Annotated in this window: 57 protein-coding genes and 2 other annotated features (2 of these 59 running past the window's edge); of the genes, 11 read left to right on the top strand and 46 right to left on the bottom strand. The window is 37.6% G+C overall.

The window, feature by feature from the left end; translation table 11 throughout:
- From BMZ31_RS11695 to trpE, 9 genes are all read right to left on the bottom strand, one after another.
- On the bottom strand, positions 1 to 2259 hold the 5' portion of the coding sequence (locus tag BMZ31_RS11695; RefSeq protein WP_090831914.1) for a 2-oxoglutarate dehydrogenase E1 component. It extends 573 nt beyond the left edge of the window; 2259 of the gene's 2832 nt are visible here — the first part of the coding sequence; it begins with the start codon at positions 2257 to 2259; its stop codon lies beyond the left edge, outside the window.
- Between the two features lie 272 nt (positions 2260 to 2531).
- Positions 2532 to 3596 (bottom strand): tRNA 2-selenouridine(34) synthase MnmH, encoded by a 1065-nt coding sequence (mnmH, locus tag BMZ31_RS11700; protein WP_090831915.1) that lies wholly within the window; start codon positions 3594 to 3596, stop codon positions 2532 to 2534.
- A gap of 109 nt (positions 3597 to 3705) precedes the next feature.
- Positions 3706 to 4488, bottom strand: a complete 783-nt coding sequence (gene trpA, locus BMZ31_RS11705) for a tryptophan synthase subunit alpha (RefSeq protein ID WP_090831916.1) — start codon at positions 4486 to 4488, stop codon at positions 3706 to 3708.
- A complete protein-coding gene (gene trpB, locus BMZ31_RS11710; RefSeq protein ID WP_090831917.1) occupies positions 4485 to 5687 on the bottom strand; it encodes a tryptophan synthase subunit beta in 1203 nt (400 codons plus the stop codon). Before trpB ends, trpA begins: the two co-directional genes overlap by 4 nt.
- A gap of 2 nt (positions 5688 to 5689) precedes the next feature.
- Positions 5690 to 6298: a phosphoribosylanthranilate isomerase gene (locus BMZ31_RS11715; protein WP_090831918.1), complete on the bottom strand. Its 609-nt coding sequence runs from the start codon at positions 6296 to 6298 to the stop codon at positions 5690 to 5692.
- Positions 6295 to 7083: an indole-3-glycerol phosphate synthase TrpC gene (gene trpC / locus BMZ31_RS11720; RefSeq protein ID WP_090831919.1), complete on the bottom strand. Its 789-nt coding sequence runs from the start codon at positions 7081 to 7083 to the stop codon at positions 6295 to 6297. Before trpC ends, BMZ31_RS11715 begins: the two co-directional genes overlap by 4 nt.
- The gene (gene trpD / locus BMZ31_RS11725) at positions 7083 to 8108 is read right to left on the bottom strand and encodes an anthranilate phosphoribosyltransferase (RefSeq protein ID WP_090831920.1); all 1026 of its coding nucleotides are present in this window, start codon (positions 8106 to 8108) and stop codon (positions 7083 to 7085) included. The genes trpC and trpD overlap by 1 nt, the downstream gene beginning before the upstream one ends.
- Positions 8080 to 8691, bottom strand: a complete 612-nt coding sequence (locus tag BMZ31_RS11730) for an anthranilate synthase component II (RefSeq protein ID WP_090831921.1) — start codon at positions 8689 to 8691, stop codon at positions 8080 to 8082. The genes trpD and BMZ31_RS11730 overlap by 29 nt, the downstream gene beginning before the upstream one ends.
- The gene (gene trpE / locus BMZ31_RS11735; protein ID WP_090832022.1) at positions 8685 to 10082 is read right to left on the bottom strand and encodes an anthranilate synthase component I; all 1398 of its coding nucleotides are present in this window, start codon (positions 10080 to 10082) and stop codon (positions 8685 to 8687) included. Before trpE ends, BMZ31_RS11730 begins: the two co-directional genes overlap by 7 nt.
- 60 nt (positions 10083 to 10142) lie before the next feature.
- Positions 10143 to 10387, bottom strand: a binding site (T-box leader).
- A 225-nt stretch (positions 10388 to 10612) separates the two neighbouring features.
- Positions 10613 to 10899: a binding site (T-box leader), on the bottom strand.
- A 186-nt stretch (positions 10900 to 11085) separates the two neighbouring features.
- Between trpE and BMZ31_RS11740 the strand changes: the two genes are divergently transcribed.
- The gene (locus BMZ31_RS11740) at positions 11086 to 12327 is read left to right on the top strand and encodes a bacillibactin exporter BcbE (protein ID WP_090832023.1); all 1242 of its coding nucleotides are present in this window, start codon (positions 11086 to 11088) and stop codon (positions 12325 to 12327) included.
- A gap of 27 nt (positions 12328 to 12354) precedes the next feature.
- Here BMZ31_RS11740 and BMZ31_RS11745 read toward each other — a convergent pair whose 3' ends face one another.
- The 3 genes from BMZ31_RS11745 to BMZ31_RS11755 are packed head-to-tail and all read right to left on the bottom strand — an operon-like array spanning position 12355 to position 15893.
- The gene (locus BMZ31_RS11745) at positions 12355 to 14217 is read right to left on the bottom strand and encodes a PTS fructose transporter subunit IIABC (RefSeq protein WP_090831922.1); all 1863 of its coding nucleotides are present in this window, start codon (positions 14215 to 14217) and stop codon (positions 12355 to 12357) included.
- Between the two features lie 15 nt (positions 14218 to 14232).
- Entirely contained in the window at positions 14233 to 15144 is a 912-nt protein-coding gene (gene pfkB, locus BMZ31_RS11750; protein WP_090831923.1) for a 1-phosphofructokinase, read from the bottom strand.
- Positions 15141 to 15893, bottom strand: coding sequence for a DeoR/GlpR family DNA-binding transcription regulator (locus BMZ31_RS11755; protein WP_090831924.1), 753 nt, complete (start codon positions 15891 to 15893; stop codon positions 15141 to 15143). The genes pfkB and BMZ31_RS11755 overlap by 4 nt, the downstream gene beginning before the upstream one ends.
- A 257-nt stretch (positions 15894 to 16150) precedes the next feature.
- Between BMZ31_RS11755 and BMZ31_RS11760 the strand changes: the two genes are divergently transcribed.
- Positions 16151 to 16438 carry a DUF6509 family protein gene (locus BMZ31_RS11760; protein ID WP_090831925.1) on the top strand — a complete coding sequence of 96 codons (288 nt, stop codon included), beginning with the start codon at positions 16151 to 16153 and terminating at the stop codon, positions 16436 to 16438.
- A gap of 56 nt (positions 16439 to 16494) precedes the next feature.
- On the opposite strand, the gene BMZ31_RS11765 is transcribed toward BMZ31_RS11760, so the two are convergent.
- The 7 genes from BMZ31_RS11765 to BMZ31_RS11795 form a co-directional block, all read right to left on the bottom strand.
- Positions 16495 to 16701, bottom strand: a complete 207-nt coding sequence (locus BMZ31_RS11765; protein WP_090831926.1) for a cold-shock protein — start codon at positions 16699 to 16701, stop codon at positions 16495 to 16497.
- Positions 16702 to 16940: 239 nt separating this feature from the next.
- Positions 16941 to 17840, bottom strand: a complete 900-nt coding sequence (locus BMZ31_RS11770; RefSeq protein ID WP_090831927.1) for an NAD-dependent epimerase/dehydratase family protein — start codon at positions 17838 to 17840, stop codon at positions 16941 to 16943.
- Between the two features lie 101 nt (positions 17841 to 17941).
- A complete protein-coding gene (locus BMZ31_RS11775; RefSeq protein ID WP_090831928.1) occupies positions 17942 to 18895 on the bottom strand; it encodes a nucleoside hydrolase in 954 nt (317 codons plus the stop codon).
- A gap of 331 nt (positions 18896 to 19226) precedes the next feature.
- Positions 19227 to 20882, bottom strand: coding sequence for a glycerol-3-phosphate dehydrogenase/oxidase (locus BMZ31_RS11780; protein ID WP_090831929.1), 1656 nt, complete (start codon positions 20880 to 20882; stop codon positions 19227 to 19229).
- A gap of 301 nt (positions 20883 to 21183) precedes the next feature.
- Positions 21184 to 22674 carry a glycerol kinase GlpK gene (gene glpK, locus BMZ31_RS11785; RefSeq protein WP_090831930.1) on the bottom strand — a complete coding sequence of 497 codons (1491 nt, stop codon included), beginning with the start codon at positions 22672 to 22674 and terminating at the stop codon, positions 21184 to 21186.
- Between the two features lie 87 nt (positions 22675 to 22761).
- Complete coding sequence (locus tag BMZ31_RS11790) at positions 22762 to 23424, bottom strand: phosphatase PAP2 family protein (RefSeq protein ID WP_254778768.1); 663 nt, start codon at positions 23422 to 23424, stop codon at positions 22762 to 22764.
- A gap of 84 nt (positions 23425 to 23508) precedes the next feature.
- Positions 23509 to 24363 (bottom strand): non-homologous end joining protein Ku, encoded by an 855-nt coding sequence (locus BMZ31_RS11795; protein ID WP_090831931.1) that lies wholly within the window; start codon positions 24361 to 24363, stop codon positions 23509 to 23511.
- Between the two features lie 138 nt (positions 24364 to 24501).
- Here BMZ31_RS11795 and BMZ31_RS11800 point away from each other — a divergent pair, with 138 nt between their 5' ends.
- The gene (locus BMZ31_RS11800; protein WP_254778782.1) at positions 24502 to 26325 is read left to right on the top strand and encodes a DNA ligase D; all 1824 of its coding nucleotides are present in this window, start codon (positions 24502 to 24504) and stop codon (positions 26323 to 26325) included.
- A 25-nt stretch (positions 26326 to 26350) separates the two neighbouring features.
- Here BMZ31_RS11800 and dapF read toward each other — a convergent pair whose 3' ends face one another.
- The 4 genes from dapF to BMZ31_RS11820 form a co-directional block, all read right to left on the bottom strand.
- The gene (gene dapF, locus BMZ31_RS11805) at positions 26351 to 27328 is read right to left on the bottom strand and encodes a diaminopimelate epimerase (RefSeq protein ID WP_090831933.1); all 978 of its coding nucleotides are present in this window, start codon (positions 27326 to 27328) and stop codon (positions 26351 to 26353) included.
- A 90-nt stretch (positions 27329 to 27418) separates the two neighbouring features.
- Positions 27419 to 28663, bottom strand: a complete 1245-nt coding sequence (locus BMZ31_RS11810; RefSeq protein ID WP_090831934.1) for an EAL and HDOD domain-containing protein — start codon at positions 28661 to 28663, stop codon at positions 27419 to 27421.
- Between the two features lie 165 nt (positions 28664 to 28828).
- Entirely contained in the window at positions 28829 to 29623 is a 795-nt protein-coding gene (locus BMZ31_RS11815; protein WP_090831935.1) for a hypothetical protein, read from the bottom strand.
- A gap of 163 nt (positions 29624 to 29786) precedes the next feature.
- Positions 29787 to 30107: a DUF4870 domain-containing protein gene (locus BMZ31_RS11820; RefSeq protein ID WP_090831936.1), complete on the bottom strand. Its 321-nt coding sequence runs from the start codon at positions 30105 to 30107 to the stop codon at positions 29787 to 29789.
- 208 nt (positions 30108 to 30315) lie between these two features.
- On the opposite strand from BMZ31_RS11820, the gene BMZ31_RS11825 reads away from it, so the two are divergent.
- Positions 30316 to 31443, top strand: coding sequence for an amidohydrolase (locus BMZ31_RS11825; protein ID WP_090831937.1), 1128 nt, complete (start codon positions 30316 to 30318; stop codon positions 31441 to 31443).
- Between the two features lie 308 nt (positions 31444 to 31751).
- Entirely contained in the window at positions 31752 to 32312 is a 561-nt protein-coding gene (locus BMZ31_RS11830) for a GNAT family N-acetyltransferase (protein WP_090831938.1), read from the top strand.
- Positions 32313 to 32377: 65 nt separating this feature from the next.
- Here the strand turns inward: BMZ31_RS11830 and BMZ31_RS20350 are convergent, their stop codons facing one another.
- From BMZ31_RS20350 to BMZ31_RS11840, 3 genes are all read right to left on the bottom strand, one after another.
- Positions 32378 to 32524, bottom strand: coding sequence for a hypothetical protein (locus BMZ31_RS20350; RefSeq protein WP_175478085.1), 147 nt, complete (start codon positions 32522 to 32524; stop codon positions 32378 to 32380).
- A 147-nt stretch (positions 32525 to 32671) separates the two neighbouring features.
- Positions 32672 to 32827, bottom strand: coding sequence for a YflJ family protein (locus BMZ31_RS11835; protein WP_090831939.1), 156 nt, complete (start codon positions 32825 to 32827; stop codon positions 32672 to 32674).
- Between the two features lie 94 nt (positions 32828 to 32921).
- On the bottom strand, positions 32922 to 34472 hold the full coding sequence (locus tag BMZ31_RS11840; protein WP_090831940.1) for an HD-GYP domain-containing protein: 1551 nt from the start codon (positions 34470 to 34472) through the stop codon (positions 32922 to 32924).
- 295 nt (positions 34473 to 34767) lie between these two features.
- Here BMZ31_RS11840 and BMZ31_RS11845 point away from each other — a divergent pair, with 295 nt between their 5' ends.
- A complete protein-coding gene (locus BMZ31_RS11845; RefSeq protein ID WP_090831941.1) occupies positions 34768 to 35244 on the top strand; it encodes an Hsp20/alpha crystallin family protein in 477 nt (158 codons plus the stop codon).
- A gap of 31 nt (positions 35245 to 35275) precedes the next feature.
- Positions 35276 to 35701, top strand: coding sequence for an Hsp20/alpha crystallin family protein (locus BMZ31_RS11850; RefSeq protein WP_090831942.1), 426 nt, complete (start codon positions 35276 to 35278; stop codon positions 35699 to 35701).
- Between the two features lie 43 nt (positions 35702 to 35744).
- On the opposite strand, the gene BMZ31_RS11855 is transcribed toward BMZ31_RS11850, so the two are convergent.
- Positions 35745 to 36017: a hypothetical protein gene (locus BMZ31_RS11855; protein ID WP_090831943.1), complete on the bottom strand. Its 273-nt coding sequence runs from the start codon at positions 36015 to 36017 to the stop codon at positions 35745 to 35747.
- Between the two features lie 102 nt (positions 36018 to 36119).
- Here BMZ31_RS11855 and BMZ31_RS11860 point away from each other — a divergent pair, with 102 nt between their 5' ends.
- A complete protein-coding gene (locus tag BMZ31_RS11860) occupies positions 36120 to 36362 on the top strand; it encodes a DNA alkylation repair protein (RefSeq protein ID WP_090831944.1) in 243 nt (80 codons plus the stop codon).
- Positions 36363 to 36406: 44 nt separating this feature from the next.
- Here BMZ31_RS11860 and BMZ31_RS11865 read toward each other — a convergent pair whose 3' ends face one another.
- From BMZ31_RS11865 to deoD, 6 genes are all read right to left on the bottom strand, one after another.
- Positions 36407 to 37180, bottom strand: coding sequence for a hypothetical protein (locus BMZ31_RS11865; RefSeq protein ID WP_139206609.1), 774 nt, complete (start codon positions 37178 to 37180; stop codon positions 36407 to 36409).
- 63 nt (positions 37181 to 37243) lie between these two features.
- Positions 37244 to 38179, bottom strand: a complete 936-nt coding sequence (locus tag BMZ31_RS11870) for a CobW family GTP-binding protein (RefSeq protein WP_090831946.1) — start codon at positions 38177 to 38179, stop codon at positions 37244 to 37246.
- 20 nt (positions 38180 to 38199) lie between these two features.
- Positions 38200 to 38580, bottom strand: a complete 381-nt coding sequence (locus tag BMZ31_RS11875; RefSeq protein WP_090831947.1) for a hypothetical protein — start codon at positions 38578 to 38580, stop codon at positions 38200 to 38202.
- A gap of 181 nt (positions 38581 to 38761) precedes the next feature.
- On the bottom strand, positions 38762 to 40264 hold the full coding sequence (locus BMZ31_RS11880) for a lmo1851 family serine protease (RefSeq protein WP_090831948.1): 1503 nt from the start codon (positions 40262 to 40264) through the stop codon (positions 38762 to 38764).
- 129 nt (positions 40265 to 40393) lie between these two features.
- Positions 40394 to 41248, bottom strand: coding sequence for a M15 family metallopeptidase (locus tag BMZ31_RS11885; RefSeq protein ID WP_090831949.1), 855 nt, complete (start codon positions 41246 to 41248; stop codon positions 40394 to 40396).
- A gap of 274 nt (positions 41249 to 41522) precedes the next feature.
- Positions 41523 to 42227, bottom strand: coding sequence for a purine-nucleoside phosphorylase (gene deoD, locus BMZ31_RS11890; RefSeq protein ID WP_090831950.1), 705 nt, complete (start codon positions 42225 to 42227; stop codon positions 41523 to 41525).
- Positions 42228 to 42435: 208 nt separating this feature from the next.
- On the opposite strand from deoD, the gene BMZ31_RS20355 reads away from it, so the two are divergent.
- Entirely contained in the window at positions 42436 to 42588 is a 153-nt protein-coding gene (locus BMZ31_RS20355; protein WP_175478086.1) for a hypothetical protein, read from the top strand.
- Positions 42589 to 42641: 53 nt separating this feature from the next.
- Here BMZ31_RS20355 and BMZ31_RS11895 read toward each other — a convergent pair whose 3' ends face one another.
- The gene (locus tag BMZ31_RS11895) at positions 42642 to 43412 is read right to left on the bottom strand and encodes a sporulation protein (RefSeq protein ID WP_090831951.1); all 771 of its coding nucleotides are present in this window, start codon (positions 43410 to 43412) and stop codon (positions 42642 to 42644) included.
- 108 nt (positions 43413 to 43520) lie between these two features.
- A complete protein-coding gene (locus tag BMZ31_RS11900; RefSeq protein WP_090831952.1) occupies positions 43521 to 43694 on the bottom strand; it encodes a YozD family protein in 174 nt (57 codons plus the stop codon).
- A 202-nt stretch (positions 43695 to 43896) separates the two neighbouring features.
- On the opposite strand from BMZ31_RS11900, the gene BMZ31_RS20360 reads away from it, so the two are divergent.
- Entirely contained in the window at positions 43897 to 44055 is a 159-nt protein-coding gene (locus tag BMZ31_RS20360) for a hypothetical protein (protein WP_175478087.1), read from the top strand.
- Between the two features lie 3 nt (positions 44056 to 44058).
- Here BMZ31_RS20360 and BMZ31_RS11905 read toward each other — a convergent pair whose 3' ends face one another.
- The 3 genes from BMZ31_RS11905 to BMZ31_RS11915 all read right to left on the bottom strand — a co-directional run bounded on the left by BMZ31_RS11905 (position 44059) and on the right by BMZ31_RS11915 (position 46559).
- Positions 44059 to 44754 carry a hypothetical protein gene (locus BMZ31_RS11905; protein ID WP_090831953.1) on the bottom strand — a complete coding sequence of 232 codons (696 nt, stop codon included), beginning with the start codon at positions 44752 to 44754 and terminating at the stop codon, positions 44059 to 44061.
- Between the two features lie 129 nt (positions 44755 to 44883).
- Complete coding sequence (locus tag BMZ31_RS11910; protein ID WP_090831954.1) at positions 44884 to 45108, bottom strand: YozE family protein; 225 nt, start codon at positions 45106 to 45108, stop codon at positions 44884 to 44886.
- Positions 45109 to 45668: 560 nt separating this feature from the next.
- Positions 45669 to 46559: an acyl-ACP desaturase gene (locus tag BMZ31_RS11915; protein WP_090831955.1), complete on the bottom strand. Its 891-nt coding sequence runs from the start codon at positions 46557 to 46559 to the stop codon at positions 45669 to 45671.
- A gap of 471 nt (positions 46560 to 47030) precedes the next feature.
- Between BMZ31_RS11915 and BMZ31_RS11920 the strand changes: the two genes are divergently transcribed.
- The gene (locus BMZ31_RS11920) at positions 47031 to 48428 is read left to right on the top strand and encodes a M28 family peptidase (protein ID WP_090831956.1); all 1398 of its coding nucleotides are present in this window, start codon (positions 47031 to 47033) and stop codon (positions 48426 to 48428) included.
- 487 nt (positions 48429 to 48915) lie between these two features.
- Here the strand turns inward: BMZ31_RS11920 and BMZ31_RS11925 are convergent, their stop codons facing one another.
- The 8 genes from BMZ31_RS11925 to BMZ31_RS11955 form a co-directional block, all read right to left on the bottom strand.
- On the bottom strand, positions 48916 to 49632 hold the full coding sequence (locus tag BMZ31_RS11925; protein WP_139206610.1) for a hypothetical protein: 717 nt from the start codon (positions 49630 to 49632) through the stop codon (positions 48916 to 48918).
- A 442-nt stretch (positions 49633 to 50074) separates the two neighbouring features.
- On the bottom strand, positions 50075 to 50218 hold the full coding sequence (locus BMZ31_RS20365) for a hypothetical protein (protein WP_175478088.1): 144 nt from the start codon (positions 50216 to 50218) through the stop codon (positions 50075 to 50077).
- 211 nt (positions 50219 to 50429) lie between these two features.
- Complete coding sequence (locus BMZ31_RS11930) at positions 50430 to 50708, bottom strand: YokU family protein (RefSeq protein ID WP_090832025.1); 279 nt, start codon at positions 50706 to 50708, stop codon at positions 50430 to 50432.
- A gap of 11 nt (positions 50709 to 50719) precedes the next feature.
- Positions 50720 to 52171 carry a lysine 2,3-aminomutase gene (ablA, locus tag BMZ31_RS11935; RefSeq protein ID WP_090831958.1) on the bottom strand — a complete coding sequence of 484 codons (1452 nt, stop codon included), beginning with the start codon at positions 52169 to 52171 and terminating at the stop codon, positions 50720 to 50722.
- A gap of 136 nt (positions 52172 to 52307) precedes the next feature.
- On the bottom strand, positions 52308 to 53711 hold the full coding sequence (locus BMZ31_RS11940; RefSeq protein WP_302846847.1) for a sigma-54 interaction domain-containing protein: 1404 nt from the start codon (positions 53709 to 53711) through the stop codon (positions 52308 to 52310).
- A gap of 384 nt (positions 53712 to 54095) precedes the next feature.
- Positions 54096 to 55364, bottom strand: a complete 1269-nt coding sequence (locus BMZ31_RS11945; RefSeq protein WP_090831959.1) for a peptidase — start codon at positions 55362 to 55364, stop codon at positions 54096 to 54098.
- A gap of 306 nt (positions 55365 to 55670) precedes the next feature.
- Positions 55671 to 57137, bottom strand: coding sequence for an NAD(P)/FAD-dependent oxidoreductase (locus BMZ31_RS11950; protein ID WP_090832027.1), 1467 nt, complete (start codon positions 57135 to 57137; stop codon positions 55671 to 55673).
- Between the two features lie 519 nt (positions 57138 to 57656).
- Positions 57657 to 57671 carry the 3' end of a YjcZ family sporulation protein gene (locus BMZ31_RS11955; RefSeq protein WP_090831960.1) on the bottom strand. The gene runs 120 nt beyond the window's last position, so 15 of the gene's 135 nt are visible here — the last part of the coding sequence; its start codon lies beyond the right edge, outside the window; its stop codon occupies positions 57657 to 57659.

Below are 57671 nucleotides of genomic sequence, written 5' to 3' on the forward strand. Positions count from 1 at the left end.
AGTTGTCAGGTTTACAACCGTCCAATTGTTTTCCGCAGCGGATTGAAGGAATCTTTCCAATCTACCACTTGAATGTTCAGGTCCTTGTCCTTCGTATCCATGAGGCAATAGCATTACCAGGCCTGACTTTTGTCCCCATTTTGCTCTTCCAGCAGCGATAAATTGATCAAAAATTACCTGAGCGGCATTAGCAAAATCACCATACTGCGCTTCCCATATAACAAGTGACTCCGGGGAATAGATATTATATCCATACTCAAAACCTAATACAGACCCTTCCGACAATGGGCTATTATGTATGGCAAATGAAGCTTTCGCAGTAGAGAGCTGGTGTAAAGGAGAGTATTTTTCTCCTGTGACACTGTCATGTAAGACAAGATTTCTTTGGGCAAATGTACCTCTTTCAGAATCCTGACCAGTCAATCGAATAGGTATCCCCTCAGATAGAATCGTTGCAAATGCTAATGACTCTGCATGTCCCCAATCTATTTTTCCCTGTTCGAACATTTCTTTTCTTCGTCCTAAAATCCGTTCAAGCTTCGTGTAAACTTGAAACTTCTCAGGTCTGAATAGTAGTTCTTCATTTATGCGTTTCAATACCTCTGTTGGAACAGTTGTATCCAGGTCTGGGAAGCCTTTCTCGATCGTTACCGGCAATTGAGGAACATGAACTTCCGGTTCCTTTACACTAGCAGAAACATTATCAAAAGCCTTTTGAAACACTCCAGTTATTTCTTCTTCTATATCTTTTACTTGGCTATCGTTCAAAACTCCATCAACTTTAAGTGATTTCCCGTAAATTTCTTTTACCGTAGGATGTTTATGAATGAGATTGTACATCCGCGGATTAGTTGTCATCGGTTCATCCATTTCGTTATGACCGAATCTTCGGTAACCAATCAAGTCGATTAGAAAATCTTTATTAAAAAGAGACCGGTACTCTGCGGCTAATTTAGCCACTGCCAGACATGCCTCAGGATCATCTGCGTTCACATGCACAATCGGAATCTCATATCCCTTTGCCAAGTCACTTGCATAACGAGTGGATCTTGAATCCATCGCTTCGGTTGTAAAACCGATTGTATTATTGGCAATTATGTGAATACTCCCCCCAGTACGGTACCCTTTGAGCCTACTCAAGTTTAGAGTTTCTGCAACAATGCCTTCCCCTGGAAAAGCAGCATCTCCATGAACAAGAATGGCTAGTGCTGATTGAGGCTCTTCATGGGGGTAACCTGGTCTCGATCTTTCGTCTTGCGCTGCACGTGTAAAACCTTCTACGACCGCACCCACGTATTCAAGGTGACTTGGATTATTCGCCAAGGTCAATCTAGCTCTTACGGTATTTTCTTCCTTGATTTGTCTATCTAAACCAAGGTGATACTTTACATCACCAGTCCAACCATAATTGATTCCAATCGAACCTTCCGATGGAACCAGTTCTTTGTTGGGAGCATGCTGAAATTCCGAAAATATTTTCTCGTATGGTTTACAAAGAACATGGGCCAATACATTTAAGCGTCCGCGATGTGCCATCCCGATGTTAATCGTTTTCGCCCCATCCTGAACTGCTTCCGTTACGATTTCATCTATTAAAGGAATCATGCTATCCAAGCCTTCGATTGAAAACCTTTTCTGGCCAACAAAAGTACGATGCAGGAACTTTTCAAACAGTTCAACCTGTGCAAGCCTTTTGAATAAGCCTATACGCTTTTGCTTGGAAAGGGAAGCAAGCACACTTCCAGTTTCGACTTTTTCTTGGAGCCACTTTTTTTCTTCGGCATCGTGAATGTGACCAAACTCATAGGCTATAGAATTCGTATATACTCTTATAAGAAATTGATACGCGTCCCACCCTGTACTTATTTCTTTAGGTGCAAAATCACACAACAGTTCGGCAGGAAGTTTTTCAAGATCTTCCTTTAATAATCCAAATGATGCAGGATCGATTTCTTGTTCAGCATAATTTTGCTTTGTGATTGGAGAAACTTTAGCCGATAAATGACCAAATACTCTAATCTGTTCAGCAAGTTTCACGGCTGCTAAGATCTTTTCTGTTGATTGTAAATGCTGATTAGAAGGTATCGTTTCACTATTGAACGACTTGCTTCTAGCTTCTAAGTTTTGAAAATAGTCTTTTAGGTCATTAGAAACCAAATCCGGATCTGTTTGATAAGTTTCATACATTTCAAGAATATATCCAAGGTTTGGCCCCAGAAATTGTCCCTCTAAAAAACGTTTTACTTGTGAATTGTCCATCCTTCCATCCCCTAAAAATAGAATTCTTAGCACTGATACTATATGTGTAACCTTTTTACTTTTACCCAAATGGTAATAAATTTAACGATAATTCACCAATTTCCCCTCTTAAAATGACATTTTCGGCAACATCCACTTGTTATGTTAGGAGCAAAAAGTCTTATTATCAAAGCTCTATTTATGTTTAGTGTGGTGTTTTACGAGTAAATTCATTAAAAGTATCGTCTTTTTTTTACAAGTCTAATAAAAAAAGATGGTTCACACCATCTTTGTCATTTTACAACTGAAGTTTTAACAAGTTCCTTTAAATGAGTCTCGATTTGACTTGCTGCTTCTTCAATGCTCTCGGCGTATATTACATAAAAATTCCCATTGTAATCCAATCTTTTGTGATCATACCTTGGATCGTAATATTTCTCCAATAGAATCCGGATCATATCCGGATAATTACGAATATTTAGATACTCTTCAAGAAGCAGCATAAATTCTTTATCTCGTATCCTTCTGGAAATTTTCTCAACGCCTTCAGAAATTTTGCTATGATACCAATCCTCTTTTTCGAAGGGCTTAACGTACTCATTAACAATGTGTTCAACCCTTTTTTCAAACGGCATTTCGATATGGAAATGGATACCCTCTAATTTTCTCTGTATCAATTCCTCGGGTTGAACAACTCGACCAATTCTTTTGCTTTCTGCTTCCATAATGAAAAAGTCAGATGAAGCTAACTCAGAAATTTTTCTATATATTAATGAGTCGAAGGTTTTCTGGTTATGTCCTTCCCCAATGCCAATCATCCCAAAGATAGACCCACGATGCCCAGCCATATGTTCAAGGTCAAGGATAGGATACCCTATTCTATCTAGCATTTTCAGAATTTCCGTCTTCCCGACACCGGTCATTCCATGAAGTACCACCGCTTTTTCTGGTAAGATATGAGGAATCTCTTCTAATATATGCTGCCTGTATGCCTTGTAGCCACCTATCAACCTACTCGCTGAAAGGCCAGCGAATTCAAGGAAAGTAACAACAGATTTGCTTCTCATTCCTCCGCGCCAGCAATAGACGATTGGCGTATATTTAGGATTTGCATGTTCTTTTATTGTTTGAAGCATAGAAGGTATTTTAGGAGAGACAAACTCCATCGCTTTCCATTTTGCTGCATCTTGGCCTTCATTTTTATATATAATCCCAATTTCATGACGTTCCTCATTTGTAAAAATCGGTACGTTTATGGCTCCAGGAATGGATCCTTCTTTAAATTCTATCGGAGAACGAACATCAAAAATCGGTGCTTCCCCATTTTTCAGAACGTCTTGTACTGTAATTTCTTTCACCTTAAAAACACTCCTCAAATCATGAAGTCCTTGATAACTTCCGATTACTATCCTCTTATAATATAGGAAAAAAAGTGTTTTGAAAACTTGCTTGCTTTACGGTTCATCTTTAGGTATAAACATCCCCTTTCTTAATTGTAGACATAAGGTTTTCTATTCCTTCTGTATCTCCCTTATGGAACATTTCCACTATTTTACTTCCGACGACCACACCGTCACAATACTTGGATAATAACTTAGCCTGTTCAGCATCAGAAATGCCAAATCCAGCAAGGACAGGGATTGAACTGCGTTGTTTTACTTTATTTAAAAAATCGAAGACTTCTTCATTAAATTCTTTTCTTTTTCCAGTGATTCCTTTCACGGTCACACAATAGAGAAATCCTCCTTCAACCCCGAATTGTTCAATTCTTTCTACCGGTGTCGTTAACGTCACGAGACGAATAAGATCAATATCCGTGTCTTCGAGATGCGATTGGATGATGCCTTCCTCCTCAAACGGTAAATCCGGAATAATCAACCCCACAATCCTAGCATCCTCGCAATCACGAATAAAATCTTCGATGTTGTAAGCTAATATTGAATTTAGATAACTCATAATAATTAAAGGGATATTTAAAGAATCTCTAATTTTGAAAAGTTCAATCATCACACTCTTTAAATTTGTTCCACCATTAAGTGCTCTTAAACCAGCTTGTTGAATGATAGGTCCATCGGCAACGGGGTCCGAAAATGGAATTCCAACTTCAATTGCCGTAGCACCTAACTTTTGGAGAAAACAAAGCCTTTCTCCTAATCTTTCAAGGCCTCCATCCCCTGCCATGATATACGGGACAAAGGCTTTTTCCTTGTTTAACCCTAGGCCTTTCATAACATTTGCTAGCTTTTTCATTTTTCATCCCCCTTTAAAATTGACTGAACAGAATGCACGTCTTTGTCTCCACGTCCTGATAAACAAACAACTACATTTTCTGATACGGATCTCGTTTTCGCATAGTTGATCGCATATGCAATGGCATGGGCACTTTCTAGAGCTGGGATGATTCCCTCTGTTTTGGCCAACAGTTGAAAGGCCTCAAGGGCTTCTATGTCCGTTATGGAAGTATATTTAATACGACCAGTTTCTTTTAAAAAGCTGTGTTCTGGTCCTACCCCCGGATAATCCAATCCGGCCGATATGCTGTGTGCTTCTTGGATTTGTCCATGAGTGTCCTGGAGTAGGTACATCATTGCACCATGTAACACTCCTGGCTTTCCTTTTGTTAAAGAAGCAGCATGAAAGTCTGTTTCCGTTCCTTGCCCTGCAGCTTCAACGCCAATTAACCTTACAGAATCATCTTCAATAAAGGGATAAAACATTCCCATCGCATTACTGCCTCCACCAATGCATGCAATGACTGCATCCGGAAGTTTCCCTACTTTTTCAAGGAATTGTTGCTTTGTTTCTTTCCCGATAATGCTTTGGAAATCTCGAACCATCATTGGAAAAGGATGAGGGCCCATGACTGACCCTAAAAGGTAATGTGTATCATCCACATTTGCTACCCAGTATCGTAACGCTTCATTGACGGCATCTTTAAGTGTCGCACTACCAGATTTCACGCCTACCACCCTCGCACCGAGCAACTCCATTCTGAATACATTTAACGATTGTCTTTTTATGTCTTCTTCTCCCATAAAAATCACACAATCCAGATTCAATAATGCACAAACGGTTGCCGTTGCGACGCCATGCTGACCTGCTCCCGTTTCAGCAACGATTTTCCGTTTACCCATCCTGACAGCAATCAGTGCCTGCCCTATAGTATTGTTAATTTTGTGTGCACCAGTATGGTTCAAATCTTCTCTTTTAAGATAAATGGCGGCTCCGCCTGCATGTTTGGTTAAGTTTTCTGCAAAAAATAACGGTGTTTCTCTCCCTACATAGTTCTTTAAGAGCTTATTTATGCTTTCTTGAAAAAGAGAATCTTTTTTTGCGATTGTGTATTCCTGCTCTAATTCCTTAACAGCCTTCATTAGTGTTTCAGGAATGTACTGTCCCCCAAAAATCCCAAAATGTCCTTTAGCATCTGGCAACGTATATGATTTCATTTTTAACTTCCTCCCCTTGCTTCACGAATAAATTGTCCTATCTTAAAAAAATCCTTTACCCCCTTCGTTTCAACACCACTGCTCACATCTACCATCCACGGTGCAACTTCATGAATGCCTTTTTTTACATTAGCTGCATTCAACCCACCAGCAAGGATGATTTTCTTGTTATCTAAACCTCTCTTTCTAATGAGACTCCAATCAAACGTGGTACCATTTCCCCCACGATAAGGACCAACTGCACTATCAAGTAAGAAACACTCACATGAATATTCTCGCATTCTATCGAAATCGGATTCTTCTTTTATACTAAAAGCTTTTATCACTGGCAGTGACAGAGTCTTACATACATCAGGATTTTCATCACCATGCAATTGGAAATGCGTTAACCCAGCTTGCGAAGCAATTCTCTCCATCACATCAATCTTCTCATTAACAAAAACACCAATTTTCATGATATCTGCAGGTAATCTCTTAATGATTTCTTGAGCTTTTTCACCGTTTATCATTCTCTTACTTTTTGCAAAAACAAATCCAAGTGCATCCGCTCCTAAGTTGGCTGAATGGATCGCCGTTTTCGAGTCGATTATGCCGCAAATCTTTATCCTCATAAGCTTGCCCCATGTGTGAGTGGAAGGCGGAGTTGTTTCATTGTCCGAGCAATATTTTCACTCAACATCATTGTTTCCCCGACTAAAATCCCTTGTGCCCCTGCATGAATAACTTCCATGACATCCTGCTGGCTTCGTATTCCGCTTTCACTAACTACGATCGCTCCAGAATCTTTAAGTAATGGTGCAAGCTTCTTTGTAACATCAAGGTTCACCTCAAAAGTCTTGAGATTGCGATTGTTGATACCAATGAGTTCTGCATCAAGGTTAATGGCTCTTTCGAGTTCCTCTTCATCATGGACTTCAACAAGTATTTCCAATCCTTGAGCTTTTGCGTACGAATACAAAGACTCCAATTTACTTTCGGGAAGTGCCGCTGCAATCAAGAGGATAACATCAGCGCCATATGATGCCGCCACGTCAATTTGAATCTCATCAATCATAAAATCCTTACAAAGTATGGGGATTTGGACTGATTCACGAATTGCTTTTAGATCATTAAATGATCCTTGAAAAAAAGTTTGATCAGTCAAAACAGATATCGCCACAGCTCCATTTTCCTCATATAACGAACCTTGAGTGACTGGGTCGAGTAGTCCATTGATGACACCTTTTGAAGGAGATGCACGCTTAAACTCTGCGATGACGGAGATCTCTGTAGCTGTTTTCATTTTTTCCGTAAGTGACCTTCTTGGGTCGATTTTTTCATTTGCTAAAAAAGTTTCATAGAGATTCAAAACTTCCTGCCTTTTTTTCCGAATGATTTTCTCTAATATCAACGTCATTAGCTAACGCCCCTTTTCATTTTTTTCGAACTCTCAATCAAGACATTTAGCTTTTCTAAGGCTGCACCAGAGTCAATGCTATCTTTCGCGGCTTCTATTCCCTCTTTAATGCTTTCGGTTTTTCCTGCTGCAAAAATCCCAATCGCTGCATTCAAGAGCACAGTATCTAGGAATGCTCCCTTTTCTCCCATTAAGACTCTCTTAAGGATTTCTGCATTTTCTTGAGGGCCACCACCTTTGATACGGTCATTTTTAATAATCGATAAACCCATTTCCTTCGGATGAAGTATCGATTTTTCCAATTTCCCTTGATTCAAAAAGATAAGATGATTTTCTCCCTGCAGGGATGCTTCATCCATAAACCCTGCTCCGTTTAATACAACAGCACGTTCCCTTCCAAGGGAAGTGAGTACCTTTGCGAACATGTCGAGAAGGTCACGACGATAAATGCCTAATACTTGATAATCTAAATTTATTGGGTTCGTAAGTGGACCAATCAAATTAAATATCGTTGGTATTCTTAGTTCCCTTCTTACTTTCATAATCCGCTTTAACAAAGGATGAACATTGGGAGCAAAAAGAAATGCAATTCCATTTTCTTCGAGATTGTATTCAATGATTTCCGGTTCCATCTCACAATCGATTCCAAGATGCATAAGAACATCCGCACTGCCGCATTTGCTTGAAACGCTCCGATTTCCATGTTTTGCCACCTTCACTCCTGCACCTGCAATGACAAATGCTGCAGTGGTACTAATGTTGAAACTGGATGATCCATCCCCGCCCGTCCCGCAATTATCCAGGACTCCCTCAAATTTTCTTCTAAAAGGATACGCATGATCTCTGATAGCCTTCACGATGCCCGTAATTTCTTCCATGCTTTCACCCTTTGTTTTGAGTGCCATTAGGAACGCTGCGATTTCACTATCTGTTATATCTTCATTCAATATCTTGCCAATGGCTTCTTTCATTTCCATTTCCGATATCGAGACTCCTTCAGACAATTTTTCCAAATAATCCTTCATTGGTACTTCCCTCCCTTATTAAATTTAAGAAATTGGCTAAAAGTTGTTTTCCATGTATCGTACCGACAGATTCCGGGTGAAACTGGACTCCATAAACAGGATAAGTTTCATGTTTCAGCGCCATAATTTCTTGATCATCCGTAGCGAATGCCATTGATTTCAAATGATCAGGTAACCTGGAGCTTTCAACGACCAGTGAATGGTAGCGCATGACTTCAAATGGATTAGGAATTCCACTGAACAAGTTTTCTTCATTGTGGCTTATAAGGGAGGTCTTCCCATGCATGATTTTTTTTGCTTGCTTCACGTTTCCTCCAAAGGTGTATCCTATAGCTTGATGACCAAGACATATACCTAAAATAGGAATCCGATTATAAAAAGTCTGGATAATCTCTACACAAATCCCTGCATTCTCAGGTCTTCCTGGTCCTGGTGAAAGAATGATGGCTTCTGGATTTAATGATGTTATATCGTCAATACTGATTTGGTCATTGCGATAAACTTGAATCCTCTCTCCCAATTCACCAAGGTATTGATAAAGATTAAATGTAAACGAATCGTAATTATCAATTAGGATTAACATGAATTCCCCCCCAAAAATCCTCTTAGTTTATTTATCGTTTCTTCATACTCTTGTTCAGGATCTGAGTCATACACAATACCTGCGCCGGCCTGTATATAGGCTTCATCTCCCTTTACGAGCATGGTTCGAATGGCGAGAGCAAAGTCCATATTCCCATCTGCGGAAATGTATCCGATAGCCCCTCCGTAAACACCCCTTTTGCTTTCTTCTATGTCATTGATCAATTGCATGGCACGAATTTTAGGAGCCCCTGCCACCGTTCCAGCGGGTAGGCAAGAAGCCAAAGCATCCAGCGCATTCAAACCTTCCCTCAACTGACCTTGTGCCTCTGAGACTATGTGCATCACATGCTTGAATTTCTCAACCTGCATGTATTTATTAACGGAAACTGTTCCAAATTCACACACTTTTCCAAGATCATTTCTACCAAGGTCAACTAACATTCTGTGTTCGGCAATTTCTTTTGGGTCGGTCCTTAATTCATTTTCCAAAAATTCATCTTCTTGTTTATCACGTCCACGTTTTTTCGTTCCGGCAATAGGATTGGTGTAAACCGTTCTTCCTTCCACTTTCACTAAGCTTTCCGGAGATGAACCTGCGAGTGTATACTCTCCGAAATCCACAAAGAACATATATGGGGAAGGGTTTTGAATACGGAGTTTTCTATAAAATTGAAAGGGATCACCTTTGAATTTTGCTTTCATTCGTTGCGATAGGACGATTTGAAATAGGTCACCGCTTTCGATGTATTTCTTCGCTTCCTTCACTCTTTCCATAAATAATTCTTTACTGATATAAGGTACAAATTTTCCCTTTTCACTTTCGTCTCCCACAGGTTCTGTAAAAGGCGCTTCAATTTGCTCTTTCCTCATTTGCATTTTTTTACCAATGCATTCTAAAGTTGAATTTTCAAGGGGATTTCCTATTATTAAAATCTTTTGTTCTAAATGATCGAAAGCAATGATTACTTCATAAAACATCAGGTGTACATCAGGCATGTTTAAAGGATCATTTAGCAAATTGCCTATGTTCTCAAAGTGGCGCGCGATATCATAGCCTACATAGCCAACTGCTCCACCTACAAAGGGAACGCTACAATCCAACTTTCTTTTATGGCTCAACATTTCCTTTGTAATATCAAGTGGGTTTCCAATGAAAGTTGTTCGTCCTCCCTCCTCCTTTATAACTTCAACCTCTTTCCCAAATGACTTGAGTTCAATTGTGGGATCAGCTCCGATAAATGAAAAACGCCCATTTTCCTGGTGCTTGTGAGAGCTTTCCAGTAAGAATTTCTTTTCGCCACTTAGTTTTTTCATGATGGTAATCGGTGTCAAATGGTCTCCCTGGATTTCAAAAACGAGTGGAAAATCTTTTAATAATTGATTTTTCATGATGATGCCCCTTTCAAACAAAATAAAAAAGTCCCCTATACGCACAGAAAAACTGTGCATATAGAGGACGATGCTTTAACCGCGGTGCCACCTCGATTGGAGCCAATTGGCTCCCTCTTTCGGATACGGGACTATTATCTGTCCGATATCCTATCCTTTTAACGGTGGAAACCCGTGCATTCCTACTGAAAATTCAGAACACCTCTCGCAAGTCCATTCTATATGGTCATTCGTACCGGCTCGCACCTGCCCCGGCTCTCTGAAACGAAAGAATCATATATACTCCTCTTGCTCAACGATTTACATTATTCTTTTTTATTGGCTCTTTTCACAAACTTTGTTGTTATTGGAACAAGAAAAAGCCGGCTTTAGGGCTTGTTCTATGCTGATACCCATAGGATCTATCGTTTAGAAATTTATTTTGAGGAAAAGAGCACGAAATAAGTATCTATACGTTTTGTTGCTTTATTCGTAAAAGCAACATCCAATGCGAAAACAGCTTTTTTAAATACAAAAAGGGCCTCCCGTCAATAAAGGACGAGAAACCCGTGGTGCCACCTTCGTTGGCTGCATGAAACAGCCCGCTTACCTGTATCGAAGCTGAAATCAAAGCTAAGCATGACAAAATCATACTTCTACCTTTGAACGCTTGAATACATGTCTCATGTAACGTTGAGATATTCGCCAAAGCCTACACCCATCAGGTTCGGTTTGGAAGCTCGGAAGTCCATTCACACCTACATCTACACTGATTCTCACCAACCATCAGCTCTCTGGAGTTTCTGTAAGGGTTACTACTCTTCGTCAATGCTTTTATCTTCAATTATTGTTTTTTATCATATTCTCTTCGCAAAAATAAGTCAATGATAAAATTAAAATTTTCAAAATATATTTCTTTTTTCCTGATTTATTGGAAAATTTTCACTCTGCTATTTGATTCATCTTAAACAAATATTAACGATAGCAGAAAAAACAAAGGCGGTATCAGACTTTGAAAGAAGAAATGGAAAACCTCTGTAAGCAAAAGAGTCGGAAACCTGAAGGTATAGGGGAACAAAAATGGGCTATCATGTCCATTTCTTCTATTCCGCTTGTCATGACATTAGGAAATTCGATGTTGATTCCTGTTTTACCATCGATGGAGAAGGAATTATCAATCTCTTCTTTTCAATCGAGTATGATTATCACCGTTTATTCTATTGTTGCGATTATCCTTATCCCTATTGCGGGTTATCTCTCTGACCATATCGGCAGGAAAAAAGTAATCATTCCAAGTCTTATCATTGCTGGTATAGGAGGAATTGTCTCAGGATGGGCAGCCTGGAAGATGAATGATGCCTATTGGATTATCCTTGTTGGAAGGGCACTTCAAGGCGTTGGTGCTGCTGGTGCAGCTCCGATCGTACTGCCACTTGTGGGCGACATGTTCAAAAATGAAGATGAAGTGAGCAGTACTCTTGGAATTATCGAAACTTCCAACACTTTAGGGAAAGTTCTTAGTCCTGTATTAGGCGCTTTTTTGGCCGGCATTGTTTGGTTCCTACCTTTCTTTTCGTTTCCCGTTTTCTGTGCGATATCATGCATTTTGATGTTGCTCTTAGTTAAGTGCCCAAAGAGTGAACAAGAGCCGATTCCATTTAAGAAGTTTTTTCAAAACCTTAAACATATCTTTAAGACGGAGGGACACTGGCTTTACGCCATTTTTTTAGTAGGTGGAATCTTGATGTTTGTCCTTTTCGGAGTCCTGTTTTATTTGACGGATGTTTTCGAGAAAGAATATGGGATTGTAGGAATAAAAAAGGGGTTGTTTTTAGCACTCCCGCTCGGCGCATTATGTCTATCTTCGTTTGTGACCGGAAAAATCATCAAAAAAAATAAAGTATTGATGAAGTGGCTCATCTTTGCAGGAATTGTCATATCCTGTATAAGCATAGCTGCGTTATATTTTTCAATAAAACTATGGTTCATTATCATCATGTTTCTCCTTAGTGGTATAGGAATCGGTGCGGGACTTCCTTGCCTTGATGCCTTAATTACTGAAGGAATTGAAAAAGAAGAAAGAGGTACAGTTACGTCACTATATAGTTCAATGAGATTTATAGGAGTAGCGGCTGGTCCACCCGTCATCGCGGTGTTACTAAAGCATTCGCACACATGGATTTTCATATTATTAAGCAGCATTAGTTTGATTGCTGCCCTCGTGACGCTAAAAGCGATACGTCCAAATGCTACAAAAGAGCAGTGAGATTTTCCTCACTGCTCTTCAACTATCTTAGTTTTTTATCGGTTTCTTTATCATTCCAATTAAAACTGCTGAAATAACCGAACCGATGATAATAGACAATGCATACAAAAGCACACCATTTTCGACTAATGGGATAACGAATAATCCACCATGAGGTGCACGCAAACCGATATCAAATGCCATTGACAGCGCTCCTGTTATAGCTGAACCAACAACAATGGATGGAATGACCCTTAATGGATCGGCTGCTGCAAAAGGTATGGCTCCTTCCGTTATAAATGAAAGTCCCATCACATAACACGCTTTACCTGCGTCTTGTTCCTGCTTCGTAAATTTATTTCTAAATATAGTCGTAGCAAGAGCAACGGCAAGAGGTGGAACCATTCCGGCAGCCATTACCGCAGCCATTGGCTCGTAAACACCATTTGCCAGTAATCCTGTACCAAAAACGTATGCGGCTTTGTTGACGGGTCCTCCCATATCGACGGCCATCATAAGACCTAGGACAATGCCTAATAAAATGGCATTTCCTGTTCCAAGACCTGTTAGCCAATCGGTAATGGCACTATTTAGCTGTCCAACAGGCTTGTTTACAACATAAAGCATAACAAATCCAGTAAGAGCAATTCCTAATAAAGGATAGATCAAAATCGTCTTGATTCCTTCTAGAGATTGTGGCAAACCAACAAATACTTTTTTCAATCCAACCACTAAATATCCTGCGAGGAAACCGGCGATAATTCCCCCTAAAAATCCTGCCCCACCACTTGCTGCCATCATACCGCCAACCATACCAGGAGCAAATCCTGGTCTATCGGCTATACTTAAGGCAATGAATCCAGCTAATACAGGAATAATCAGACCAAAGGCATTTCCACCGCCTATTGTCATCAAAGCTTCTGCAATAGGGTGATAGGATGGGTCTTCTGGTTTGAAAGCATTATACCCAAACATAAAGGAAATTGCGATCAGGATACCGCCTCCCACTACGAAAGGAAGCATATTGGAAACACCATTCATCAAATGCTGATAAAATCCTCCACGATTTTCCTTTTCATCAGCATCCGTTTTACCATGATCTTCTCCATTAAATACTGGAGCATCTTGCTTTAATCCTCTTTCAATTAGCTCCTTTGGTCGACGTATGCCATCTGCCACAGCAACCTTTATCACATGTTTGCCTTTGAATCTTGCCATATCAACATTGATATCCGCAGCAATGATGACAGCTTTTGCTTCTGCAATTTCTTCAGCAGTCAAGACATTCTTCGCGCCGCTTGAACCATTCGTTTCAACCTTAATCGTAATACCCATCTCAGCTGCTTTTGCTCTTAATGAATCCGCTGCCATATAGGTGTGGGCTATCCCTGTTGGACATGCTGTTACCGCCACAATTTCCGTTTTCTTGTCTATAACTTTGTCTTCGGTTTCGTCTTCTTTATCATAGCTGTCGATAATGTTAATGACTTCGGATTTAGATCTTGCATTCAATAACTTTTGACGTGCCTCTTTGATCATTAAGATGGACGATAAGCGAGATAAAGCCTCTAAATGAGTATTATTGGCTCCTTCTGGTGCTGCAATCATGAAGAACAAATGTGCAGGTTGGCCGTCTAATGATTCATAGTCAACACCGCTCACAGACCTTCCGAATGCGATGGCTGGTTCCTTCACTGCATTAGTCTTAGCATGGGGGATGGCAATCCCTTCTCCAATTCCAGTTGTACTCTGCTGCTCGCGTTTGATGATCGCTTCCTTAAATGCGTTAAGATTGTTTAGTTTTCCTGCTTCATATAAAATATTAGCCAACTCTTCAATGGCATTTTGTTTTTTATTGGTAGCCATTGATATGAGGACAGTCTCTTCTCTCAATAAAGCGGTAATCTTCATTCCGGTTTCCCCCTCCTATATCTCACTTATCACAAGCTGTGGTAAGATCTCTTCTATCTTTTCTTTTGTACAGAGATCCAATGAAAAAGCAGTGGCACTTCCAGCGGCAACACTAAATCGAAAGGCTTCTTCGATTTCCCTTTCTGTATATGATGCTGCTAAAAATGCGCCAACCATGGAATCACCAGCGCCAACTGAACTAACAACGCTCCCTTTTGCTACTGATGATAATAAAGTTTTTTCGTTATTCATGAATACTGCACCTTTGTCTGCCATAGAGATAATGATATTTTGAGCCCCACGCTCCAGTAGATTTTTCCCTAAAGGAATAACTTGTTGGACAGATGAAATTTCCACTCCAAACAAATCACCCAATTCATGATGATTTGGTTTAATTAGAAATGGTTCAAAAGGAAGCACGGCATCAAGTAAGTCACCACCAACATCCACCACAAACGCAGTGCCATTTTGTCTGCAAATTTGGGCAAATTCCAGATAGATTGACTGCGTTATGGTTGAAGGGATACTTCCTGACATGACTAGGACATCAAGATTGGTCAATTTCGTTATCTGTTCTTTTAAAGCTTCGAGTTGATCATCCTGAATTTTTGGCCCAGTTGCATTGATTTCCGTTTCATTTTTCGACTTTATCTTAATGTTGATTCGCGTATCTTCTTTCACACGGACAAATTCAGATTGCACTCCTTCAGATATAAGTTGATTTTCAATATAATCACCTGTAAATCCACCGAGGAATCCTAGTGCTTTGTTATCCACTCCTACCCTGCTCAATACTCTCGAGACATTAATCCCTTTTCCGCCTGGAAACTTCACTTCTGAACTAGTTCGATTCAATTCGCCTACCTTCACTTCTTCGAGTATAACGACGTAATCGACCGAAGGATTTAGTGTCAATGTATAAATCATGATGTCACAACCTTTATCGAAGTTCTGCCTGCGTACTGATTATGTGTATCAGTTTCTAATTCATTAGTAATGATTGTTGCTTCATGTATGTCAGCTATTTTGGCAAAATAAACTTCTGAGAACTTTGTTTCATCTGCTAAGACGAATACTTCCCTGGATTGAGATATGGCTTTTTGTTTGACTAGAGCCTCTTCTTGATCAGGTGTTGTGAATCCATATTGGGAATGGATCCCATTGACCCCAATAAAACATTTGTCAAAGCGGTAGAGTTCTAGACTAGCCAATGCTCCTCTACCAATGAGTGCGTTCGTTTTTGGTTTTGCATAACCGCCAATCACATAGGTTTGAATGCCCTTTTCCAGTAAATCATTTACATGCATTAAACCGTTTGTTACAACAACAATCTCTTTTACCGGTAAGAACTCAATCATTTCTTTTATGGTGGAACCTGCATCAAAGAATATGCAGTCTCCCTCTTCAATCAGGCTGGCTGCATATTGAGCAATTCGCTTTTTTTCTTGAAGGTTTTTGGCTGATTTTTCAATCATACTTGGTTCCTGAAGCTTTCCTTGCAGCCTAGCAGCTCCACCATGGATTCTTTTTAGATGTTTTTGCTCTTCTAACTGCGATAAGTCACGACGAATCGTAGACTCGGAAGTCTCAGTCAGATCAACTAAGTCCTGTATTTTAACAATATTTTTTTCTTTTAATATTTGAAGGATTAAACGATGTCGTTCTGGAGTTAGCATATCTCCACCACCTCATTTTTTATCTTAATGTCATCTTACTGTAACCGATTACATAAATCAACCAAAAACTTTCAAAAACATTCAAAATCACTCAATTTATATGACAGCTTTCAAAATATCATTACTAATTCGATTGCATTTAAGCAAACTTCTCTTACAACAAAGCAAAATACAACTGTACATTTGTGTTGACTCATAAGATTCAGTGTATAATAGTTAAATGGACTAAAATCATTACATGTAAAGGATGAAATTTCATGAATATCACAGGACATACTGTAGAAAAATTAGAAGATCCATTTGGATTACTCGTTGGGGATCGATATGAGTTCTTTCTAGATATCGAAGTGGATGAAGAAGACGAATTATATTCCGAAAATGGTGTTGGCTTGAAGCTTATTTATACAGTCAATGAAAATACTGATAAGATCTCACAATATCATTTTTTCGAAAGAGGAACAGGAAAGTTCTTTGATTTTTCTTTAGAGGAAGAGGAAGAAGAAATAGTGATTCAATACTGCAGATTCCATAAGGATGAAGAATAACAGTTTTTCTACATAAAAAAAGATGACAGATTTAGTATCTGCCATCTTTTTTAGTATTACTTAATAAAATTTTTGCTGTGGTTGACGATGACTTGCAATTCTTTCGACGTTAAACTCATGTCACTATTACAGATCGGGCACTTAGGTGTTTCACTGCTCTTAAAATTGTCACGAATCCAGCAGTTACATGTTTCTGAAACGCATTCCCAAACCTTTGTATCTTCTGTTACTATCTCTTCTTCATTTCTTCTCCCAAATGCCATTCTAAGACACCTCCATGAGTTTCAAACCATACCGTCTGTAAAAAATAAAAATCCCGGATTTATCCCGGAAATTGTATAACCTTTATTCTAACGACTGAAACAGCTAGTAAAATTAAAAAGTCGCACCTGCTTTTTATGGGGAGGAATCCCCGCATGTCTTAACAGTTACGACTTTTATATATTATGTTTATTAGATATTTAGTTGATATCTATTATTTTACCTTGAAAAACCTAAATCGTCAAATTTTAGTTGACTTGGCAGAATAAAAAGAAATGAGCTCTTCGATGGTTTCGTGAAGATCCGCGAATTGAAAACCTAGTTGTTTTGCTCTGTTTGTATTGATGCTCCACGATCCCCCCAAGCAGTATGGGGATGCATTTACAGAGGTCTTCTTTTGTTCGATAATCGCTTCTTTTCCAACCATTGATTCTATTTTTTGAATGAGTTCAGCTAATGAAATGTCTTTTTCGCACCCCGCATTTATCGGGCCTACATAATCATTATTTCCCATAACCAGCAAAAACTCCGCCGCATCTACAGAGGTGATAAAGCTATATCTCAAATTGAGATTTTCAATCCCAATAGGTTGAGAATCTATGATTCTTTCTACATGAAAACCGAATCTATCTGTATAATCATCTTTCCCTATCACAAGTGGAAAACGTACGCAAACAACTTCCATATTGGATTGGTCGCTCAAAACCTTTTCAGCTGCTCTTTTTGCTTCTTGGTACCCTGCGAAGCCTGGATACTCTCGACGTCCTTTAAAAGTAAAATGAAAGTCCTCTGCCTTAAAAACTTCCTCTTTGTGTTGTGTACCAAACTCATAAACTGCCATTGTTGAAGTGAAAATATATCGATGGACCTTTCCGTATAGAGCGTCAACTGCCTCTAGAGCTTCCAAGGGTGAGTAGCATGTTTGATCATAAACAACATCCCATTTTCTCACTTTAAATGCTTCTACTAAGCTATGTTTGTCTTCCCTGTCGATGATCAATCTTTCGATCTTATCTCCAAAAGGGTCACTTGTCATACCCCTTGTGGCAATCGTTACGTTGTTTCCTTCTTCTATTAACCGTTGTACCAATCTTTTACCAAAAAATTGCGTTCCTCCGAGCACAAGTACATTCTTCATCATTATACCCCTTTAATTAATAATCCTAAAATCTGTCTATAAAATATTTCGACAAACGTAATAAAAAAACCTACCACTTTTTTATAAATTTCTAAAAACTTTAATTATCTTTTCTTTGCGCTCATGAAGATCTCAATAAAATCGAGAATGAATTGCTGTAAATCCATTTCCATGCCAATCCAGTCTAGCTGTTCCCCTTTCACTTCCTCCGGTTTAGGTCTAAAGTCAGCAATTGTTTTTCCCGCCAGTTTTCCATATAGCTCTACTCGAACCCGTTTAGGAATATATTTCACCATGTCTGGATTCGTTAATGCACTCAATGGAACAACATCGTGAAGCGGAGCCCCTTTAATTCCTGGTACAAGTTTCTTATAGGCTTCAAAATAGAAATCGAAGGCAGGTTTAATTAGATCTTTAAATGGAGAGGTACTATTTTTTGCTATGAACTCGATGACATCAGGTGTGATGATTGCTTTATTTGTAATATTCAATGGGTATAAATGGATATTTCTAGCTTTCTCCATAACAGAATCAGCTGCTATCGTGTCTGCATAAAAATTTGCCTCTGCTTCTGGAGTAACGTTACCTGGAACAAAAAATGCTCCCCCCATAATATAAAACGCTGATACATCTTTAAAAGCATCTTTTCCATATATGATAAACGGTAATGCCAAATCGGTAAGTCTACCTACGCCAACAATGATGAGATTCCTTTTATACTGCTGAACAATCTGGATGATTTTATCGATGTCATACACATTCACATTTTTTAAATTAGATGGAGGCCGAATGGGGCCCAGTCCTTCTTTTCCATGAATTTCAGGATAGAACGTTGTAGGTTCTCCCGATAATGGGCCCGCTACCCCAGCAATGATCGGGATATCTTCTCTTCCTGCCAGTTGCAGTAAATAGGCTGTATTCATGATGGATTGCTCTTTTGTTATGTTGCCGTAGCCGCTCACAACCCCTACGACATTCAGTTTCGGATTTAACAAAGCATACATGAGAGCAATTGAATCATCGACACCGGAATCTACAAACATCAATATATTTTGCATTTCTCTCTCCTCCTCTCAAAAGCATCTTCCCTAAATGTTATTCATTCTTTCTTAAAAAAAGAAATCCATTAGAAAAGCGCAAGCGCCCTCTGCACAAGTAAAGACCACTTGTGCCTGCGATGTATTTCCAAGTAGCTTTCCTTTGTGTTCAGCCCCGACAGGCATAAGACGAATCGCGCAGGAAATCCGAATCTGTAGCGATTTGGCTTATGACCAAGGTTGTTTCGGCTTTAGGAAACAACCCCGAGGGGCTGGGCGCTGGAGCTAGACAGCTATCTCCGTTAAATTTTTATACTTTCTTATCTAAAAAAAAAAGACCTTTTAAGGTCTCTTAAGAATCTGTTTCCTCAACCGTCCGTATCGATTTTTGAATCTCCGCTTCCAGTTCATTTACCCTTTCTTTTGTTTCGCTATCACTCCAGCCAAAACGAGTTGACATATACCCGATAACATCATCTTTATGTTTCTGGACCAATTGAATATTAAACAACAAATACCCGGTACGTCTATAAAAAAAGTCAACAGGGGTTAAGACCATTTCATGTGCAATGCTATAAGCAAGTTCCGCATATAAAGAAAGCGGAATTGATGGAAGTTCATCTCTGGATTCCGCTATTATTTCGAACAGAACCTTGCTATTTGATCCGTATTTTTCAACCAATCGCTTTGCTTCTGATTCAGTTAACCCTGCCTTGACACCGGCTGGGATTCCTTTTCGCACATATTGTTTAAACCCCTCTGACCCACCTACATCTCCTCCAGAAATCGGCAAATGCTGGGTTTGACACTCACTTCGCACTCCAGGGGAATGAAGCTTCATTGCAAGTATGTCGACAACTGTTTCAGCCATTTTACGGTAACCAGTCAACTTCCCTCCAGCAATTGTAATCAAGCCTGATGGTGACTTCCAAATTTCGTCTCTTCTCGAAATTTCTGAAGGATCCTTCCCCTCTTCATATATAAGCGGCCTAACTCCTGCCCAGCTGGATTCAATGTCTTCAGAATTCAACTCCACCGTCGGGAACATATAATTTATGGCCTTTAGCAAGTAGTCTCTATCATGATTCGTCATTGCCGGCTTTGCAATGTCATTATCAAAAAAAGTATCAGTCGTTCCTACGTAAGTTTTTCCTTCCCGGGGTATCGCAAATATCATCCGTCCATCTGGCGTATCAAAATAGATGGCTTGCTGCAAAGGAAACTTCGATTCATCGATAACAATATGGACGCCTTTGGAAAGCCTTAATTTTTTACCATTTTTTGAGTGGTCCTTTTCTCGGATCGTATCCACCCACGGTCCAGTAGCATTGACGACAACATTAGCTTTAATAGAGAAATCTTCCCCGCTCACTTTGTCCTTTACCACAGCTCCAACTGCCTTTTCTTCCTCATAGAGAAGATTCACAACCTTGGCATAATTGAGTGCATCAGCTCCATTAAGTTGAGCAGCCTTTATCACTTCTATTGTGAGTCTGGCATCATCCGTTCGATACTCTACGTAATAGCCACCACCCTTTAACCCGGTTCTCTTTAAAAGTGGCTCATAGTCGAGCGTTTCTTTTGAGGAGAGCATTTTTCTCCGTTCCTCTTTCTTCACACCTGCTAAATAGTCATATACTCTTAAACCGATGGATGTACTAAATTTCCCGAAAGTTCCCCCTTTATGTAACGGGAGAACCATCCATTCAGGAGTAGTTACATGCGGTCCATTTTCGTATACGATTTCCCTTTCCTTACCCACTTCTGCAACCATCTTCACTTCAAATTGTTTTAGATATCTAAGACCGCCATGAACAAGTTTGGTAGAACGGCTTGAAGTCCCTGCGGCAAAATCCTGCATTTCGACAAGTGCTACTTTAAGACCCCTTGTTACAGCGTCCAACGCTATTCCAGCACCCGTAATGCCTCCACCTATAATCAACACATCATATTGGTTTTCTTTCAGGGTGCGAATATATTCATTTCTTTTCAAGTTAGAAAAGCTCATTGTATGACCTCCTATGGTGAAAAAAGACCCGAACAATTTCAGGTCTTTATTTTTGCATTAGGCTCTTTTCGTAAATTTTGTTGCTCTACCAAACAAAAGTAAAAATCGGCTTTTGGATTTTTACGATTCTTATTCGAATAAGGTTGGAGAACTTATCGAAAAGAGCCCCGAAGCCAATAATAATACGTATTGGAAGAATGATTCGAAAACAACAATCAATGCGAAAACAGCCTTGCATTAAATATTCACTTATACCATTTCTATTCAAAAATGAAACGACTAACTGAATGAAAGTAATAGTTTATTTAAAACACATGGCAGCGTTGATTGCTTTCTTCCAACCTGAAGAAATTGAAATTCTATCTTCTTCATTCATTTCAGGTGAAAATCTTTTATCTAATGCCCAATGCTTACTAATCGATTCCTTACTTTCCCAATAGCCTACTGCAAGGCCAGCCAAGTAGGCAGCTCCTAATGCAGTTGTTTCACTCACTTTTGAACGTTCAACTGGAACACTTAAAAGGTCACTTTGAAATTGCATCAAGAAATTATTCTTTACTGCCCCACCATCAACCTTGAGCGTTTTCAACTTAATTTCGGAGTCAGCTTCCATTGCAGAAATGACATCGTTTGTCTGAAAGGCAAGCGATTCTAAGGTTGCTCTTATGAAATGTTCCTTTTTCGTTCCACGTGTTATGCCGAATACAGCACCTCTAACTTCACTATCCCAATATGGTGTTCCGAGTCCGACAAAGGCAGGCACGACATATACCCCTTCGGTTGATTGCACTCTTACAGCATAATCTTCGCTATCACTGGCGTTCTTTATCATCCTCAACCCATCTCGGAGCCACTGTAAGGCAGAACCCGCTACAAATATGCTACCTTCTAGAGCATACTCAACTTTCCCATCCACTCCCCAAGCAATTGTGGTCAATAAGCCATGCTCAGATTGAACAGCTTTAGTGCCTGTATTCATGAGCATGAAGCATCCTGTCCCATATGTATTTTTTGTCATCCCTTCTTCGAAACATGCCTGACCAAATAGTGCTGCCTGCTGATCACCGGCCATGCCGCTAATAGGAATTTCTTTACCGAAAAAGTGGTGTGCCGCAGTTACTGTGTAGATTTCAGATGATGGCCTTACTTCTGGCAACATCGATTTAGGAACGTTTAATAGTTCCAACAATTCATCATCCCACAGAAGATCATGAATGTTAAACATTAACGTCCTTGACGCGTTTGAGTAATCTGTTACATGCTTTTTTCCACCCGAGAGCTTCCATACGAGCCAAGTATCAATCGTCCCAAATAACAATTGACCATCATTGGCTTTTTCGAGCGCTCCATCCACATTGTCGAGTATCCATTTCACTTTCGTTCCTGAAAAGTAAGCATCGATAAGCAATCCTGTTTTCTTTTTAAAAGTTTCATTTAGTCCTTCTTTTTTCAGTTGTTCACATATTCCTGCTGTTTGTCTCGATTGCCAGACAATTGCATGATAAATAGGTTCGCCGGTTTCCTTATCCCAAACCACTGTCGTTTCCCTTTGGTTGGTAATCCCGATACCTGCTATTTGTTCAGGTCTTACTCCCGATTCAGTCAAACAAGTGGCAATCACAGATAAAATGCTGCCCCATATCTCGTTGGCGTTGTGCTCTACCCATCCTGGATGAGGAAAATACTGTGTAAACTCCTTCTGAGATGTATGTACCGCTTCCCCGTTTTCATTAAAGAGCATCGCTCTTGAACTTGTCGTCCCTTGATCAAGGGACAATATATATTTTTGCATTGAATTTACCTCCCCGCTTCTTGGGCATAATCATCCATTTGTAAAATTTATTCTCTTGCCGTTCAAACATGATTAATATGAAAACGTTTAGGATTTTATATTTTTGCGAAACTCATAGTAGTGATAACCAATAAAACATACTGTCAACCATGCTCCTCCTGCACTAAAACCTGCAATGATATCACTCGGAAAATGAACACCTAAGTAAACACGGCTAATCCCTATTAAGGCTATTATAGCAACCATCACGAAGACTCCAAAATATTTCCATAGGTTTTTCTTAGCAAAATGGACGATTACAAACGCGAGCGCACCATAAAAGATGAAAGATCCCATTGAGTGTCCACTGGGGAAACTGAAACCTACTTCTGAAATGAGTGGCTGAATATCAGGTCTTTCTCTTTGAAAGATGTTTTTTAGCAGTATATTGAACACTGCACCTAAGGTGGATGATACTGCCAGAAAGATACTTAGAGAATATTTCTTCAGAATCCATAAAATTAATGTACCAACAATGACACCAAAAGTAATCCATTTAATAGAACCTAAGAAAGTGATGAATATCATCACTTCCGTAAGGCGATCTGATATAAAGTTTTGTACAAATTGGATAACCGTTCGGTCAAAAGAAACCAGTTCATTTTCTTTGAGTTCTTCTGAAATTTCAATGAAGCCTTTTATGAAAAAACTTAATATTAATAGTACTGAACCTATATGTAACAAATTTTTCTTCGTTACGTTTTTCATCATACTTATCTCTCCCTTCTCCTTCTTATTACCACCGATAAGACGAAAAAAACCGATCTAGGAATATCATAGATCGGTAAATAGGGATCATGCTTGTTTTTTGGCTTTTACCGGCGCTTTTGGTCTTGGAGCCTTTTTCTTTGCAGTTGTTGTTGTCGTGTTAGAAGGTTTTGTACGATCTATCGATGCTTGTAAAGCTGCCATTAAATCTGTAACATTTGATGGCATTTCTTTCGTTCCTTTTGTAGCGGTTTCCGTTCCGAGTTTCCGCTTCTCTTCAATCAATTCAAGCAATGCGTTTCGATATTCATCTGTATATTTGGATGGATCGAATGTGGTAGAAAGCTGATCAATGAGCAACATCGCAGTCTCCAATTCATTTTTCGTCACTTTGTCTTCAGAAGGCACATTCGGAACGTCCTCTGCAGATCGAACTTCATCCGGGTAGTGTATGGTTTCCATAATGAGTATGTTTTGATATACCCGAATAACGGCCATTTGTTCCTTAGATCGAATGACAATGCGAGCTAAGCCAACTTTATTTGTTTCTTCAAGCGCCTTTCTTAATAAAGAGTACGCTTTTCCCCCCGTATCATTTGGAGACATAAAATAGCTTCTGTCAAAATAGATAGGATCTATTTCATTCATATTTACAAAATCAATGATTTCTACGGCTTTGTCTTCGTTTTCTTTTTTCAATTTTTCTAAGTCTTCAACATCCAAGACTACATATTTTCCTTTTGTATATTCATAAGCCTTTACAATCTCCTCACTCTCCACCTCTTTTTCACAGGCAGAACAAACCTTCTCATACTTGATTGGAGCGTGACAGGCTTTATGCAGAGTCCTTAACTTTACGTCTTTGTCTTCAGTGGCAGTATGAAGTTTTATTGGTATATTCACTAACCCGAAGCTAATGCTTCCTTTCCACATCGTATGCATAGGAATCCTCCATTTTTTAATTATTGTTCCACGAGCAAATTCCTTCATGCCCAATAAGATTTGGCAAATGACTAAAAATCTCTCTTACAGAAAGAATATGAATAAATCGCTATATGGGAGGGGCTTAGTTTGAAACCCATGCTTCCAACGTTGTCATTCAACATCCCAAATCTTCCCGATTTCTTCCACGAAGTTAAGTACGACGGCTTTCGTGCTATTTTGTCTTGGGATGAAACAGGTATCGAAATCATGAGCAGAAATGGGAAGTCTTTGCTCTCTAACTTTCCTGAAATACGCCTTTTTTTAGAAAAAAATGCAGAATTACTTAAGCCCTTCCTTCCTTTCATGTTTGACTGTGAACTTGTTTGCTTGAGTAATCCCTTTCGAGCTGATTTCTCGGCCTTGCAAGTAAGAGGGCGCTTAAAAGCTAAAAAGACTATTGAGGAATATGCCGTATCTCGTCCATGCCACCTTATGATATTCGACCTTTTACTTCTCAAAGGTCAATCTTATAAGGAAAAACCTTACGATATGCGAAAAGAAGCTTTGAAGGAGTTCTTCCAGGCAGCTGGCTTTCATCTACATACTGACAATTTTTCAGAACAACTCTTACAATTTGTGAAACCTAATGAAGACTATTCGGAATTAATGGGGAAAATCGAGCTATATGATGGTGAAGGTATTGTATCAAAGAAGAAGACAAGTACATGGGAAGAAGGAAAACGATCGTTAGATTGGATTAAATCAAAAAACTGGAAGTATGTAGATTGCTTTGTGACCGCATATGAAAAGTCAAATGGCTATTTCCACCTTGCTATTTATAAAGAAAAAAGAATCGTGAAAATAGGTCAAGTACTTTTCGGACTAAAGCCTGATGAAAAGCAGGCCCTTTTGCAGATAATAAAAGGAAATAAAAAAAGTGAAGACGACCATTTTCTATACATAGATCCATCTATTTGTCTTCAAGTAAAATATCTTGAAATTTTCGAAAATCAACTTAGAGAACCTCATTTTCACCAATTCCTTTTTCATCGAATACCAGAGGATTGTACATACGAGGTTTTCCAAAGACAACAGAAAAATCTGCCTGAGCAATTGGAAATGACTCACCCCGAAAAACCTATATGGCATAAGATTGATATTAAAAAAATTGATTATGTAGACTATCTACGGGGTGTTTCACCATATATGCTTCCATTTCTTAAGAACCGTTTGTTAACAAGCATTCGATTTCCCCATGGCATAACTGACGAGGCCTTTTTTCAAAAAAACTGTCCTGATTATGCCCCAGAGTTTGTCGAATCAATGAGCCATGAAGGGATTAGGTACATTGTATGCAATAACTTAGAAACACTCATTTGGCTTGGTAATCAGTTAGCCATTGAATTGCACATCCCTTTTCAGGAAGGGAATTCCGATCAACCTGATGAAATCGTCTTTGATTTAGATCCACCCTCTACGGATTTTTTTCATCTGGCGATCAAAGCCGCTCAATTACTGAAAGTTACGTTAGATAGCTTGAATTTGACAAGTTTTGTTAAGACATCGGGCAATAAGGGGATTCAGGTTTACATCCCGTTGCCAAAAAAGACATTTACTTATGAACAAACGGGTATGTTTACAAGTTTTATGGCCGATTTCCTTGTAACGTCTGACCCTGAATCGTTTACGATTGAAAGATTAAAGAAAAATCGAGGCAGAAGGCTTTATATTGATTATCTTCAGCACGGAGAAGGTAAAACTTTGATCGCGCCATACTCGGCAAGAGGTAATGATTTTGGTGGTGTTGCGACACCATTATATTGGAATGAAGTAACGGAAAAACTGGGGATAGAAGATTTTAACATAAAAAACACCCTTGAAAGGCTCAAGAATGTAGGAGATCCCTTTAATAATTATGAACAAGCAAGGGAAAATCAATCTTTTTCACAAATCTTACAAATGCTTGAGGAAAGAAAATAGAAAAGAGGATAGAGTTTCTCTATCCTCACATCCAATCCTTTAATAATGTTTGGACTTCGGTTTGAAGCTTACTGAAAATTCCCTGCTCTTCTAATTCGTTCTTCCTGACCACTTGATAGGAAGACATAGAGTTTTCGACATCGACCGTACACTTAAATAAATATGTCGCATTACCGATTAAGTCAATATGATAACGTCCATCTTCTTTATGAGCCACACATTGAACTTTTCCGCCATTATTATAAACATTGACCTCTTTCTCGAATTCATTGATTCCTTTTATACATGTAACCAGTGTTGAAGCAGACATGGCTGTCCCACATGCATTCGTAAAGCCTACTCCTCTTTCGAAAGTACGGACATATATATGACCGGGCTTTAAGTCTTTTACAAAACTCACATTAACACCATCTGGACAAAACTCATTTGGTCCGTTAAGATATTCACTGATTTTCTTTTGTTCATCGGAAATGACTTGTTCGGTTTTAACGATCGCTACTAAATGCGGATTAGGGACCGCTAATGCTGAAAACTCCACAGAATCTGAAATTCCTGGAATCCTGTCAAACATAAGCTCCGTCTTTTCTATATTCAAAGGTAAGTCTTTCGTTTGTAAAGAAACTGGAGATATTTCTACCTGATAAGTAGCAACTTCAGGATACATCTCCTCTCTCTTTTCAACCTTCAAATCCGCTTTCATTGTCTCGACTACCGCTTTGTTTATTCCTTTTAGTTCACAAACGTATCTAGCGACGCATCTAAGACCGTTTCCGCACATCGAAGCTTCTGACCCGTCTGCATTAAAAACACGCATTCTAGCGTCTCCACGGTTACTTTCTAGAACAAATAGTATTCCATCTGCACCAATTCCGTTTTTACGGTCACATAATAGTTGTGTCAAACGACTTCTTTCACTTTCTGTAAATGAATATGGATGGCTGATTTCATCAATTAATAAGAAGTCATTCCCAGATCCATGGCACTTTATCAATTCATATTCCACACTAAATTCCTCCATTGTGATTTCCTTATGAACATAAGATACTATCTATAAATGTAAAAAGAAAGCCTGACGATTTCTTCGTCAGGTTCTTTATGCTTTGCCCATTTCCATTTTCATTAAGTTATTAGACCAATTTATTGCTTCTTGGTAATAGTGAAGCAAATCCTCTTCGATTAGTCCAAGTTTTTCACAGTGATGATTGACGGATTCCCAATCACCTTTTTCAATTGCGACACTTAGATCTAAAGCGTCCTTATAATGATTTTGCTTTCCTTTTAAGGCATCACATATATCCTCTTGGAGCGGTAAGTCATGCAGCACTTTTTCCATTGGCATACTTAGCATTGTATCCATCATAGAGAACATTCCTGTCATAAAAATGGCAGACACATTGTCTGGATTGTTCATTTTTACAGCGATATATTCACACATTTTGGCACGAGTCAAACACATGCTCGTCATTTCTCTAGATAATCCTTGCTTATTTGAAGCAGTTTCTCTAACAGCTAGTACATAAATCCATTTTCTAATTTCAATTAGGCCCAGCATAACAATAGCCTGACGTATAGAATTAATCTTATTCCGAGGTCTATATGAAGGTGAATTTATCAATTTTAATAATTTGTAGGATAGTGAGAGATCTTGTTCTATCAATTTCGTAATCAAGTCGATACTTTGTTCGGACTCGGAAAGATGGGCAATTATTTGATAATATGATTGAAAATAAGAAGGCACATCATGGGTGGATACAATCACCGGTTGAGAAAAAAAGTATCCTTGATAATAGTCATAACCTTCATTCTTGGCAGATTCAAATTCTTCTCTTGTTTCAATTTTTTCTGCCAACAATTTTTTATTAAGCCGCTTGGCAATAAGTTCAATTACTTGTCTCATTTTTTCATTTGTTTGTCTAAAATCCACTTTAATGATATCAGCATGTTGGATAAGTGGTATACAATAAGGATTTTTATCATTAAAAACAAAATCATCCAATGCAATTTGATAACCGAGTTCTTTCAGTTCCTTGCAAATATTTAACAATCCTTGATTGAGCTCCACTGTCTCTAGAATTTCAACGACAATTTCACTGGGTCTAAAGTATGTAGGAAGTCTTAGTTGTAGTAAATTTTCCGTAAAATTAATGAAGCATGGCTTCCCATTGGAAAGTTCATCAATACCTATATTCATGAAAGAATTTATGATCACATCAGTAGTAGCTTCATCACCATTTATCTCTGAAAAACGATTGATTTGACTACTTCGATATAGTAGTTCATAGGCAAAAACTTCCTCATTTACTGTGAAGATTGGCTGCCTGGCTACAAAAACCTCCATTGATAATCCCCCATTCAAAACTGGCAAATTACCCCTATCTTGCAGATAAAGCTTTAATCCGCCTAACGAAAACATTTTCTTATTTTTAATTATGCTGAATTTCGCATATTTTGTAAATACAATCTCTCATTTTTTGCCGTATTTTGTAAGAATTCGTCTATTATTTTACAAATATTCCTTCAACAGCATACTCACACAAACCAATCTTTCTGAATCTAGTAAATTTTCATCAAAAGTTAAAACCGGTGTATTTGGATCGGGAAAACGTTTATTCCATTCTACGGATAACCATCCCTTCCTTAAGCGAGCCAATCTTTTACCATCACGAACAATTTGATCATCCATAAAAAAATAGGAACTATTGAGAACTCCAACCTGATTTCCATTTGATGAAACGACCTCAGCATTTTTGCCGACTTGAAAAAAATTATCCTTATCCTTTTGGAAACTTCCCAAGTATTCATGATACTGACCATAAATATCCATTAAACCCTTACTCTTTTTCAATATTATCGTGCTTAATATCGTTTCTTCATGATCAACAAGCTCATATTTAAGTGGATGATCGCTACCCGACAACAAGCTTTTCACTTTAGCAGATAACTTATCCTTTTTTTGTTTTAAAGCAGCTACAAGATATCCATTAGGTTGAAAAAAAAGAATAGTGTCCTCTTCCTCTTCGGAATGAAGAATCAAAAACTCCCTACAATCCATCCATCTATAATATTCTTTCATGTTACATTTCTCGTTGGCCGAATCCAATGCCATTTTATTACGCTTTAAATACAGTTGGTAACTAGAATAACTATATATAAAAAAAGGCAGATTTAAGATTAACAGTTGTTCATTTCGGAACACAAATAAAGATAGTACCATAAAGAAAATTATAGGAAACAATGCAACAATACTTGCGTTTAATGAAAGATTTGCACTCTGTTTATAGTATTGATCTATTTTCATATGACGAGCCCCTATCCAAAATCAATTAATATATTCTATTAAAAAAATTGAAATTAAATGATAAATTACTAGAATAAATTTTAGGCTAAGGAGAATGATAACAAAGAAAGGCACAAGCTAAGTGCTCGTGCCTTTCAACGATGATCACAAGAGATGCTATCTACTAAAGTAAACGAAATACGAGTGGCATACGATAATGTTGTCCTTCAAATGCTTTAATGGCCGCAACAATATTGAAAATAAAAGCCAATGTTCCAACAATCCATAATGCAAGGAATCCAATAACAATAATTGTCAGAAGTCCACTCACAAACATATAGACAGTGTAGGAAATCATAAAGTTAAAATACTCTCGACCATGATAGTCAATAAAAGATGATTCATCCTTCTTGAAGAGCCAGATTAAAAGCGGACCCAATATTGGAACAAAGAAATTAAGTACATAAATGGCCGCTGCAAGTAATTTTTCATCATTCTTTGGCATTTTTTAGCCTCCTAAAAAATTCAATCTATATTATTACTACGTTAAGGTGTGGTATAAGTTTCATCTCTTTTTATTTTGCATAAACTGTTTAGAAAGAAGATTGGCAAGAAACCAATCCTTCAACATTAGTTCGATTGAAAGTTTCCATATCACTTTGTTAAAATGAAAAGAAAAGTTTTTGCACCTTATACATGAGGAATGGTTTAATATGACTTCAATACTCTTAAAGAATGCGACAATTTATCCAATCACTTCAGAACCAATTCTAAATAGTGATCTATTGATAGAAAATGGTAAAATCAGCAAGATAGGAAAGAATCTGGTTATAGATTCAACGGTTAAGATAATTGATTGCAATAATAAATATCTGTTCCCAGGCTTTATTGATGTCCACACACATTTAGGTTTATATGATGAAGGCACAGGCTGGGCAGGAAACGATGCGAATGAAACAGTTGAACCCCTAAGTCCCCATATAAGGGCCATTGATGGTGTTTACCCGCTCGACGTTGCCTTTTCAGATGCAGTGAAATATGGAATTACTACCGTACATGTCATGCCAGGAAGCGCGAATGTCATTGGTGGAACAACCTCCGTAATTAAAACAGCTGGAAAAAACATCAAAAAAATGATTGTAAAAGAAATAGCTGGGTTAAAGATCGCTCTTGGCGAGAACCCAAAGCGGATTCATAGTCACGGCAACAATGATTCCATCACAAGAATGGGGATCATGGGAATGCTCCGTGAGGCCTTCTATAATGCGCTACATGCAAATAACCCCGACTTCTTAAGAAATGCACCTTTGGTTATGGCTTTAAAGAAGGAGATTCCCGTCAGAGTTCATGCGCATAGAGCAGACGATATTATTACTGCTATTCGACTTGCGGAAGAGTTTAATCTCGATTTAAGAATTGAACACTGTACAGAAGGGCACCTGATTGCAGAGGAACTTGCAGGACTAGATTTAAAAGTTTCTGTTGGTCCGACTCTCACAAGAAGGTCGAAAATTGAACTTAAAAACAAGACATGGAAAACATATAATGAATTGACGAGAGTTGGTGTCGAAGTGTCCATCACAACAGACCATCCTTATACACCAATTCAATATTTAAATTTATGTGCTGCCCTTGCCGTTCGTGAAGGATTATCCGAACAGAAAGCTTTAGAAGGTATTACCATCCTGCCTGCAAGAAACCTTAGAGTTGACAATCAACTTGGAAGTATAGAAGAAGGAAAAGATGCCGATCTTGTTCTATGGAGCCATCATCCTTTCCACTTTTTATCCAAGCCTAAATGGACGATGATTGCCGGAGAATTTGTATATCAGGAAAATTAATAGATTGTAGAAATTTGGCATAAAAAAGCAGAAAATATCCGCGAAAAAACTATTTCTTTTTCGAAGATTTTTTTGTATGATATTCTAAGTGTTAAGAAAACAAATATGAAAAAAATATGTTTGTAATATAAAATTAATACTTAACGTTTAAGATACAATGTAATAGGGAAGGCAAATGGTGCGCCACCAGTTTACTGGTTCTAGTGGGTTCGATTCCCACCCCGAAATTTTTTATCTTCACAAAAAATTTCGAGGGTGGATCTATACTTTTGTATGGAATTGGACTGCCCAGAATTGGAGGGATACTCATGCTCAAAAAACGTGATCTTCACGAAAGCCATGTTTTGTTTGACTTGATGACGCACCCCGATGTCTTCCCTTTCGTGCGCCATAAAGCAGATACCTATGATGAATTCTTATTTATGACCAAACAAACCATTGAGGCTGAAGAGCGTGGTGAATTGATCTCAAGGACTATCCTGGACGAATGGGGTAATCCGATTGGGACTATCAATTTGTTTGATATTGAAGACGGTGCCGGATTTTTAGGCACGTGGTTAGGCAAGCCCTATCATGGCAAAGGCTACAACAACCCAGCTAAAGATGCCTTTTTTGATGAATTGTTTTATCAATTAGGAATCGAAACCGTTTTTATGAGAATACGTAAAGTAAACATTCGTTCACTTAAGGCTGCTGAGAAATTACCTTATGCTATAAAAGCAAATGAGACTCGCCCATTAGTGTATAGTCAACTTAATGCAGATGCTGAAATATATGATCTCTATGAGATTTCCAAAGACCAATACACATTGCATGTAAAACGTAATGGTTCCATGCATGAAGAACCATCACATCTTCTTGAAGCATAATCTAAATTCCAAAAGACTAAATCATATGATTTAGTCTTTTTTCTGTGTTCCGCTATGAATTGGTTTCACTCTACTAACTCAGTAAATTCAGATGACATGCCCCTACATCTTAAGAAATCCTCGAGTTCTTCATCTGTTACTGTTTCAAATCTGCCATCATGGAATAAAATCTGAGTTTGGTTAGGATTTATCCTGTTTAAGTCAAAGCTCATATTATCCACACCTTTTCATTTAGACTTAGGTCTATTTTTAACAATAACTTAGATTTCATTCTTAAAAATTGCACATTTCACAAATTTATAAAAATAAAAACTTCTTAATGATAATTTAAGAAGTTTGGTTTACATAATAATGTTATGTTATTCTTTTGTGTTCGAATCACAATATTCAACATATAGATTTCTAATAATAGAGGTTTTATATAGCTCCAATTTTTTTCTTTCGATTGGGTGTTTAGATAGACCTTTCTGCTTTAGTTGTTGAATGAACCAACCTTTTGAATATTGATATGCCATCAAGATTCCTCCTCTATCTTACAGTCCTCCCTTTCAAATTATGTTTAGCTCGGAAGAACTATTCCTCTGAATAGGCAAAAAATAAGCAGTTAATCTAATTGATTAAACTGCTTTGATTAGTATATTTTTCAGGTGCAATTAGAGACGAATCAGAAATCGTTGCTTTTTCATCAAATACTTCCAAAAAAGCATCTACAATGTCAGCATCCCATTGAATTCCCTTTCCTTCTTGTAATATCTTAATTGCTTTTCCAGGCTCCATTCCCTTTCGGTAAGGCCTGTCAGATGTCATGGCATCAAATGCATCAGCTACCGCAATAATCCTACCGAACAAAGGAATATTGTTTCCAGATAAACGATCTGGATAGCCTCTCCCGTCTACTCGTTCATGATGGGAACGAACACCAGGCAATAAACCAATCATCTTATCTGCTGGTTCAACTTGTTTCAAAATCCTTTCACCAATTACAGGATGAGCCTTTATCTGTTCATACTCTTCGTCAGTCAATTTCCCGTCCTTCAACAAAACATAATCCGGTACACCTATTTTGCCTATATCATGTAATAGTGCGGAACGATTTAACCGATCTACTTCGGCTTCATTAAGATCAAGTTTTATTCCAATTCTTTTAGAATATGTTGCAACCCTCATGGAATGACCAGCGGTATACGGATCTCTTGCATCAAGTGCTGCGGACAATACAGTCAAATAGCTCTCAAGAAGCTGTCGGTTCTCTTCTTCTCTGTGCTGAATTTCAGATATCATTTTATTAAAGCCCGAAAATAAGTAAGAAAATTCATCTGTATATACATTTGTCTTTAGATATCCATATTTCTGGTTTTCAACATCTTTCATCATTCTGAGAAGATGGGATATAGGTTCTTCAATGTCCTTGGCCATAAAGCGTGATACAAGTACCGCATAAATAAATGTCACAATCAAGATTAAGCCTGCCCATTTCCAATACAAAAGGCTTTCTTCACCTGTTAAATTTTCAAGTTTCACTTGACCCGCTAGCACAAAGAGAATGATGGGAAAAATACTAATCAGTAACACAGATGCGCGGAATTTCACTTTTACACGCACCCCGCTGTTTGTCGGCATTGCTATAGAAGGAGCATCATCATGTAAAATATCTTTTAGAAAAATTGAGATGGGTTGAATTGCATTTGTAGTCAAATAAAATTCAAACAAGGCGTGCATACTTGCCACTAGTATGCTTGCAATGAATGCATAGAAAATATAAACAGAGGGCAAAGACAAACTATTATTTTTGATAAAGAAATGCGCCAGAGTCATAGCAGGAACACTTAATCCAAATAAGTGTGGTAATAGGGTTCTCTTTACCGCCAGGATAGGAAACCGATACAATTGATGTAATGCCAGCTCGTTTGCTTTCTGATCTTGAAATGACGACTTAAAGGCACTCCTTATAGGTTGCAAGTGTATAAAGAAAACAAATGATTCCAATATGATCATGACACTAAATGAAACAATAATTATAAACAGGAGTATCTTAACATCTTCTGTTGTCAGTTCAAGAGTAGAGAACATAAAAGAAGCTCCCACTCCGATAACCGCTAAGGAAGATCCAACAAGATAATTAAGTATTAATTTTTTTATAAAGATATTATAGTGAGTCATTATTTAATTTCTAACCTTTCCTAAAACTTCTTCCCAACAAATCAATTAAAACTGTAAATTCCTTACTACTAAATCATTCCATTATTTCCGTTCATAATCAATCCTTTTTTTCGAGCAAGAATAATGAGGGCGGTATTCACTGTAAATATGAATGGTATAGAGTACATTCAAAACATACATGAATTGATTCATTAACCTATGGGCATACAACCGCATAGAATGATATCAATCATAGATGAAGGATGCCGAGGCTTCGCCCCTTGACGGAAAAAGTAAATGAAAGGAGGTAAACCTGATGTTCCCTTGGAACTTATTCCCTATAAATAAAGACACAAAAAACATGATGCAACAAATGAAACCTGAAGAAATTCAAAAATATGTGCAAGGCATGGTTGGCAAGATGTTTCCTCCCAATATGGAAGGAATGCATACGCCTCCCACATTCAAAAATAATTTTTCGGATGCTACTGTTTCACATTCGCCACCTAATCAAATAATCGAGACAATGGTTTTCGAAACTCACGATTTTGTATTTGTAAGGATTGCAATGAAACAAGAAGACTGGATTAACAAATTAAAGCTTTACCACACTTCAAACCATGTCATTATAGAAAACATTCCCGAAGACTCAGATCAACACAAAGTTGTCCTTCCAGCCATTGTTAAGAAAAAAGGAGCTACCGCAAGATTAAAAGATGGGATGCTGGAAGTTAGAATTCCTAAAAACAATGACCTGCAATTCTCAGAAATCGACGTAACGGAGAATTATTAAGTAGATACGAAGCTAAAATGAGGTTGAAAAAATGAACTTTAAAAACCTTAAATCATGGTTAGATTTAACGCAAGTCTATCAGTCAGACTTATTCTGGAAGCAAGTTATTGAAGGCAACGATCAAGTATTAAGCATTCCCAAAAATGAATCTCCTCCAAAATATGATCTATACACTTTCAAAAATTCCCTGGTGATAGAAGCAGAAATACCTGGCATGGATAGTGAGGATGTTCAGGTACAACTTAAAGACGGATACTTGATTTTATCAGGAGAATTTAATACCCTATCTCCTCAAAGAACTTATTATGTTAAGGAAAGATGCAATCAGAAGTTTGAAAAGAAAATTCCACTCCCACATCCCATAAATAATACAGAGATTAAAAAAGAAGCTCGAAACGGGCTCCTTTCCATTTATCTATCTTTAAAATCTATTGGTGAGGGAAACTTTTTCGAATAATACAAGAGGACCGCTCTTGGGGGCTGTCCTCGTTTTGTGCTTATTACTTTAGTTCATCCATTAATAGGTCATGCAACTCAATTAGTTTTAATTTATTCGTCTCAGACAATTGTGAGGACAACACGCGTTTTACTGCATAAAAATATTTCTCAAAACTATTTTTCCTCACCCTAGGATGTGAATTTTCATCTAACAATTCTCTTTTAATTGCTTCTTTCAAAATTTCTTCACTTTCTTTTTCATCTGCAATTAAATTTCTATTATTCCATATATGTCTGTATTGATTTAATAAATCATCGAAATTCCAGTTATCCATGTAAAACTCTCCTATTTTATGTTTTGTATAGTTCATTTTTACATAATTTTGAGTGAATATGCAAAAAATACCTTTAATTGCTATGAAAGGAGACATGCATCCATGAACACTCCCTATAAATGCCCTAACTGCAAAACGAATAGAAGCAGGTTCAATCTAATCCAACAAGTCTCTCAATCGGTTAAGATGGATCCTCATTCTGGTGAAGTGGTACAACAATATGACCAACAAAGTCTTGAGCCTTTCCACTTACCCTATAATGGCCCCGAGTTGAAAGTACAGTGTGCTGCATGCGGACTAATTGAAGATGAAAGAACGTTCATTAAGTTTGGAGAACAAGCTTGATGAATTGAAAACTAAAACACCTCAAAGGCACTCTTTGAGGTGTTTTAGTTCAGCCTATTAACTTGAAGAAATGTATCTGAATCAATTTTCCAAGAATCTTTATGAGAGAATCTCACCATATTTATTTCAGAATTGACAACCCTTCTTCCAGCTCCTTTTACGTACCATTCAATCTCAATCGGAATTGTCATTGATAATTCGTCGCGTAAATCTTCCTCAGGTAAAATAGGCATATTCGAAATCCTTACATTTTCTACCCTTTCCAGAATATCTTCCCATTCTCTTTTTTGAATAGAAACCGCCGATACAATCTTTTCGTCCTGTTGTTTAAATCCGGTAATAAATGCTGACACAACTTCGTATGGATCCGGTGTTGAAAGATATTGGTCCAACTGTCCAGCCGCCTTCAAGATCATCAATTTATGTGATAAATCCATAAAGTTCGTACGATGTGTAGTACTACCATAAAAGTGGATGCAAAAATGACCTGGAAAGTTATTCGGTAATGCTCCTGCTCCGTGTGGCATACCATGCATGGAGGCAGCTAGATTAAATTTCTTATCAAGGATAAGGATGGCACGACGTTTCCAGCTCCACTTTCCTCCATATATTTCTTTCATGATTTTTGTATCTTTTGATGTCAAAGGCTGGACATCAGCATGATTGCTTCCTGCCCTCCTTTGAACGTGAAATTGTTTGCCTGTCTCGATATCCTTTACGATAAATTTACTGTATTTAGGGAGCAACTGATTTACTTCCTGCCACTCAAGCATTCGTACTGGTTTAGTCGTCTTAGCCTCAACTTGATTTAAATTCAAAAGACAAAGTGCAAAAATCGAAAATATCCATTTCTTCATTAGGTTATCACTCAGTTTCAAGATTTATTGGTTAGTGCCTCTGTCGACTGTTCTTTCCAGCGATTTGAGGCTAGAACTTATTTCGTTCCAATCTATATTCTCCCCAATAAAAACAAGATTAAGCGGTAAATTCATATCTTCCTTCATATACAAGGGCATTCCATAGGAAAATTGAAATAAGTAAGGAAGTGAAGAATGATTAAATTTTACATAGCCTTTGATTCGATAAATGGAGTCAGGCAAACCTCTCAAAAAGTCTTCAAAGTCAGTTTGACTTATCGCTGACTTAAACTGGTATACGAAGGTACTTAGAGTTGTTGTCTCCTTCTTTTTTGGGCGTTCGATTGTTTGTTGATCGAATGACTGCTCATTTTTAAGAAGTTTTATGGAAACACTTGAAAAGGTTGTCAATACACACTTTGCATTTGGGTTTATGGATTGAATTTCATAAGATATTTTTGCTTGTTCTGAATCACTCAATTCATCCATTTTATTTACAATGACCAAAGAAGCGCTTCTCGTTTGTTCAAGGACAAGCTGTTGTAGTTGAGGGGAAAGACTTTTCCTTTGAAGCCATCTTTGACCATCAATCGTCGTAATGATACCCTTCACATTCAGTTTCTCTGCAAAAAGTGGAGATAAAACTGCATCAAGCACCTCAACTGGGTGTGCAGCGCCAGTAGTTTCTATGTAGATGACCTCTGGTTTAGCATCCATTAGCAAACCTTGTATTTGCGCTTCTACTTGTCCCTGAATCGTACAGCAAATACATCCACCCAATAACTCCTTTAACGCTACATCTTCTTCAATCGCGTTTGAATCAATTGATACTTTACCTAATTCATTCATCATTACGGCTACTTTCCTGCTGGCATTTCGTTCAGCCTCAAGCAATCGCTTTAGTAAGGTTGTTTTTCCGCTTCCTAAAAATCCAGATAATATATATACTTCCGTTTTCATACTCATTTCCTTTCAACTCGTTATAATCCTTCTATCATTTCTAAAACAATTGCCTCCATATCCCCTTGAATTTCTTCCAACGATCGATTAGTTAGATAACCAATTTTCTCAAACCATTCACTTTTACATTTCCATATTGGCAAGTAACCATTAGGATAATATTCCCCCTCATTTTCAATTCCTATCTCCAAATAAGATTCATAAAATTCATCAAAAACGTGTTGTTGAGAAGCAAATCCACCTTTTTTCCCTCGAACAACTTCTATGATCAACTTTTGGTTTTTTTCTATAAAAGCAGTTGAATACTTATGACTAATTTGGTCGGCTACTTTTTCACATTTGTCTTCCATTACGACAATCTCTTTATACAATTGATGATCCAAACAAGTATGTTGTTTCAAAATCTCACCTCATTAGTAACCAAAGGTTCCGCTCAATGACTAGAAAGGCTATATTTATCGAGTCATCCTAAAAACACATTTTATAGGATTTTGCAATTGTCTTCAAATAATATGTAAAGCTTTTGTTTTAAGGACGAAAAAAGTCCGGACATTCATCTGATGAATGGTCCGGACCCAATCTTTATTTAAGCATTTCCTTCATTACGTCCACAGCTTTTTTCAACTGCGTATCATTTTCTTTAATTTTCACTCTAATCAAGTCCATTAATTTGAGTGTAGAATCACCTTTAAGGATACCGTTTGCTTCTATATTTTGAGACTTTTGGAATGCCATCACAGCATCTTTAGTTTTTTCATCAAAGAAACCATCCTCACGGCCAGGATCAAATCCTACAACCTTAAGCATCTGTTGAGCCATTTTGACTTCATTTGACGAACTAGCTAATTTCAACTCTAACTCGGGATTAATCAGTGAAAAATTAGCATACGAAGGCAACGCTACTTCGTAATCAGGCTTGATCCCCTTTTTGTGAATCCAATTCCCCTCAGGTGTAAGCCATTTTGCAGTCGTATACTTAATGTTTGAGCCATCAGGAAAGTCTTGAGCAGTTTGAACAGTACCTTTACCGAAGGACTTTTCACCGACAAGTTTGACTCCTGCAGATTCTTTCACAGCGGCTGCAAGAATCTCGGATGCACTTGCACTTCCTTTATCTATTATGACGACTAAAGGGAATTCGGGGTTTCCTGCATTATTTGAAGGATACTCTTTAATATTTCCAGCTTTGTCTTGTACCTTTAGTACTACTTTACCCTTTGGTACAAACATGCTTGATATATTGACAGCTTGGTCAAGTAAGCCTCCAGGATTTTGCCTTAAATCCAATACAAGCCCTTTCATTCCTTGCTTTTGCAAGTCATTAAGAACTTTCACAAGCTCTTCAGAAGTATTACTTGAAAAAGTAGTAATCTGGACTTTTCCGATACCATCTCCAATCATTTCCCCATATACGGTTTCAATTGGAATTGTATCACGGATAATTGGAACCTTAAGAATTCCTTCTGTGCCAGTACGTTGAATAGATAGTTCAACCTTAGTTCCTTTTTTTCCTCTTATCAGCATGACTGCTTCAGTCGAACTCATACCCTGTAGACTTTTCCCGTCTACAGAAATAACCATGTCATTTGGTTTAAGTCCTGCTTTTTCAGCAGGAGAGCCTTTTAATGGGGAAACGATTACGATATGCCCATCTTTTTCTTGGATTTCTGCCCCAATTCCTTCAAAAGAAGATGAAATACTCTGATGAAATCCTTCTGCTTCTTTATCAGTCATATAATCAGAGTATGGATCATCCAATGCTTCAATCATGCCATTAATGGCACCATTGACTAATTTTTCTTGATCCAATTTTTCAAAGTAGCCCTTATTTAAAGTATCGTAAGCAGAATAGAGTTTGGTGAATTCCGCCCTTTCTAAGTTAGCTGACATCTGGGCCATTGGTTTATCATTACCAAATGTAAGTGCAAACGCAGTTATTCCAGCAGATACCATAACGACAAAAAATAAAAGCATGATAAAGTGAAATCTTTTCATTCTTACTGTGCCATTCGTTTTCTTTGGCACCATTTCCATTTCTTTTTCTCGATCAACCTTTTCTTCTTCCAAGCACTTCACCACTTTCATAAGCCGACAATGTAATGGATTTGTTTAACTCTTACTGTTTAGAATAACATCTTTTAATTGAAAATAACAAAAAAAAGTTCGCATTCTCATGTATACAGCACCAAATTAGAAATTTGTGCATAAAAGGTGCTAGATTTTCTTCACTTCATTAAAATATTCCTCTAAAGTCCATTTCTTTTTGTAGATGATTTCAGCAGCTGTTTTTCCTACATAGCGAAAATGCCATGGTTCATATTGATAACCCGTAATTCCTTCTTTCCCTTTTGGGTATCTCAGAATATAACCAAATTTATGAGCATTCTCCGCCAACCATTTCCCTTCTTTTGTTACCCCGAACTCTTCAGTCAAATCCAGATTCGTGCTCTTACTAGAGATGTCCATAGAAAGACCTGTTTGATGTTCACTTTGACCAGGGATTGCAACAGCGAGTGCAGCTTGTTCTAAGCCGACTTTATCGATTTCAGCTTGGAAAATAGTTTGTTGGCGATCGTATGAACGATAGCCCGAAACAGCTATCAGTTCCACACCGACTTGCTTTCCTGCTAAAAACATTGATTCTAAAGCCCTCGCAGCTTCTTGTCTGACGAAACTTTTCTCTAATTTTTCATCTCCAAATGAAAATAATACATTTGGTCTTACCAAATCATTTGGTATATAATCTGCTGGCAAATAACCCGCTTGTTTATTAACTAATGCCAAGATATTATCTGGGTTTTGAATAATGTTTTTTCCATTTACTTCTTTTAACTCATTAAAGAAGAAGGATTCCAACGTTAGGACGTTCTGTTCTTCGCTCGGTGTTATTGGCTGACTCTCAGGTGTATCATTTTGATTTGCTTCACTTTCTTTAACAGATTCCGACTGCTGTTCTTGACCATTCTTTTCTTGATCATTCAGGAACGGAACCTTTTTCTTAATATTTTCGATTTGACTACATCCATTTAAAATCATCATACTAACGATGATTATGGCTATTTTTTTCATATTATCCCCAACCTTAATGCTTCATTTATTTCTTTATAATTTCACATTATACCTTTTGATTGATTCTTGTGCCATTCAACTATAGTCGTGAATTTCAAATAATAAAGGAATTACAATTCCATTGCTGATATTCATTTGAATTCATTCCCATTTCACGGATTAATTGCTATTTTTTTCATAAAACAATTTTCTTTTAAAATGCTCTGTTAAATTTGCGTGTTGATTTCCGCGCCATAGCCTAAATAAAAAGAACTCGCCATAGGCGAGTCCATTTTTATTCCTTAATGGCAGCTTCTAACGCTACTTCAATCATGTCGTTGAAAGTAAGCTGTCTTTCTTCTGAAGTAGTCTCTTCACCAGTTAGGATGTGATCACTTACTGTTAGGACTGATAATGCATTTCTACCGTATTTTGCAGCAAGTGTGTAAAGTGCCGTTGTTTCCATTTCAATAGCTAAAATTTGATATTTAGCCCATTTTTCATGTTCCGCGTGATCGTTATAGAATGTGTCAGCAGTGAAAATGTTCCCTACTTTTAAGCTTAAGCCCTTTTCAATACCTGCATCATAAGCTTTACGTAATAAATCAAAGTTTGCAGCCGGAGCATAATCAACATTTCCGAAAATAACTCTATTCATTTGAGAATCTGTTGAAGAAGTCATAGCCAAGATTACATCACGGACTTTTACGTCTTTTTGAATAGCTCCACATGTACCAACACGGATTAGGTTTTGAACATTGTAGCTTTGCATCAATTCATTGATATAAATTGAAATGGATGGAACACCCATTCCAGTCCCTTGAACTGAGATTCTTTTCCCTTTATATGTTCCAGTGTATCCGAACATATTTCTAACTTCGTTGTAACATTTTGCATCTTCAAGAAACGTTTCTGCAATATATTTTGCTCGTAAAGGGTCTCCTGGAAGCAGGACCGTTTCCGCAATTTCATTTTCTTTTGCACCAATATGTATGCTCATTTTGAATCCTCCAATCATTTATGAAGCGTGTTATAAAATGCTCCATCTCCTACACTATATCATAACCATTACCTTCAAAAAAACACTTCTACAAAAATGACATTGTTTTTTCACTTTTGGGTATTCTAGTCTTAGCCCCACCAAATTAATATTCCTTTTGGTGGAAACGGCTGCTTGAGACTTCACTAAAGTAATTGGAGGTTTTCTCATGGGTAAAAAACATCGAAACAGAACGAATTCACCAAAGAAAAATAATCATATACCTGCTGACCAAATTATTGCTGAACACAATGCTCACGCAAAAGAGAATTCAGGTGCCAATAGGAAAAACGGCCCTGGTCATAATAATGAATTGAGCTAATGACTTTCATAAACCATAAAAAAGGTGGAGTTTTTTCAACTCCACCTTACCCATTAAGAATATTTATTTAATACCGATAGTAATTGTTGTTGAATAGCATTTACATCTGGATTTGAGACAGTAAACCTTACATTCGTTTCATCCATTTCCATTGCTTCGGATAAGAATCCACCTAATCCTCTTGCACGTCTGTCAATCTGCAATAATACTTCTGTAGATTGATTTGATAATGGACGGAAAACAATCTCAATTTCATCCAGTTTTCCTCTAAAAGAACCTGCTACTGGAATGAATTCAAATTCTTGTACAAATGGAAGTCTGCCACGTAGCTTATAGGAAGCTTCTTGACAGTCGGCTTCCCTCATTCGGAACCCAAGGTTATCAACTGCCGAGAACACTGCAGACATGAGGTTATTCGGAATCACATTAATAAAATCCTTGTCTCCTGGATCTACTGCATTTTTAATATCCAGTCCTGTTTGCACCCAGATCTTCGTACGACCAAGGGATATCGGTGTATCATCTGGTAATTGGAATGAAAACGGAATTTCTTTCTTCTCACCAGACCGAATGGTAAAGGCTTCTGTCAATCGGAAACGCTCGATAGCGGTTGAGACTGTATATTTTTTATCATCTGATTCCTTTATGTAAGTCGTGTTTAGGGATAAATAGATTTCATCCACCTTTTGTTCCGTTTTACCACCTTTAATTTCCACTACACCTCTTACATTTTCCCCTGTAAAATAAGTAGCCTTTTCCAGTTTAGTATCGACAGTTGCCGATCCTATACCAACACTTGCAAAAACCTTATCAAAAAAAGACATCTTTTTCCCTCCCATTTCTTGAATACTAATCTATACGGATAATCATACTAAAAAGTTTCATCCTCAAATAAAAAGGCGGGTTATTCCCCACCTCAACGCGATAAAAATTTATTCTTCTTCCTTTTCCTCATCTATTATGCACTTTTCAAGCAAGTATTCAAAAGTTATATCAGCTATTTCCTCTAATTCTTCTTCGGTAGGAACGTATCCCCTTTTCATTAGCTCATGAAAGAAAAATTCAGCAATCTCTTCCGTATCAATAAATACTTCCATTTCTCTCACAGCATCGCCCCCTTTTTAGAGAATGTATGATAAATCAAGCACATTCATGCTATCCAAATGGAAAAGTATAAATCACTTATTAAAAGTTATGTTTTTTTCCGGTTAGTAACAAACTTCAACCAATTTTTTCTTCATTTCACTTCTCAAATGAAGTGGACAAGCATATTTTGTAATACACAATGTTTGAGGAGGAGATTATACTATGGAAAAATTGATTACTTTGTTTCGCGAGGATGTTAACCAGAATGACAGTGCAATCATTAAGCAGATGGGATCTTTCACAGAAAGTATCTTTAATGGAATAAAATGGTTTGGTATTCCTTTTTTTATTTTCATTTTCATTCAACTTATCGCGGGGTAGTTTTTAAACGTGACTTTTTCCATCATTATTTAAGATCGTTTGCAACTTTCTTACTACGACCCTCATAACATGCTGATATTCTTGTTCATGAAACATCTCATAAAGAATTCGATAATCATTATAGATATCAAGCAGACTATCAATTAATTGTTTCTTTTCCTTTTTTCTTTCAAGTTCTTCCAGCTCGGCTTTACGATAAAGGTTATGCGGCATTGGAAGTTTTAAAGGTTTTTGCTGTTTGTTGATCAAATACAATAATCCTAATTTTTGAATAAAAGTATCGGCACTCTCAGCATCAGCGACTAATGTCAATTCTTCTTCGCCTGCTTCGAGCCAATCGCCATCACTAACCCGAGATAATTCATAAATGACGTCTTCCCAGGCATCTTCTCTATAGCGCCAAATCTCTGTACGAAAACCTACTATCTTAAATAGGTCGGCACCATATCCACTTACTTGAACCAAATCGCCAAAGAAATATTTGTATTCAATATCGATTTGCTCTGTCTCAATTGCGTCTCCCTCATATTCGGACAGTAGCTTTAGTCCGGATTCCACGAAGAGTCCCTCACTTTTATTCACTTCATATACATACTGATCGTCAAGCCACTTCACCTCTGTGACCTTCCCAACCGTTCCATACATCGTAATCACGACTGTATCACCGATTTTATATTTCGGTAGTTTCTTTTTTTCCATTCTTCCTCCATCCTCTCAATGATCCGCCGTGAATTTTGATTACGATAGTATATGCATGGTTTAAAAATACGTCATTTAAAAAAATAAAATCGTTCTGCAAAAAATGCGGAACGATTCAAGTTCTTTCTATTATTGACTTTCATCCTGAAGATACAAATTCCATGCTTCGTCAAAAACAACCATACTCTCTAGGTAATGACCATTCAGTTCGAGGTATGAACTAACTTCTTCGTAATCAAACGATGTTTTCGGAAAGCTGTGATCTAAGTATGCATGGTTGGCAAACTCACTAATTTTGTCTTTCGGTTCAGGATGTCTATATTTCATAAGAAAGTGATAAAAAGTCTTGTTCATTAGAAAACGCCTTTCTTCATATCGATTTCGACTTTAAACAAGTCATGGTAGAAATAATATATCGAAAAGTAATTACAACGTCTACTATTGCATATCGTATTTTCAATCCGAACAAAAAAACAACCGATATTGAACCAAAAAAGTTAGACAAATTTTTTAGGTTGCCTGTTGGACCTGAATCCGGCATTTCACTGGACTCAGGTCTCTCAATTTGCCTGTTTTCGTAAACTTTGTTGCGATTTAACAAATTGAAAATTGAAGGTAGAGGTTGATTTCTGCTCCAGGATGCTCGTTTTCCGCGAAGTTACTTAGCTGGCTATCTTCCAAAAGGCAGAAATCTTAATAGAATCCATTCGTATTGTGCCTGGAGCTGGAGCTGATATCTTTTTGAAACACTTAATCAGTGACTTTTAAAGCAAAGAAGTTATGTGCTGATTATACTTACCTTTTTGTTCCAAAGATTATACATAAATCAAGAAGTAATTCTAGGGAATTTATGCGACTTTTTATTGTTAAATTCAAAAAAGAACCATCGGGGGTTTCCCCGTGGTTCTAATGTTTTATTTATTTTTATAAAATCGGTCTCTAACCCTTTTTAGACGTGCGTGATAATTGAGAATATCAAGCCTCGCCTTTTCAGCTAGTGGAGCAATTGGTCTTAGATTTTCAACATCCCAATACTCTATAATTACATCGAGCACCTGATCAAAATACTCCAATGGGCCGTAATTAGCTTCTTTTGCTATGATGCTCATGCGATTTTCAAAGTCAGGCATTACCGCCCCTGGCATCTGGAAGTTCATGATTACGTTCGCCAAGTGATAGCAATAATTCGGTTCAAGCTGAAGATGGAACTTAATGACGTCACGATAAAATGCATAATGCAGAGTTTCATCCTTGGCAAGACGACGAAGCAGGCTCGCCAAATCTTTGTCATGTGGGGCTGCTACTTTTGCCACATTATAATAGAACACCATCGTAGCCAGCTCCTGCATCGAAGTGTACACCATCGTTTCAAATGGCGTATGGAAGTCTGGATCCCATCCGTTTTCCACCGTCTGTTTGTGGAGCTGGTGCAAGCGCATCGGCTCTACATTTCTAGTTATTAGCAGGTAATTCTCTAACAAATTACTATGCTGGTCTTCTTCCGCTGTCCACGTATGGACAAACTCTTTTACTACGGAGAGTGAACCCTTAAATGTCTGATCTAGATAAGAGGTAAACCATGGCAAATTTACTTCAGTTAATAGTGCCGTTTCAACTGCCGTAATAACAGAAGCTGGGAGTGTGACCTGGCTTTCATCCCAAGGTACACGGCGGAAATCCATTGCCTTGTCCCACGGCAAATATTCGTGATAGCCCCAGTCTATTTTATCGGCCCTTTTCTTATGTTCCTCATATAATTCTCTGATTCTCGGTTCCAGTCTAAAGTCCAAATCATTTGTTAACAAAGTAAATCCCCCAATGTTAAAAACTTGAATTTTGTTTCCTAGCCTGTCCAAATTTCATTACTAAGTATCACACCTTGCTATTATGACCAAGTACCAAATAATATTCTATCACATTATTACACTATTTAACTACCACAGAGGGACTACATTGAAAAAGTAATATGGAAATATTACCTCATTTCATTTTTGTTATTGATTTGTTTAATATCATTAGAATAGTTTAACTACAAGAGATTTTATGAACCAAAATACCCTGGGTTACTATGAATTTACCTTGAGCAATACCTACTATTTGTATCTGATATTTCTCTCATAACCAACAGATTTGCACAAATAATTTGCGGCTTTACAGGAAACAAGTCATTAAAATGAATGAATTTCGTCACTTTCTGTAGATAGATATACATTTACCAGATTTTTCATTCAGCTGATAATTTACTAGCAAGCAATTATATTTTAAGGAGGAGTTACATGTATCGAAAGACAATGACAGGAATATTAGCTGCTGGATTGGTGTTCAGTTTTCATGGAGTTATGGCTCAAGGTCCGGGCACAACATCAAATGCGCAATCAGATTCTGCTTTTGACAATAAAATCATCAAGAAGATCAATTCAGATAATATGTATAACACGGTAGCTAAGCTTTCACTACAGCCACGGGAAGCTGGAACTGAAGGAGAACTGGTAGGCGTTAACTACATAAAAAGTCAGTTTGAGCAATATGGATATGAGACAGAGTTGCAGCCGTTCCCTATCTATGAGGCAGTTAGGGATAATGTTTCAGGCTACCTAGAAGTGAATGGCCAATTATTCAATCCTTATGTATTTAGTGGTTCTCATAGTGCAGAAGTAACTGGCCAGGTTATTTACGTTCGAAAAGCGCTTGCGGGCACAGTTCCGGATGCTGTAAAAGGGAAAATTGCTCTGATTGAGCGCGGGGACATCACATTCGTGGAAAAAATACAAAATGTCCTCAACAAAGGGGCAATCGGAGTTATCATGTATAACAACAGCGGAAGTTCTAATGCTTTTGGACAGGCTACTTACGGACAAAACATACCTGCTGTGGCCATTACAAAAGCTGAAGGCCTAGCCTTGGTAGAGAAAATAACCAACGAACCACTGAATGCCACTATTAAAGTTGCTGGTTCAGGCGTGGTTGAAAAAACATCTTACAATGTCATCGCTAAGATGAAACCAAACAAAAATAAAGATAACGGACAGGTTGTCATGATTGGAGCGCATCATGATTCAGTACACAATGGCCCAGGAGCCAATGATGATGCATCCGGTGTATCTGCAGTTTTGGAGCTTGCTCGCGTAATGGCTAACATGCCAACGGACACTGAACTGCGTTTTGTCACATTTGGTGCGGAAGAAAAAGGTCTCTTGGGATCCTATCATTATGCCAGTACTTTAAGTAATGACGAGGCTGATAGAATTGTAGCCCATTTCCAAATGGACATGGTTGGAAGTAAGGATGCGGGTGCTAACCATCCGGCAGGTGGTTTAATCATGTATACGATTGATGGGAAGAAAAACCTCGTAACGGATTTAGGTGCGGCTGCAGGTGCGAGAACCGCAGCTTCTGAGATTCTTACGTATGGTAAGCTTGGACGAAGTGACCACCAGCCTTTCCATGAACTTGGAATACCAGCAGCATTGTTCATCCACTCACCGCTCGAACCTTGGTACCACTCTCCAGCTGACACGATTGATAAGATCGATAAAAATAAACTACAGGAAGCGGCAGAAATTGTTGGTGCATCTGTTTACCAGATTGCAAGACCTGATACTCCAGCATTGCAAAATGCTAGAGTTGCTCCTGGTCCAGTCCAATATGATTTCGAAGATCGTCCGGTCCAGTAAAATAAAAGAAAGATATCATAATAGCTGTGGGGCAGTTTTGGGTCCTGCGGCTTTTTTTATTTCACAAGTCATATGTCAGATAGAAATCCAGTAAGTTGTTAAATAAAGGCTGTTTTCGCATTGTTTGTTGCTTCAACGATTAAAGCAAAAACACGTATAGATTCATATTTCGTGCTCTTTTCCTCAAAATAAAATTCTAAACGCTAAATCCCTACTGTTTTCAGTATAGAGAAAGCCCTACTGCCGGCTTTTTCTTGTTCCCATAACAACAAGTTTACGAAAAGAGCCTAAATAAATGATTGGAAGTATCTTTGTTGTTCCACATAAAAGTTTTTTGCATCAATCTAAATCAGCAGAAAACAAAAACGCACAAGTGAAGAATCACTGTGCGAATACTGTGTAGATTTTGTCGGACAGCCTAGGAATCGTACCCAGCTTACCTGACACACATGTCAAAATTGGCCTTAAGGTAAAGAAATAATACTTTTTAACCTACAGATTTATTCTCTAAGTTATATAATTTTAAATGCTTTGGAATATCAATACCGTACATTTTTGATACCCCTTTTTTCTTTGCATTTCTGCACGTCTTTATCAGAAACTTAATTGTCGTTTTCATTTCTTTATCTTTTATCCTTGCCGCTTTTGACATCTTCTGCATATCTTCTAATATCCCTTGAACGAATAAGATTTTGGTACAGGCTAATTCATAATATAAACGCGCGATTCTACTTTCTCTAATATTTTTGTCTTCATCAATTCCCAATACACTTATTTCTGCCATCCTAATTTGCTCTTTAATTTGCTCTAAAGCAAAATATCTTGAAATGACAACCATACTGAGGTTGTCTTGATTCTGTTTTTTAATCAGTTTATGTATCTCGTCTGAAACATCTAATATATGTTTTGAAACTAAGGTAATGTTTTTGGTTTTCTTACTTTGTTTATTTAATTTTCTGAAATTTTTATTTCCTAGTTCCTTTTTCTTTATATCTATATTTATTTTTATGGTGGATAATTTTATATATATAAATCTATAGGCAGTTATATATGTATTATTAGCTACCGTTATACGATCCCGATCAATCGTTAACTTATAAGTGATATAAACTCCTATCAATACACCTAATAATGGAGAATAAATATAGAGTAATAGTGGTGGTTCAAATAAAAGTTTGCAAAAAGCTATGATTTTATCCATCATTTCATCCCCCAAAACCAGGCATTTTTCAGGCAAGAGATAACTCAAAATTACGCCCTGTATACTTTTATCCTTATACTTAAAAACTACGTTCTTAATCCAAAACTTTAGGGGGTTTTCGACATATTTTGAATAAATTTTGTTTTTTCAATTTCTCTATACATATTGTGCTAAAGAATTTTATACTAATTTAAGGAGATGGGTACTCTTTTTTCCTTTGACTCTGCAAGAATATGTTTAGGGTCTCATACTCCGAAATAAGGCTTATTTAATCACAGAAAAGGGCATCTCTTTTTGAATTATTTCACCGAAATAGTACTATCTTTATTATTGTAACAACCATTTAACTTGCATCCGTTAGCCATCCATGAATTGCAAAAAAAAAGCGCTTCACCACAAAGAATGAAAATGGTTAGAAAGTGTCAATACTGATATTGACCTTCATTTAGTCACCCCTAATCCATAGCCAAATTATTAACGCCCTCCTCTTTTCATTACCCAACTGTTTACCAATATCTCGGAAAGATAATGTTTCCTTTTCATATTCCTTTACTGCCCATAACTCATCCTCAAATGTAAATTTAGTCATTTAAAAACTGCACCTCCATTGTTAGTTTTGTATCTAACAATGGAGGTGCAGTTCACAATCAGTTGTTTTTATTCGTATTCCAGCTCCAACACCTTCCAAGTTTTCAACTTAGAATCGACTCTCACAAAATAGATGACTGTCCTGTCATGCTTAGAGAAGCACGGAGGTTTTTCCAAAAGCCATAACTGCTGCTCACGGTCCTTCCGCTTTTTTAACTACTAAAATCAAAATAGTTTCGTTTTAATAATCTTGGAATCGTCATCAGTTCTGCGTAAGAAATGGACTTCCCAATATTTTTAGTATTAATAAGAAAGAGTTGGTCTTCAATCTCTTTTACGGTAGTTTCTGACTGGTACGAAATTTTGCATTCATCGCAGAAAACGGAAGGTGTCTCTGTAATCTCAATTGCTCGTGATCCATCAGGAAGCTCCCAATATACCCGATCTTTTACCTCTGAAACTTTTTCCGCTTCACACCATTCACATCTAATCTGTGTCAAATCTATTCCTCCTGTCCTGTCGGAGAAGGATTATGCGTAATGCCTGATGTTTCAGTTCCCGTTTTTTCTAGTGTTTTTCCAACCTGAGCTTGAAATTTTTTTTCTTTCAATTCATCACGGATTTCCCGTTTATCTTTTAAAGAAGAATGTGCTGGATCTGTATAATAGTTTTGTCGACGATTGAGTCGGGTCAATCCTTCTGGAACTAGATTGAATTGTTGGTCGGTCATGATACCAGAAATTCCAATCTTACTTCTCTTCTCCTCCATATCCGGATAAATCTCTGCAAAATAGCCTTCTGCAGTTCCAGGGGTGTATTTCTCAGGTTCTGGATAGGAAGTAATAACTCCTTCAAAATTTCTCAAGACGACTTTGTCGGCACTTTGTGAAATCAAATAATTTGGTTGAAGGGATATTTTCCCTCCTCCACCAGGGGCATCAACAACAAAAGTTGGAACCGCATAACCAGACGTATGTCCTCTCAGCCCTTCAATAATTTCCAGACCTTTTGAAACAGGAGCCCTGAAATGGCCGATACCTTCAGAAAGATCACACTGGTAAATATAATATGGTCGTACTCTAATTTTCACTAGATCGTGCATTAGTTTTTTCATAATCGGAACACTGTCATTGATTCCAGCAAGAATAACGGATTGGTTTCCAACAGGAACGCCTGAATTGGCAAGCATTTCACAAGCCTTCTTTGATTCTTCCGTAATTTCAATCGAAGTATTGAAATGCGTGTTCAACCAAATTGGATGATATTTCTTTAAGATGTCACAAAGTTTTTCTGTGATCCTTTGTGGGAAAACAACTGGAGCTCTTGTTCCAATTCGGATGATTTCTACATGGTCGATTGCACGAAGATTCTTCAAGATGTATTCCAAAATATTATCATTTATAAGAAGACCATCTCCACCTGAGATAAGCACATCACGGATCTGTGGGTTGCTTCCTATATAAGCAATAGCAGCATCTAATTGTTTTTTAGGTACTCCCATTCCAATTTGACCAGAAAATCTTCTTCTCGTACAATAACGGCAATACATAGAGCATTGATTTGTTACTAAAAATAAAACCCTGTCAGGGTAACGGTGTGTCAAGCCAGGTACCGGTGAATCCTCATCCTCATGGAGCGGATCTTCCAAATCGTATTTTGTCTTATGGATCTCTTTTGAAATAGGAACCGATTGCATCCTGATAGGACATCTAGGATCATCCGGATTCATTAAGGAAGCATAATATGGTGTGATGTTTAATGGAATTGTTTTAGTGGAAATTCTTACGCCTTCCTCTTCTTCTGGTGTCAAATTGATTACTTTACGTAAATCTTCAAGATTTCGAATTGTATTCGTTAACTGCCAGAGCCAATCATTCCATTGCTCCTCAGTTACATCCTTCCATAATTCAATCTCGGACCAATGTCTGTTCGGTTTATATAATGAGTATTTCATAACACCCCTCCTATTCTCTTACTTTTATTAATGCAATTTTCGTGCCAAATAAATGAGAAGGTCTTACTCCTATACATCATTGAGTATTTAATTAGATTGTTCAATCAAACATGGGAATTCCGCCGAAAAACCGGCACTACTTACTGTATTTTTGGAGCTTATATTGTAATGTCTGTCTTGGAATATCAAGAAGTTCAGCGGCTTTTTTTATGTTTCCTCCCGAATGAGCTATCGCCTTATTGATGAGATTCATTTCCAACTCTCTAAGGTGGTCATTTAAACTTAAAGAATTCTTGTTCGCTGTTTCTCGGTTTCCTTCCATCATTTGTTTAAACATAATAGGCAAATCGTTAGATGTTAGGATTTTTTCACTGCTGATATTTACCATATATTCAATTGTATGTTTCAGTTCACGGACGTTGCCTGGCCACTGATGACGAACAAATGCCAATTCTAATTCTTCGTCAATCCCTTCAATTTCTTTACCAAGCTGTTTGTTGAATTTCTGAATGAAGAAATGAGTCAAATAAAGGATATCTTCTTTTCTTTCTCTTAGAGGGATTAAGGAAAAGGTAAATACATTCAAGCGATAAAATAAATCGGCTTTCAATCTATTTCCTTCCATTGCCTTACGGGGATGTTCATTCATTGCTGCAATGACGCGTACGTTTACAGAAATACTTTTTGAGCTTCCTATTTTTCGAATTTCACCATCTTCTAGTACTCTTAATAATTTTGCTTGTAACTCAATGGGCATTGCGTGCAATTCATCAAGGAATAAAGTTCCACCATCAGCGAGTTCAAACAGCCCTTTTCTTTCTACTGCACCTGTATAACTTCCTTTTGCTGTCCCGAAAAGAATGCTTTCAAGAAGTGTCTCTGGGATTGCAGCACAATTTTGAGCGATAAATGGACCAGATGCCCTTAAGCTATTTTGATGTATTCCCTGAATGAATAATTCTTTTCCAGTACCACTTTCTCCATATACAAGAATGGGAGAATCCGATTTTGCAAATAAGTTTGCTTTATCTTTAATACTCTTAAATTCAGGATTCACGGTCTTCAGATCATTCAAAGTGAATTTCGTATGCTTAGTATTCTCCGTGTTAATCGAATGCTTATTATGAATCCCCGATTGAAGTTCCAATAATCTTTCTGAAAGGACCTTCATTCTCGTATAATCCTTTGCAATCTCAGCTGCCCCAATCACTTTGTTATCAACTAATATAGGAATCGTTGTATTGATGGTCTCAATATCTCTTCCATGAATATTTTTATACAACTGAGGTTGGTTATAAATCGGCTTTTCTGTTTTGATCACCTTTAATAAAGTGCTTGTCTTATCAGTAAGAGATGGAAATACATCAAGTAGCTTTTTCCCTAATACTTCATCTACCAACATTCCATCATGTTTTGCCGCAACTTCATTATAATAAATGGTCACTCCATCATTGTTTACAACATGGATTCCCTCATCTATGCTTTTCAAAATTGCTCCTAAAATTTCTGATGTCATTGTCATTTCTTGATAATTTACCATTTTATCCCCCCCTTTCTAGAATATATGGAAAACTGCCGAAAAACTATCATTAAATGCCGAATTTTTGGCATTTTCTGAAAAATTTTTATAAAAATTATCCTTAATACCCAAAATGCAATTTTATCACCTCACTTCTTCTTCTCATAACACAAAGGCCCGACCATTTTATGGCCAGGCTTAAATGAAGACTTTTTTCGCATTGATTGTTGCTTTTCGGATAAAAATCTCTTCCAGCATTCTTTATGGTTTCGGGGCTCTTTTCGAGAAGTTCCTGAACCAAGAATTCTTAAATTATCGTAAAAATCCTGAAGCCGATTTTTACTTTTGCATGTGAAAGCAATAAAGTTTACATAAAGAGCCTATATGAAAGAATAAACTTTTTTATTAGTCACTGGCTACTTCGCACCATCTTGCTATCGTTAAAGCAATAATTTCACTTGCTTCAAATAAATCCTCTAAAATAATATATTCATCCGTTTCATGAGCAGTCGACGTTACTCCTGGACCAAACACAATAACAGGAGTTTTTCCTACTCTTGAAAGAATGCCACCATCCGTTCCCCATGGAGAAGCTTCGAGTAATGGTTCTTCTTGTTTAACTATTACATAACTTTCTTCTAGTACTTTAAGCAATGGATGATCCCTTTCGACACTTCCTGGAAGCCATCTTCCACCAAACCACTCAATTTGAAGAGGATTATCTATGAACCATGTATCTTCAACTTCTAAAAATTTAAGTTCATTTTCTAACTCTTTCTCTGCAGCTGCCATCGTTTCATCGGGTGAAACACCCATTCTGCCTTCAATTATGGCTATATCGGGAACTGAAGAAGGCCATTCACCACTTGAGAATTTCCCAATGTTTATGGGAATGGGGATTTTATCAAAGAGCGGATCATTAATGGCATTATTTCTTCGTCTTTCTAAAACTCGTAGTTTTTCAATGACGAGCATCGCTTTTTCGATGGCACTTACCCCTTCGTAGCGAGTTCCTCCATGTGCTGATCTTCCCTTTACAGTTATGCGAAACCACATTGAACCTTGTTGTATAGGAAATATTTTCATATTAGTGGGTTCAGGAATAATTGCACCATCAGCTTTATAGCCTCTAAGTACTGCTGCCAAGGTACCGGCACCACCACTTTCTTCTTCAATTACACTTTGAAAAATAATATCACCCTTTAACTTGATATCAAGTGCCGTTAAAGCCTCTATGGCCATTAGTAACGCTACGGTTCCCCCTTTCATATCTGTTGAACCTCTTCCATATAATTTCCCGGCTTCTATATGACCACTAAATGGATCTTGTGACCATTGTTCGTAATCCCCAACTGGCACGACATCTACATGTCCATTTAAAATAATCGATTTCCCTCCACCTGCACCTCTCAAAACTCCAACCACATTAGGGTTACCTTTAAAATCTTTTCGGTCGCAATGGTAAGAAGGATGATGTAGTAATTCTTCATCACCGATTTCCCATATATCAAGGCTCATCCCCAGCCTACGGCATTTTTCTATTATGATTGCTTGGGCTTTACTTTCGTTTTCCCTTGTACTATTCTCCTGTACAAGTTTTTGTAATAACCTTGCACCACGTGCACGATTTTCTTTTATCCAATCCTTAATTTTCAACTGCAATTCAATCACCATAAGTCCCTCCTATTCATCATTCATGCAAATTGTCATTGAAGAATCCCTTCATGTTTCAAAATGATAAAACGCATGATGTTGATTATATAAGTTCAAAGAATTTGAGAGTTAAGAATTGCAACCAGATTTATCATTCAGCTTTTCTATTTATTTATTTAATGAGGGATGTACCTAAAAAGGTCAGTATATTAAATTGTATGATACCTTTTATGAATCTTTCTTCTTCACGACAAAAAAACAGCCTTTTAAGAAGTGAAGTCTATGCATGGTAAAACAAAAAACAGATCCGCCTAACGGCGAATCTGTTTAAACCAATATTGGATTTTCTATCTTTTTAGCAACTTTCTTTTCAATAATATCCCTGGCAATCCAAACACCACAAGCACTGGCTTGAGCCAATCCACGTGTGATTCCCGCTCCGTCTCCACCAACATATAATCCATTAATTTCTGTTTCAAAGCGATCATTCAGCTTAGGACGTGCCGAGTAGAACTTTGCTTCTACTCCGTAGAAAAGAGTATGTTCCGATGCCAATCCTGGAGTAATCAAATTTAATGCTTCAGTCATCTCTATTAAACTCTTTAATGTGTTATATGGAAGCACTAAGCCTAGGTCACCAGGCACCGCTTCTTTTAATGTAGGTTCTAAGAACCCTTCTTTGATCCTTTTTTGAGTGGATCTTCTTCCCTTAAGAATATCTCCATATTTTTGAACAATGATACCGCCATTGGATAGACTGTTTGCAAGCCTTGATACTTCATGTGCATATTCGTTTGGTTTATCAAATGGCTCAGAAAAAGTATGGGAAACTAAAAGTGCAAAGTTTGTATTCGGGCTACCGAGTTTCGGGTCTTTATAAGCATGTCCATTCGCAAGCATGATACCAGAGTGATTTTCGACAACAACGTGCCCAGAAGGATTGCTGCAAAAAGTCCTTACTTTTGTTCCCACTGACGTATTAAATACAAATTTACCTTCATATAGATGTTCGTTTATTTCTTGCATCACAATGTTGGATGTTTCTACCCTTACACCTATATCGACTTGATTATTAATCATCCCTAATCTTCTCTTCTTCATTACCGTTTTGAGCCACTGTGAACCATCACGCCCAGGAGAAACGACTACTTGATCAGCAAAGATTTCTTCACCACCAGCAACCTTTACACCTACAACATAAAAACCTGATTCATTTTTTTCAGTAATGATATCTTCTACTTCCGTTTTGAAGACCATATCTATCTTAGTCTTTAAATATTCAAAAATATTTTTCAAGATTTGTAGGTTTTGTTCAGTACCCAAATGACGGACCTGTGCCCTTAATAATTTTAATCCCGCGGCATATCCTCGTCTTTCTATCTCACGGACTTTCTCAGTCATCGGATCTGTAATGCTTTCAGTCGCACCATGACTTAAATTGATTTCGTCAACATATTTAATGAGTTCGACAACTTGAGAATCTGGTAGATAATCAGTCATCCAGCCTCCAAACTCACTAGTGATGTTAAACTTCCCATCAGAGTATGCCCCTGCCCCACCAAAACCATTTGTAATGGAACAAGCAGGCAAGCATCCTGCAAAGTCCTTTCTCCCAGAAGCAGGGGGACACTTCACAATTTTCTTTTGGAGAATTGGACAATTTCTCATGTAAATATCATGACCTTTGTCAATTAATAGCACTCTAGCAGTAGGCATTTTTTGAGTAATTTCATAGCAAGTAAAGATTCCAGCCGGTCCAGCACCGACAACAATAACATCATAATTATTTTTCATAAAGTTCCAATCCTCCATACGAATTTCTTCCCATTGGTAAATATAGCAGATTAGCAATGATGGAGTCAATTTATTTTACGAACAATAATTTAAAAAACTAAATTTAATGTTCGTGTTTACACGGAATCACAAACACAAATATCGGATTATGTTAATTTTCATATAGAAAATACTAATCTACGAAGATTTCAAAAGAGTCGACAAATTCCCTCAAATACTGTTGTTACAAGTTTTCTTACTGAAAAAGGTGAACAGGGCAAAGAACTTGCAGTTATGGCTATATCAAAAAAATAGCCAGAGAGTTTAACATTAACTCTCTGACTGTTTTTTTGTTTTCATAGTTATTGGCTGTTTTCCCATTGATTGTTGCTTATCGGATCAAACTCTCTTCCCACATTTTTTATGGTTTCGGGGCTCTTTTCGAGAAGTTCCTGAACCAAGAATTCTTAAAAAATCGTAAAAATCCAGATGCCGATTTTTACTTTTGCATGTAAAAGCAACACAGTTTACGAAAAGAGCCTAGTTATTATAGAA

Origin of the sequence: Bacillus sp. cl95 (genome assembly GCF_900115925.1) — a bacterium.
GTDB lineage: Bacteria > Bacillota > Bacilli > Bacillales > Cytobacillaceae > Neobacillus_A.

Bases quoted from the DNA above. Each gene is read 5' to 3' on its own strand.
- BMZ31_RS11910 (WP_090831954.1), bottom strand. From the start codon at position 45,108: ATGAACAAGACTTTTTATCACTTTCTTATGAAATATAGACATCCTGAA.
- glpK (WP_090831930.1), bottom strand. From the start codon at position 22,674: ATGCAAAAATATATATTGTCCCTTGATCAAGGGACGACAAGTTCAAGA.
- BMZ31_RS11920 (WP_090831956.1), top strand. From the start codon at position 47,031: ATGTATCGAAAGACAATGACAGGAATATTAGCTGCTGGATTGGTGTTC.
- BMZ31_RS11870 (WP_090831946.1), bottom strand. From the start codon at position 38,179: ATGAAAACGGAAGTATATATATTATCTGGATTTTTAGGAAGCGGAAAA.
- ablA (WP_090831958.1), bottom strand. From the start codon at position 52,171: ATGAAATACTCATTATATAAACCGAACAGACATTGGTCCGAGATTGAA.
- BMZ31_RS11905 (WP_090831953.1), bottom strand. From the start codon at position 44,754: ATGGAAAAAAAGAAACTACCGAAATATAAAATCGGTGATACAGTCGTG.
- BMZ31_RS11825 (WP_090831937.1), top strand. From the start codon at position 30,316: ATGACTTCAATACTCTTAAAGAATGCGACAATTTATCCAATCACTTCA.
- BMZ31_RS11940 (WP_302846847.1), bottom strand. From the start codon at position 53,711: ATGGTAAATTATCAAGAAATGACAATGACATCAGAAATTTTAGGAGCA.
- BMZ31_RS11810 (WP_090831934.1), bottom strand. From the start codon at position 28,663: ATGGAGGTTTTTGTAGCCAGGCAGCCAATCTTCACAGTAAATGAGGAA.
- BMZ31_RS11745 (WP_090831922.1), bottom strand. From the start codon at position 14,217: ATGAAGATTACCGCTTTATTGAGAGAAGAGACTGTCCTCATATCAATG.
- BMZ31_RS11760 (WP_090831925.1), top strand. From the start codon at position 16,151: ATGAATATCACAGGACATACTGTAGAAAAATTAGAAGATCCATTTGGA.
- BMZ31_RS11795 (WP_090831931.1), bottom strand. From the start codon at position 24,363: ATGCATACGATGTGGAAAGGAAGCATTAGCTTCGGGTTAGTGAATATA.
- trpD (WP_090831920.1), bottom strand. From the start codon at position 8,108: ATGAAGGATTATTTGGAAAAATTGTCTGAAGGAGTCTCGATATCGGAA.
- BMZ31_RS11770 (WP_090831927.1), bottom strand. From the start codon at position 17,840: ATGATGAAGAATGTACTTGTGCTCGGAGGAACGCAATTTTTTGGTAAA.
- BMZ31_RS11950 (WP_090832027.1), bottom strand. From the start codon at position 57,137: ATGAAAAATAATTATGATGTTATTGTTGTCGGTGCTGGACCGGCTGGA.
- BMZ31_RS11830 (WP_090831938.1), top strand. From the start codon at position 31,752: ATGCTCAAAAAACGTGATCTTCACGAAAGCCATGTTTTGTTTGACTTG.
- trpB (WP_090831917.1), bottom strand. From the start codon at position 5,687: ATGAAATCATATACGTTGCCAGATGCTAAAGGACATTTTGGGATTTTT.
- BMZ31_RS11765 (WP_090831926.1), bottom strand. From the start codon at position 16,701: ATGGCATTTGGGAGAAGAAATGAAGAAGAGATAGTAACAGAAGATACA.
- BMZ31_RS11855 (WP_090831943.1), bottom strand. From the start codon at position 36,017: ATGGATAACTGGAATTTCGATGATTTATTAAATCAATACAGACATATA.
- BMZ31_RS11740 (WP_090832023.1), top strand. From the start codon at position 11,086: ATGGAAAACCTCTGTAAGCAAAAGAGTCGGAAACCTGAAGGTATAGGG.
- BMZ31_RS11895 (WP_090831951.1), bottom strand. From the start codon at position 43,412: ATGTCTTTTTTTGATAAGGTTTTTGCAAGTGTTGGTATAGGATCGGCA.
- BMZ31_RS11840 (WP_090831940.1), bottom strand. From the start codon at position 34,472: ATGACTCACTATAATATCTTTATAAAAAAATTAATACTTAATTATCTT.
- BMZ31_RS11845 (WP_090831941.1), top strand. From the start codon at position 34,768: ATGTTCCCTTGGAACTTATTCCCTATAAATAAAGACACAAAAAACATG.
- BMZ31_RS11860 (WP_090831944.1), top strand. From the start codon at position 36,120: ATGAACACTCCCTATAAATGCCCTAACTGCAAAACGAATAGAAGCAGG.
- trpC (WP_090831919.1), bottom strand. From the start codon at position 7,083: ATGACGTTGATATTAGAGAAAATCATTCGGAAAAAAAGGCAGGAAGTT.
- trpA (WP_090831916.1), bottom strand. From the start codon at position 4,488: ATGAAAAAGCTAGCAAATGTTATGAAAGGCCTAGGGTTAAACAAGGAA.
- BMZ31_RS20350 (WP_175478085.1), bottom strand. From the start codon at position 32,524: ATGAGCTTTGACTTAAACAGGATAAATCCTAACCAAACTCAGATTTTA.
- BMZ31_RS20355 (WP_175478086.1), top strand. From the start codon at position 42,436: ATGGGTAAAAAACATCGAAACAGAACGAATTCACCAAAGAAAAATAAT.
- BMZ31_RS11755 (WP_090831924.1), bottom strand. From the start codon at position 15,893: ATGCTAACTCCAGAACGACATCGTTTAATCCTTCAAATATTAAAAGAA.
- BMZ31_RS11850 (WP_090831942.1), top strand. From the start codon at position 35,276: ATGAACTTTAAAAACCTTAAATCATGGTTAGATTTAACGCAAGTCTAT.
- BMZ31_RS11885 (WP_090831949.1), bottom strand. From the start codon at position 41,248: ATGAAAAAAATAGCCATAATCATCGTTAGTATGATGATTTTAAATGGA.
- BMZ31_RS11730 (WP_090831921.1), bottom strand. From the start codon at position 8,691: ATGTTAATCCTAATTGATAATTACGATTCGTTTACATTTAATCTTTAT.
- trpE (WP_090832022.1), bottom strand. From the start codon at position 10,082: ATGAAAAATCAATTATTAAAAGATTTTCCACTCGTTTTTGAAATCCAG.
- BMZ31_RS11790 (WP_254778768.1), bottom strand. From the start codon at position 23,424: ATGATGAAAAACGTAACGAAGAAAAATTTGTTACATATAGGTTCAGTA.
- BMZ31_RS11880 (WP_090831948.1), bottom strand. From the start codon at position 40,264: ATGAAAGTGGTGAAGTGCTTGGAAGAAGAAAAGGTTGATCGAGAAAAA.
- BMZ31_RS20365 (WP_175478088.1), bottom strand. From the start codon at position 50,218: ATGACTAAATTTACATTTGAGGATGAGTTATGGGCAGTAAAGGAATAT.
- BMZ31_RS11820 (WP_090831936.1), bottom strand. From the start codon at position 30,107: ATGCCAAAGAATGATGAAAAATTACTTGCAGCGGCCATTTATGTACTT.
- BMZ31_RS11800 (WP_254778782.1), top strand. From the start codon at position 24,502: ATGCTTCCAACGTTGTCATTCAACATCCCAAATCTTCCCGATTTCTTC.
- BMZ31_RS11715 (WP_090831918.1), bottom strand. From the start codon at position 6,298: ATGAGGATAAAGATTTGCGGCATAATCGACTCGAAAACGGCGATCCAT.
- BMZ31_RS11945 (WP_090831959.1), bottom strand. From the start codon at position 55,364: ATGGTGATTGAATTGCAGTTGAAAATTAAGGATTGGATAAAAGAAAAT.
- BMZ31_RS11780 (WP_090831929.1), bottom strand. From the start codon at position 20,882: ATGAGCTTTTCTAACTTGAAAAGAAATGAATATATTCGCACCCTGAAA.
- pfkB (WP_090831923.1), bottom strand. From the start codon at position 15,144: ATGATTTATACATTGACACTAAATCCTTCGGTCGATTACGTCGTTATA.
- BMZ31_RS11775 (WP_090831928.1), bottom strand. From the start codon at position 18,895: ATGCAAAATATATTGATGTTTGTAGATTCCGGTGTCGATGATTCAATT.
- BMZ31_RS11835 (WP_090831939.1), bottom strand. From the start codon at position 32,827: ATGGCATATCAATATTCAAAAGGTTGGTTCATTCAACAACTAAAGCAG.
- BMZ31_RS20360 (WP_175478087.1), top strand. From the start codon at position 43,897: ATGGAAAAATTGATTACTTTGTTTCGCGAGGATGTTAACCAGAATGAC.
- deoD (WP_090831950.1), bottom strand. From the start codon at position 42,227: ATGAGCATACATATTGGTGCAAAAGAAAATGAAATTGCGGAAACGGTC.
- BMZ31_RS11815 (WP_090831935.1), bottom strand. From the start codon at position 29,623: ATGAAAATAGATCAATACTATAAACAGAGTGCAAATCTTTCATTAAAC.
- BMZ31_RS11925 (WP_139206610.1), bottom strand. From the start codon at position 49,632: ATGATGGATAAAATCATAGCTTTTTGCAAACTTTTATTTGAACCACCA.